Below are 55,294 nucleotides of genomic sequence, written 5' to 3'. Positions count from 1 at the left end.
CGCTCCGCGTCCCTTGAGGCGTTCCCACGCGGAGCGTGGGAACGATCATCGGGGCAAAAATCGGTTACAGCAACTCGAAGCTCTGCTGCGTCACGTCCTGCGAGTCCAGGCCGATCTGCACGTTGAACTTGCCAGGCTCGGCTGCGTACTTGAGCTGGGCGTTGTAGAACTTCAGGTCATCCTCGGTGATGGTGAAGTGCACGACTTTCTGTTCGCCGGCCTTGAGCATGATTTTCTGGAAGTTCTTCAGCTCTTTCACCGGACGGATCATCGAGCCGGTGACGTCCTGGATGTACAACTGCACCACGGTTTCGCCGTCACGCTTACCGGTGTTTTTCACCATGACGCTGGCGTCGAGCTTGCCGGTGGCGTTCAGGGTGGTCGACGACAGCGCCATGTCGCTCAGGGCGAAGTTGGTGTAGCTCAAACCATAACCGAACGGGAACAGCGGCCCGGTAGTGTCATCGAAATACTGCGAGGTGTAGTTGCCCGGTTTGCCCGGCGTGAACGGCCGGCCAATGCTCAGGTGGTTGTAGTAAGTCGGAATCTGGCCCACGGAGCGCGGGAAGGTCACCGGCAGTTTGCCCGATGGGTTGTAGTCGCCGAACAGCACGTCGGCGATGGCGTTGCCGCCCTCGGTGCCGCTGAACCAGGTTTCCAGAATCGCGTCAGCCGACTGGTTCTCTTCGAGAATGGTCAGCGGACGGCCGTTCATCAACACCAGCACCAGCGGTTTGCCGGTGGCTTTCAGCGCGCGGATCAGCTCACGCTGGTTTTCCGGGATGTTCAAATCGGTACGGCTGGAAGATTCGTGGGACATGCCACGGGATTCGCCGACGGCGGCAACGATCACGTCAGCATCCTTCGCCGCTTTTACCGCTTCGTCGATCAGTACGTTGGCCGGGCGCGGATCATCGACCACTTCCGGGGCATCGAAGTTGAGGAAGTTCAGGTAATCCAGCACCTTCTTGTCGCTGGTGATGTTGGCGCCACGGGCGTAGATCAGGTTTGACTTGTTGCCGATCACCGCGCTCATACCATCGAACAGGGTCACCGATTGCGCCGGCTTACCCGCCGCCGCCCAGCTACCCATCATGTCGATCGGTGCCTTGGCCAACGGGCCGACCAGCGCGACTTTTGCGTCCTTCTTCAACGGCAGGGTTTCGTTCTGGTTTTTCAGCAGCACCAGGCTGCGACGCGCGACTTCGCGGGCCTCAGCGCGGTGCAGACGGCTGTCGGCGTAGGTATCGGCCGGGTCATCCTCAGCCTTGCCGATGCGCAGGTACGGGTCCTTGAACAGGCCCATGTCGTACTTGGCCGCGAGGACTTCACGCACGGCGTTGTCGATATCTTTCTGTTCGATCTCGCCGGACTTGAGCAGCCCCGGCAGCTCTTTGCCGTAGAGGGTGTCGTTCATGCTCATGTCGATGCCGGCCTTGATCGCCAGCTTCGCCGCTTCACGACCGTCGCGAGCGACGCCGTGCTTGATCAGTTCGAAGATCGCGCCGTGGTCGCTGACCGCCAGGCCTTTGAAGCCCCAGTCGCGACGCAGCAGGTCGTTCATCAGCCAGGTATTGGCGGTGGCCGGAATACCGTTGATCGAATTCAGCGCAACCATCACGCCACCGGCGCCGGCATCGATCGCGGCGCGGTACGGTGGCAGGTAATCCTGGTACATCTTCACCGGGCTCATGTCGACGGTGTTGTAGTCGCGACCACCTTCAACGGCGCCATAGAGGGCGAAGTGCTTGACGCTGGCCATGATGCTGTCGGCCGCGCTCGGGGTGGCGCCCTGATAGGCGCGAACCATGACGCCGGCAATGCGCGAAGTCAGGTAGGTGTCTTCACCGAAACCTTCGGAGCTGCGGCCCCAGCGCGGGTCGCGGGAGATATCGACCATCGGCGCAAAAGTGATATCGAGGCTGTCGGCAGCGGCTTCTTTAGCGGCGACACGGCCGGACTGGCCGATGGCGTCCATGTCCCAGCTCGACGCGAGGGCCAGCGGAATCGGAAAAATCGTCCGGTGACCGTGGATCACGTCGTAGGCAAAAAACATCGGAATCTTCAGGCGACTGCGCATCGCCGCGTCCTGCATCGGACGGTTTTCCGGGCGGGTGATCGAGTTGAACGTGCCGCCGATGTTGCCAGCGGCGATTTCTTTGCGGATCAACTCGCGAGGCATTTCCGGGCCGATGCTGATCAGGCGCAACTGGCCGATCTTTTCATCGAGGGTCATTTGATTCATCAGGTTGCTGATGAACGCGTCCTTGTTTTCCAGGGGTGCCGGGGTCGTGGCGGCCAATACTTGATGACTGGCCAGGCTGACGAACAGACCCAGCAAACACAGCTTCTTCATGAATATTTTTCTCAAGGGCGCAAACGGCAATGCAATGCCGGCCAGCCAAAATTTAGGGAGCGACTATTGTTGTTCGGGTGCAGGCGCAAAAACACACCGCCAAAAACGCCCACCGAGCGTCGGCAGCGTGATCGCGCAGGGCACTTTTTAGCCCATTAGCCCGCAGCAATCCAGTGGCGCGGCCGATTATGCCCCAAGTGCCAGCCCCGAGTGTTTCACCGCCGGTTTTTTAATCAAATGTGCCAGGGAGCATCACTCCGATGAATGTCAGTCCAACCTATCGTTCGCGCTTGCAGGTCGCCACGCTGCTGGTGCTGGCCACGCTGCTGACCGCGTGCGGCATCAACAACATCCCGACCCTCGACGAGCAGGCCAAAGCGGCGTGGGGCCAAGTGCAGAACCAGTACCAGCGCCGCGCCGACCTGATTCCCAATCTGGTGGAAACGGTGAAGGGCTATGCCAAGCATGAGGAAGAGACCCTGACCGCAGTGATCGAAGCGCGGGCGAAAGCGACTTCGATCCAGGTCGACGCCAGCACCCTCGACAATCCCGAGAAGCTCAAACAGTTCCAGCAGGCGCAGGATCAACTGACCGGCGCGTTGAGCCGTTTGATGGTGGTTTCCGAGCGTTATCCGGATCTGAAGGCCAACCAGAACTTCCTCGCCCTGCAATCGCAGCTTGAGGGCACGGAAAACCGTATTGCCGTGGCGCGCCGCGATTTCATTCTATCGGTGCAGAAATACAACACCGAGATCCGCACCTTCCCCGGTCGCCTTTGGCACAGCGTGATGTACAGCGACCTGCCGATCCGCGAAACCTTCGAAGCCACCACACCCGGCGCAGAAAAAGCCCCGGAAGTGAAATTCTGAGAAAGCCTGTGTAGGAGCTGCCGCAGGCTGCGATCTTTTGCCGTTGGTTTGTAAAAAACAAGATCAAAAGATCGCAGCCTTCGGCAGCTCCTACAGGGGGGCGGTGGGGATATTTATGCGTGTGTTGAAGATGGGCCTGGTGTTGTTGCTGTGGTTGCTTGCCCTCAGCGCTCGGGCCGAGTTGACGTTTCCGGCGCTGAGCGGGCGGGTGATGGACGCCGCGCAGATGATCGAGCCGGCGGTGCGCGTGCAACTGGAGCAGCAATTGCAGGCCCACGAGCAGGCGACCGGCGAGCAATTGGTCGTCGTCACCGTGCCGGATCTGCAGGGCACCACCATCGAGGATTTCGGCGTGCAGCTTGGCCGGCACTGGGCCATCGGCCAGAAAGACAAGAACAACGGCGCGCTGCTGATCGTCGCGCGCGATGAGCGCAAACTGCGCATTGAAGTCGGTTATGGCCTTGAAGACCGGCTGACCGATGCGCAGACCTCGGTGATCATCCATCAAGTCATCACGCCGGCATTCAAGACCGGCAACTTCAGCAAAGGCATCAGCGATGGCGTCGCGGCGATGCTGGTGGTGCTGGGCGGTAATCCACTGGACGAGCCGTCGACAGTGTATGAATCCAGCGGCGACCCTTCCGACGATTTCATTTCGCGGCACCCGGCGTTGTTCGTTTTTCTGGTGATGTTGTTCATCCTGACGGTGTTTGTCTGCCAGATGCTCGGTATCCTTCCCACCGGCCGTGGCGGCACCGGGGGCGGTGGAGGTTTCGGCGGAGGCGGTTTTGGCGGCGGCGGTGGAGGTGGCGGCTTCAGCGGTGGCGGGGGCAGCTTCGGCGGCGGCGGTTCATCCGGCGGCTGGTGACATTAAAAGAATAATGAGCAGGCACTTTTCGACATGGCATTACTGACCGAACACGAACAACGCAAAGTCGCCGAGGCAATTGCCCGGGTCGAGCGCGACACCGACGCCGAACTGGTGACAGTGCTGGCAGCCCGCGCCGACGACTACGCGTACATCCCGCTGCTGTGGGCGAGTTTGCTGGCGCTGGTGGTGCCCGGCGTCGTGCATTATCTGACCGGCTGGCTGACCCTGCACAGTCTGCTGCTGGTGCAGTGGGGCGCGTTTATTGTGCTGTGCCTGCTGTTTCGTTTGCCGAACATCACCACGCATTTGATCCCGCGTCGCGTGCGCCATTGGCGGGCGTCGAACCTGGCGCGGCGACAGTTTCTCGAGCAGAACCTGCATCACACGGTGGGCAGCACCGGCATGCTGATTTTTGTCTGCGAGGCAGAGCGGTATGTGGAGATTCTGGTGGATGAGGGGATTTCCAGTCGACTGGACAACAAGAGTTGGGATTCGATCGTGGCGGCGTTTACCGAGCAGGTGCGGCAGGGGCGTACGCTTGAGGGGTTTGTGACGTGTATCGAGGCGTGCGGTGAGTTGCTCAAAGTGCATGTGCCGGTGACGCAAGTGCGCAACGAATTGCCCAATCGGTTGGTGGTGTTGGCCTAGATCAAAAGATCGCAGCCTTCGGCAGCTCCTACATTGGCCTGTGTAGGAGCTGCCGAAGGCTGCGATCTTTTGATTTGTGCCGTTGGGTAAATAAGAGCGTGTCCCCGACCGACATCCCCCCTAAAATACCCGCCATTCCCGATTTTGCCCGCCCGAGGCCGTTTTTCCATGTCCGTTACCGCCCCTGCCACCAAGCCTGCGCCCGATCACCACGCCCAGTTCATCGAGCTGCTGCAGACCAGCCTCGAGCAGAACGGCTTCATCAAACTGGTGCTGGCCAAGTACGTCGGCGACGAGGCGGAGCTGCAGCGAGTCATCATCAAAGCGGTGACGGTCAAGGCGCAGCCGAACCTGTCCTTCGTCTATCGCTACAAGACCCGTGACATCACCAAAAACCTGCCGCTGAGCGAAGGCGTGGCGACGATTGCCGCGTTGCTGCCGGCTTCGTTCAAAAATGCGCATTTGCTCGCCGTGACCGATGAAGCCCAGCTCGAATACAGCAAAAAGGGCAAGAGTTCGCTGTTCAAGAGCAAACCTCAGCAATTGCGTGAAACGCCTTCCGCCGAGCACAACCGCGAGAAAAACCGCTTTCTGGAGTTGAGCCGTCCGTTCCTCAAGGACCTTGGCGTGACCAACGCGCAGCAGGAACTGATCCCGGCGATGTCGCGCAAGTGGAAGCAGATCAACAAGTTCATCGAAGTGTTCAGCCATGCCCTGACCTCGTCGCCGCTGGCGCTGGACAAACCGGTGCGGGTCGCCGATTTCGGTTCGGGCAAGGGTTACCTGACCTTTGCGATTCACGATTACCTGCGCAACACCTTGAAGGCCGAGGGCGAAGTCACCGGCGTCGAGCTGCGCGAAGAGATGGTCAACCTGTGCAACGCGGCGGCGGCGAAGCTCGATCATCCGGGCCTGGTGTTCAAGTGCGGTGATGTGCGCAGCGTGGCGCCGAGCGAGCTGGACGTGATGATTGCCCTGCATGCCTGCGACATCGCTACCGATTACGCGATCCACACCGGCATTCGTTCGGGCGCCTCGATCATCATGTGCTCGCCGTGCTGCCATAAACAGATCCGCCTGCAAATCCAGAGCCCGGCGCTGCTCAAACCGATGCTGCAGTACGGTCTGCACCTCGGTCAGCAGGCGGAGATGGTCACTGACAGTTTGCGCGCGTTGTTCCTTGAGGCCTGCGGCTACGAGACCAAAGTGTTCGAGTTCATCTCGCTCGATCACACCAACAAGAACAAGATGATCCTCGCGGTAAAACGCGCCGAGCCGGTCGACCCGGCGCAACTGCTGCTGAAGATTGCCGAGTTGAAAGCCTTCTACCAGATCAGCGAACACTGCCTGGAAACCCTGCTGCGCGCCGACGGTTACCTTTGATCGTGTGGGAGCGGGCTTGCTCGTGAAGGCGTCGGATCAGTCACCATGTGTGGTGAATGTTGAACCGCATTCGCGAGCAAGCCCGCTCCCACATTTGGTTTGATGGTGGTTTTGCGACCGAGCATGACCGTCGCAATCACCCCGCAGGCAAATACCCAGGTGATCGGCTCGACATGTTCACCAAAGAACAGCGCCGAAAACGCGATGGTGAAGAAAATCTGCAATAACTGGATCTGACTGACCCGGGCAATGCCGCCCATGGCCAACCCGGCGTACCAGGCAAAGAACCCGAGAAACTGCGAAAACAACGCCACATAGCCAAACGCCCACCAGGTTTTCGCCGATACCGCGCCCTGATGTTGCAGCGCCAGATACAACACCGGGCCGATCAGCAGCGGCGTCGACAGCACCAGCGCCCAGCAGATCACCTGCCAGCCGCCCATCTCCTTGGCCAACCGACCGCCCTCGGCATAGCCCAGTCCGCCCACGGCAATCGCGCCGAGCATCAGCAGATCACCGGCCTGAATGCTGCCGGCCCCGGTGTACAGCGCATAGCCGAGCACCAACGCACTGCCCAGCGCCGCGCAGGCCCAGAAGGCTTTCGACGGCCGCTCATGAGACAGCCACGCCGCATACAGCGCCACGCACAAAGGCTGCAAGCCATTGACCAGCGCACCGTGAGACGCCGGCAACGTTTGCATGGCCCACGCCGACAACACCGGGAAACCCAGAATCACCCCGACGATCACCAGGCTCAAGCCTTTGACTTGCTGCCATGTCGGCCATTTTTCGCGACGCCACAACAACAACAGCGCCGCCGGAATCGCCGCGAACAACGCGCGACCGAGACCGTTGAGCAGCGGATGCAGTTCCTGCACGACGATGCGGGTGAAGGGCAGAGTGAGGCTGAAAATCACCACGCCAAGCAGGCCGAGGGCCATGCCGGTGTTTTCGCGAGAGGACATGATGGGGGACCAGAATCGAAGGTGGCAGGGACGTATCTTCATAAAGCCATAAATCGTGGCTTTCTGGCTGTTACAGCTAGGCACGGACTTATCCGTACAGTTTGCTGACCCCATCGCGAGCAGGCTCACTCCTACAATTGAAATGCGTTCCCTTGTAGGAGTGAGCCTGCTCGCGATGGCGTCAACTCGGTAGTAGCCCGTTGTTACCCGTCACTGTCGAATAGGTCTACCTTGAATACTCCCAAGCATTTCCCAGAGGAGTCCTCCCCCATGGCCGCGAAAAAAATCCTGATGCTGGTCGGCGATTACGTCGAAGACTACGAAGTGATGGTGCCGTTCCAGGCCCTGCAAATGGTCGGTCACAGCGTCCACGCCGTGTGCCCGGACAAGGCCGCCGGGCAGACCGTGCGCACCGCGATCCATGACTTCGAAGGCGACCAGACCTACAGCGAGAAACCCGGTCACCTGTTCGCGCTCAATTTCGACTTCGCCAAGGCCAGCGAAGCCGATTACGACGCGCTGCTGATCCCCGGCGGACGTGCGCCGGAATATCTGCGCCTCAACGAAAAAGTCCTCGATCTGGTACGCGCTTTCGACAAGGCCGGCAAACCCATCGCAGCGGTCTGCCACGGTGCGCAACTGCTGGCAGCGGCGGGCGTGCTCGAAGGTCGCGAATGCAGCGCCTATCCGGCCTGCGCCCCGGAAGTGCGACTGGCGGGCGGTACGTACATCGACATCGCGGTGACGGACGGCCACGTTCAAGGCAATCTGGCCACTGCTCCGGCATGGCCGGCGCATCCGAACTGGCTGGCCGGTTTCCTTGGCCTGCTTGGCACCAAAATTACTTTGTAACGAGGATTCGCCAATGTGCGAGCTCTACGTCAAGGCCGATCCGATTCTCTACGAATCGCGCTCCCGTTCGCTGCGTATCTGCGGAGTGGTGACAACGCTGCGCCTGGAAAATCAGTTCTGGGACATCCTCAGCGAAATCGCCGAAGTCGATGGCATGACCACCAATCAATTGATCGCCAAGCTGTATGAAGAGGTGATGGATTATCGTGGCGAGGTGGTGAATTTTGCCTCGTTTTTGCGGGTGAGTTGTACGCGGTATCTGTCGCAGCGACGGGTGAGTGCGCCGGAGTTGTCGGTGGTGCGGGCGGTGGTGAAATAGCCGATTGCGGGTTGAACCCTTCGCGAGCAAGCCCGCTCCCACATTGGGTACTGAGTGTTCACCAAGGTTGTGTTCACTGGAGATCCAATGTGGGAGTCCCTGCTGGCGAAGGGGTCGGTACAGGCGACAGATGTTCTGGACTGGTCTTTACTCTGAAGCGCGAAATCTCTTAATCTCCCAGGAGAAACGAGCATGTCCGGATGGTACGAAGTGAGTAAAAGCAGCAACGGTCAGTTCAGGTTTGTGCTGAAGGCCGCCAACGCCGAAACCATTCTCACCAGCGAGCTCTACACCACCCGCGCGGCAGCCGACAACGGCATTGCCTCGGTGCAGACCAACAGCCCGCTGGATGAACGCTACGAGAAAAAGACCACCAAGGACGGCCATCCGTACTTCAACCTCAAGGCTGCCAACCACCAGATCATCGGCAGCAGCGAGTCGTATTCCACTGACGCCGCGTGTGCCAAAGGCATCGCCAGCGTCAAGACCAACGGGCCGAGCAAAGTGATCAAGGACAAAACGTTGCCAGTCCTCTGAAGTCGCCACATCCCCCCGTAGGAGCTGCGGCACGCTGCGATCTTTTGATCTGGGTTGTACAGATCAGGATCAAAAGATCGCAGCCTCGTTGCACTCGACAGCTCCTACAGGGTTTTGTGTGTTGCCTGTGGATTAGCTCAGGGTTTTCACGATTGTCTGGAGTTGACCCCGACCGGCTTCACTGAGCGGGAACACCGGCAAGCGTGGATCGCCAACCTCCAGCCCTGTTTCGCGCAACCCGGCCTTGATCGTCGCCGGCAAGCCGCCCTTGAGGATGAAGTCCAGCAGCGGCAATTGGCGATAGAACAAATCCCGCGCCCGGTCGAGATCGCCCGCCATGGCCGCTTCGTACAGATCCAGATTCAACTGCGGGATAAGGTTCGGCGCTGCGGTGCACCAGCCTTTCGCCCCGGCCGCGAACGCTTCCAGCGCCAGCGGGTTGCAGCCGTTGTAGAACGGCACCTGACCGTCGCCGAGAAGTTGCAGCTTGTGCATGCGCTGGATGTCGCCGGTGCTCTCCTTGACCATGGTCACATTTTCCACGCCATTGACGATGCGCAGAATCAACTCGACCGACATGTCGGTGCCGCTAGTGGCCGGGTTGTTGTAGAGCATGATCGGCACGCCGATGCTGTCGCCGATGGCGCGATAGTGGGCGAGGATTTCCGCTTCGGTCAGTTTCCAGTAAGACGCTGGCAGTACCATCACCACATCGGCGCCGTGGGCTTCGGCGAAACGTGCTCGGCGCACGGCTTTAGCGGTGGTCAGGTCGGACACGCTGACGATGGTCGGTACGCGTCTGGCCACGTGCTTGATGCTGAATTCGGCAACCTGATCCCACTCCGCATCGCTCAGATAAGCGCCTTCGCCGGTGCTGCCCAGTGGCGCGATGGCGTGGACGCCGCTGGCGATCAGGCGGTCGATCGATTGGCCGAGTGCCGGCAGATCCAGCCCTTCGCCATTGGCGGTGAACGGGGTGATGGTGTAGCCGATGATGCCGTGAATATTGGACATGGGAATGTCTCCGTAATGGGTTTTCAGTTCAGGCAATCGGCGTGTTGGCGCAGGTTCTGCCGAGCGTAATAGTTGAAGGCGGCAGCGTGGCGTTTAGGCTTCGACACCCAGTCATGGGCTTCGCGGCCCAGCGCCGGAATGATCGGCTTGATCGTGCCGGCCGCCATCGCCAGCAGTTGCAGTTTCGCCGCACGTTCGATCAATTGGGCGATGACGCAGGCCTCCTCGATCGTCGTGCCGGTCGACAACTGGCCGTGGTGCGAGAGCAGGATCGCGCGTTTTTCGCCCAGCGCACCGGCAATCAGTTCGCCTTCCTCGTTACCCACCGGCACCCCCGGCCAGCCTTCGAGAAACGCGCAGTCGTCATACAGCGGGCACAAGTCCATGTGCGAAATTTGCAGCGGCACTTCCAGCATCGACAGCGCGGCAATGTGCGTCGGATGCGTGTGGATGATGCAGTTCACGTCCGGGCGAGCGCGGTACACCCAACTGTGGAAACGGTTGGCCGGGTTGGCCATGCCGTGACCTTCGAGGACTTCCAGGTCTTCGTTGACCAGCAGCAGATTGCTAGCGGTTATTTCGTCGAAACCCAGGCCCAGTTGCTGAGTGTAATAGGTGCCCGGTTGCGGGCCGCGAGCAGTGATTTGTCCGGCCAGACCTGAGTCATGACCGCTCTCGAAAAGAATCCGGCAGGTCAGGGCCAGCTTTTGCCGGTCCGTCCACGTATTATCCGCCAGAGTATTTTGCATCTGGGTCAGCGCTTGCTTGACCAGTTGTTCTTTGGGTAGTGCTAATGTCTTGGCCATGTCTGTGTCCTTTGGGTGATTGCAAATGACACTAAAGAGGCTATATGACACAAAGTGTCATTGGCAAGCACGAATCGTCGCTTCCTTGCTGGAATAACTGCTGCGCATGTCTATCCGTTTGAAATTATTGAGAAAAAAACTTGGCGTTACCCTTGAGGCATTGGCCGAAAAATCCGGCATGACCAAGAGTTATCTGTCGAAAGTCGAGCGCGGGCTGAACACACCGTCGATTGCCGCTGCGCTGAAACTGGCAAAGGCGCTGAACGTGAAAGTCGAGGAGTTGTTCTCCGAAGACAACGTCAGCCTCGACAGCTACAGCCTTGTGCGCAGCCACGAGCGTCAGTCACTGGCAGCCAATGACCAGAGCCCGGGTTATGCCGTGCTGGCGCATCAGGTCAGCGAGCGCAACCTGCTGCCATTCATCATCTACCCGCCTGGCGAGTTCACCGACAAGACCTTCAAGGAGCATTTGGGCGAAGAATTTCTGTTCGTCCACGAAGGGCAGGTGGAAGTGGATTTCATGAACGAGAAGGTGCTGCTGGAGCGCGGCGATGCGCTGCACTTCAATGCCCAGAAGCCGCACCGGATCAGATCGGTGGGGGATGTGCAGGCGCAGTTGCTGGTGGTGGTGCACAGCGCCGAGGATTGAGGCGCCCCAAAAGCTTCGCGAGCAAGCCCGCTCCCACAGGGAATTCGATCAAAATGTGGGAGCGGGCTTGCTCGCGAAGGCGTCGGTCGGACTTACATCAAACCTCGACCGGCACCGACAGCTTCGTACTGCCCAACGCATGGGTTTTCGCATCAAAAAACCGCAACTCAGCCCCGGTCCCTTCAAACACCTGCGCGTAATGGCGCTTCTGATGCTGAACAAACGCTGCACTGCGCGGATAAATCGAGATCGCCACCGTCGCCGGTTTCGCCAATTGCAGTGCGCGGACAATGTGTGCGTCCTGCTCACCCAGCGCATGGCCAAAGATGCACAGGCTGCCGCCATGCCCCAGCAATTGTTCATAGCAGAACGACAGATAATCGGAGCTGCGAATGCTCTTGAGCTTGTCCGCACTCGGCCCTTCGGTGACGAACAGCGGCACGTCATCCAGCGTCTTGAGGGTGTTGTTGATTGCAAAGCTGCCGAGTAGCGTGCCCTCGGTGGAGGTTAGTTTGCGTGCGGTGCCGTCCTGATTGCGCACAAGGTGCAGACCGCCGTGCAGGTAGAGTAAACGCGGTTTGTCGGTCGCACTTTCGGCCAGATCGAAGCTGGCATTCGGGCCGTTGAACAGATCGTCGATGGCCTCGTTTCGGTGCTGTAGAGCCCAATAGTTGAGCAAGTCGTAGTTGGTCGTAAACACTGTGCGATAGCGCGCCAGTTCTTCATTCAGCGCCGCCAGTGTTGCAGGCTTAACCAGCCGCCACGGAATGTGGACGGCGTGCACGGTATTGATCAGCGCTTCCTTGATCGCGTAATAGCGGTTGCGCGGCGCCGCCGAACTGACGGCCAGGGCCTTGTTGACCCGGCTGGTGGTTTTCAGCGCGCCGAGCACCTGCTCGAAGCTGCGCGTTTGCATTGCGTCGAACACCGCCAGTTCGGAGGCACTGAGCGGTTTCTCTTCCACGGTACGGGCATTTTCGAACAGCGAATCGTAGCCGAAGTCGTCCCACACGGCGCGGCTGGCGCCATTGCCCACCAGCAAACCCTCGAAGTCGGTCGCGGTGCGCAGGGCGCTCCAGTCTTCGAGGGTGGCGTCGACATCCAGAAAATCGGTCATTGCGCAGGTGTCTCAAAACAAAGGGGCTGATGGGCGGCGACTTTATCACGAGCGGGCATTGAGCCAGATCAACATCGTCCGTGACCGATCGGTCGATCCTGTGTGCATCCGTCGGATCGGAGCAGTCGATTCGGCCCCAGTCAGGAGACGCACGATGAGCAGCACCTTTTTCATTCCGGCGGTCAACATCATGGGCAATGGTTGCCTCGACGAAGCCATGGTCGCGATCCGCAACTACGGTTTTCGCAAGGCGCTGATCGTCACCGACAGCGGGCTGGCCAAGGCTGGTGTCGCCAGCATGCTGGCCGAGAAATTGGCGATGCAGGACATCGATTCGGTGATCTTCGATGGCGCCAAACCGAACCCGAGCATCGCCAACGTCGAATCCGGTCTGGGCTTGCTCAAGGAAAGCCGCTGCGATTTCGTCGTGTCCCTCGGCGGCGGCTCGCCCCATGACTGCGCCAAGGGCATTGCCCTGTGTGCGACCAACGGCGGGCAGATCGGCGATTACGAAGGTGTCGATCAATCGAGCAAGCCACAACTGCCGCTGATCGCCATCAACACCACCGCCGGCACCGCCAGCGAGATGACCCGGTTCTGCATCATCACCGACGAATCGCGGCATGTGAAAATGGCCATTGTCGACCGGAACGTCACGCCACTGCTGTCGGTCAACGACCCGGAGCTGATGGTCGCCATGCCAAAAAGCCTGACCGCCGCCACGGGCATGGACGCGCTGACCCACGCCATTGAAGCCTACGTCTCGACTGCCGCCAACCCGATCACCGACGCCTGTGCGCTGAAGGCAATCACCCTGATCAGCAACAACCTGCGCCTGGCGGTGCGCGACGGCAGTGACCTCGCGGCGCGGGAGAACATGGCCTACGCGCAGTTCCTCGCCGGCATGGCGTTCAACAACGCATCACTCGGTTACGTGCACGCGATGGCGCATCAACTGGGCGGTTATTACGACTTGCCCCATGGTGTGTGCAACGCCGTGCTGCTCCCGCATGTGCAGACCTTCAATGCACTGGTGTGCGCCGATCGCCTGACCGATGTCGCTCACGCGATGGGCGCGGATATTCGCGGCTTCAGCCCGGAAGAGGGCGCACAAGCCGCGATCAGCGCCATTCGCTGTCTGGCCAAGGACGTCGAGATCCCCGGCGGTCTGCGTGAACTTGGCACCAGGCTCACCGACATCCCGATTCTCGCTACCAATGCCCTGAAAGACGCTTGCGGGCTGACCAATCCTCGAGCGGCGGATCAACGTCAGATCGAGGAAATTTTCCGTAACGCGTTTTAAGTGGCTCCCCGCGTCGGTGCGCATCTCGTGCAAAGCATCGCACCGAGCGCCAGCAGCAGGCACAACAGCGACAATGGCCACGCTTGCGGACTGGCGATCAGGCTGGCAATGGCGGCGATAATCGCCGCCATCAGCTGGTGAATGAAACCGCTCAACGCCATCGCATAGGCACCGGCAATCGGTGCGCCATCGTTGGCCAGCGACAGGCTGATCGGGTAGTTCAGTGACTGCCCGAAAACCGCCACGCAGTATGGCAACCAGAACAGCAGCGCCAGCGAACTTGCCGTCAGGCTGCCCAGCAGCATCACCGTACAACCAGCCGTCACCAGGCCCACGCCCAGCGTCATCAACCAGCGCTGACCGGTGCGCAAAACCAGGTGACTGCCAGTGCGCCGAGAAAATACGCCAGGCTGATCGGCCAGCCCAACAGGCCATATTGCACCGTCGACCACCCGAACGGCCCTTGTAGAATCAGCGGCGCGGCGGTGTTGAAAGCGATGATCACGCCGTAGCCCAAACCACCGGCCAGTGCCGGCAGCAGAAAGGCCGGATGGCGCAGAATCTGCCGGTAAACCGCCCAGGATGAGCTAGTGACCGGTCCGTCGAGCAGGGTCGGAAACTCGATCCGCGACACCACCGCAGCCACCGACAGAGAGGACGCTCCGAGAAGATAGAAGATCGCCTGCCATCCCAGAATCAGCTGAATGACCGACCCCAGATACTGTCCGATACCCAGCGCTACGACGAACGATATCGAAATCCACGACAGCGCCTTGGCCAATTGCTCGCCGCGAAAACTGTCGCGGATCAACACTCGCGCCATCACCGAAATACCACTGGCACCGACACCCTGCAGCAGTCGCACCGCGAGAAACGATTCCAGCGTCGAACCCGCTGGCAACGCGAGGTTTGCCAGGCCGTAAATACCCAGCGCTGCCAGCAACACCGGTTTGCGTCCGATACGCTGCGCCAGGCTGCCCCAGAACAACATGGGCAAGGCCATGCCGATCAGGTACAGCGACAGCCCCCAGGCTACTTGCGCAGGTTGCGCCTGCAGATCGCGGGCAATTTCCGGCAGTGCCGGCAAATAGATACTCATGCCCAACTGCGCGAGGAAAACCGTGCAGCAAGTGATGAGGAGCGTGACGCTGGCGTTCATGGGGCGTCCCTGTTTTTATTCGCCGAGGTCGCAGCGGTGCGTGCGCAACAGTTCGCTGACCGCTGTGCAGAAACTGCGGATCAGCGGCGCCGGCATGTCGGCGCGCAAGGTGATTCTGATCGCCGCTTTGCCTTGCGCCACGACCGGGAAAAACACCGCGCTGGTGAAGTAGCCCAGTTCGGCCAGCTCAATGGCGATTTTGTTGGCGATGGCGGCTTCACCGCAATGGATCAGGCGGATGGCCATGTTGCTGCCGTGCTGGTGCGTGCGGATCAGGCTGTCGAACAGCTGGATGTTAGCCTGAAGCTGTTTCTGCAAGGTGCTGAAAGCCTCGGTGCGATGTAAGCCGATGGCCGCTCGGCCGGCGCCGATGGCCGCGCAGTTAAGGCTTTGCGACCAGTTGCTCGGGCCACCGTAACGCTGCACAAGAGTCTTCTGTCGCGAGTTGCCAAACATCACCAGGCCACCGCTGGCGCCAAAGGATTTCGCCAGTGAAGCGACGATCAGACAGTCGTCCTCCAGCGCCTGAAGCGTGGGGCGCACCAGCCCGGCACCGTTCTCACCGACAGCGGACAATGCGTGCGAATCATCCAGGTAGAGAAACAAACCGTAGCGATCCTTGAGGTACAGCAGGGCGTCCATGTTTGTCACCCCACCCATGCTGTAGGCGCCGTCGGCAATGTAGGCGACGGTGGCATGCCGCTGACAGATCGACTCGAGAAAATCCATGTCGTTGTGCGGGCAGGTCAGCACTTTGGTTTCATCGGCGCAACTGGCCTTCAGATGATGCATCGAGTAATGCGCCAGGCGATCAAAGACCATCACCGGTGGACGATTTTGCGTGAACACGCCACTGGCCAGCAACGGCAGCACCCCGGCACTCGCAGCGCTGCACGACAGGCTGCTCAGGCACACCGCGCCGAACAACTGCGACAGCTCGCTTTCGTACTGCTCCAGAATCGCCAGTTTGCAGCGGTTACGCGAGTTGGCAACACGCAGTGAACCGGTTTCGCGCAAGGCTGCCATCGCTCCTTCGAGCAAGGCCGGATGATGATCCAGGCCCAGATAGGAAGTGGTGCAGAAGTGATGAAAGCTGCGCCCGTGTTGATCGAGCAGCAGGTTGGGGCTGTCGACTGCAACATTCAGCCCGGCGATCTTTCCGGCCTCGGCAATTTCCCAATCGTGATCGGCCAATGCGATGACCTTGCGGTAATTGGAAAAGGTGTGGGTGGTGAAGGACGTGTGATTCATCGATGACATTCCTTGAGTGTTGCGATCCATGGGGCGTTGCAAGCTGCGTGTGTTGCCAGACTTTACCGAGACTTGTGTCAGGCAAGAATCGGGCGTTTCCGCTATTGCTGAGGGCTGGCGGAGTTTTGTTTGTAGGGCGAAACCCTGAAAGTCCGACTAGCAATCCCCCGTCTGACTTGGGCGAAAATCGGACAATCTCTAAGTGGCTAAAAAGATCGCCGCCTTCCCACCGATTAATGTAGGAGCTGCCGAAGGCTGCGATCTTTTGATCTTCACTGTGGCACCAAAACCCTGCCAGCCGATTGGCCAAACTGAATCAACACCACCCCCGCAATCAACAAAAGCGCGCCCGACACTCGCGACACCGTTAGCTGTTTCTCCACCAGCCCAAACAAGCCAAAGTGATCCAGCACCATCGAGGCAATCACCTGCCCGGCCAACGCCAGCGCCACAAACCCCGATGCTCCAAGCTTCGGCAGCAGCACCACCGCCAACGCCACAAAACACACGCCAAATGCGCCGCCCGCCCACATCCACATGGGCGCTTTGCTGATAAACGCCATAGACGGCAACGGCAAACGCAACGCCAGGATCACCGGCAACAACACCAAAGCGCTCACCAGCAACGACGCCAACGTCGCCCACAACGGATGCCCCAACCCTCGCGCCAGATTGCTGTTGATCGCGCTCTGAAACGGCACCACCGCGCCGGCAAACGCGGCCAGCGTCAACAAACCGGCCCACTGCAACGTACTCATGATCAAACTCCAACAGGTTTTGCTGGACTCTAGAGTATTCGTCGCGCAGATTTAAATTCCGTTTCTTCATCAAGAACATGCATCAGATGAATGATCTGCGCCGTATTGATCTCAACTTGCTGGTGATCCTCGACGCCTTGCTCAATGAGCAACACGTCACCCGCGCCGCCGAACGCCTGCACCTGAGCCAGCCGGCGGTCAGTCATGCGCTGGCACGCTTGCGCGATCTGCTCGGTGATCCGCTGTTGGTGCGGGCTGGCGCATCTCTGGTGCCGACCGCGCGCGCACTGGAACTGGTCGCGCCGCTGGCAGAAGCACTGGCCCAAGTGCAATCGCTGCTGGCGCCAAATGCCTTCGATCCGGCCAGTGCACGTCGGACGTTTCGCGTGGCGATGTCGGATTACGGCGCGGCAATTATTCTGCCTACGCTGATTCGCACCTTGCGTCGTGAGGCGCCCGGCATCGATTTGCAAGTCAGCCACGCCAGCCGCGAAGGCATGCTTGAAGGCGTGCTCAACGGCGATATCGACGTCGCTGCCGGGGTCTTTCCGGAAATGCCCAACGAACTTCGCAATTCGGTGCTGTTTGAAGAACGCTACGTCTGCCTGCTGGATCGCCAGACCTTACCGGCCAACGGCGTTCTGGATCTGCCGACCTACTTGTCTCGCCCGCATGTGCTGCTGGAAATGCGCGGCAGCGGCACCCCGGAAATCGAGCGGGCGCTGACGACATTGCGCGAACGCCGCCGCGTCGCGATCAGCCTGCCGCACTGGAATGTCGCGCCGCAGTTGATCAGTGGTACGGATCTGATTTTGACGGTGTCGTCGAGAAGTGTGCGGGAAATTGAACAGGGGGAATTGATCGTGGTGCCGCCACCGTTCGAGATTGCGCCGTTCACGTTTGTTCTGGCGTGGCACAAGCGGCGGGGTGGGGATCAGGCGTTGAACTGGTTGAATCGCAGGATTGAGGAGGGGATGGTGGCAGCGAACTGAGCGTTTTTTTCACGTTTTGGCGGAAGTCGCCGGGTCTGGAAAATGCGCAAAACTCGCTGCCTGCCCTGGCGAACTTGGTACGGAATCAGATGGGATGATCTGGAAAAGCCACGCATTCCATTTATCAGCGATGGCCTGGACTTCATCAATAGAAGCGAAATCCCCAGCATCGGCCTCCTTCAGTGCTTGCTGGATATCTTCGACTTGCCAAGCTTCCCGCACCGGGTATTCAGGCAGTGCTTCCACAGCCAAGCAAGACTGGCTGCGCCCCGTTGCTTTGGCGAGGTTGGCGAGCGTGTCAGCGATCTCATCTGGGATACGCAGCGACATGAAGGACATGGTGGGCTCGGTGTAATGGTGTGTGATACATGACACTACAGCGTGTTATGAGGAGAGGGCAGCCCCGTTTGTCTTTCGGGTAAGACGAAATGCGTTTTGCGTTGCTGATGATTCGGTTGAAAGTGCCGATACAGCAGGGGATAGTGCGCGGCTGAAAAGGTTTTCAAGGAGCAGCAAGTGACAGTGAAGTCTCGCTGGATCGGTTGTGCGGCACTGTGCGGGTGGTTGCTGGTGGGGCAGGCATTTGCCGAATGCACACCGGCACCCACGGCGCATGAGATGGATTTCTCCCTCTGCAAGGATTGGCCGGCGTTCCCCGGATTGACGCTCACTGCCGCCGCTAATTTCTCTCCCGATCCGGTGTATGGCGCATCAGGGACTGTGGGTCACTACGACCTGCGTTTGGCCTTGGTGGCGAGTGCAGACTCCAAGCCGTTAGCGAGTTTCTATCAGCCCTCGGCATTCTCTGTGGATGCCATCGCGCTCGATGAACTGAAATTCGATACTGCCCGCTATAAGCTCGCGCCTGAATTACAGGCCTTTGGTGTTCGAGTGCGGTTCAAAGGCTCTTCCCGTGTGAATCCTCTGGATGAAACCTGGTTGTCGCTGTATGTGAAAGACGGCAACGCGTTGCGTCCGGTAATGGATCGGCTGGTGGTTTATGAATACGGTGGGGAGTGGGATGGCAATTGTGCGGGAGAACGTTACGAGACTTCGCGAACCGTGGCTTTGGCCAAGACCAGCACCCATGGCTATGCCGACCTTATTATCAAAACGAGCAGCAGCTCGACCGTTGGCAAGGGTGAGGGTGAGGCGTGCGTATCCAATTCCGTTACGCAAAAACCTGTCTTGACGACACTTCGCTATGACGGCAAAAGCTACGTAATGCCTGAAGATTTCAAAGGCCAGTAAGACAGATACCTTTTATTCAAGGAAGACTGATGATCCCAACAACAGTGATCTTAAAAACAGCGAACTCGCGTAATACATTGCTTGGCACTTTCATCGCAATTGGCCTTTTGACGATGACTGCTCAGGCTCAAGCTCAAGCCACCTGCGAAGTGAAGAAGTTCGACGGCCACTCCCTCTCGCGCTGCAAGCCGTGGCCAGCGTTCAACGATCAGTCGATCGCGGCGAAATCTTCTTTTCTCTCGGATTCGGGTGACGATGAGATGGGCGTGTTCGATCTGGAACTGGCGCTCGTCAGTTCGACAAGCGGCAAGAGTCTCGCCACCTACGCCAAGCCGGGTGCCTACAATTCCGACGCCATTAGCTTCGACGACCTGACAATCGATACGGCCCGTTATCGCTTGGCTGCTGATGTCCGTGCATTCGGCTTGCGTTCAAAGTTCGCCAGCCACGGCTCTAGAGCCAATCCTTACGCGAAGACCGATCTCGCGTTGTATGTGCGCGAAGGCAACAAGCTGCGTCCGGTACTGGAAGGCTTGGTGATTCGCAAAGAGTTCGGCGAAGGCACGGATGAGTGTGGTACCGAGGACACGCAAATCCGCCGGACTGTCGATATCGGCCCGGTCAGTCATCATGGTTTTGCCGATCTGATCGTCAGCTCGAGTGGCTCGGTGTACAAATCTTCCCTGGCGGGCAAAGAGTGCATCTCGAAAAACATCGAGATGAAGAAAACCCGCGTCACCCTGACTTACGATGGTCAGCAATACATCGTCCCCGAGGACCTCAGAGGTTATTGATCCAATGCTTACCGGCCTCAACCATTTGACCCTTGCAGTCAGCGACCTGGATCGCAGCCTGAGGTTTTATCGCGAGGTGCTGCAGTTGCGCGTCGAGGCGACGTGGGACGCCGGCGCCTATTTGTCGTTGCCGGGGCTGTGGTTGTGTCTGTCGCTGGATCCGCAACGCAATACTGCGCAAAGCGCTGATTACACCCATTACGCCTTCAGCCTGGGTTCCGTGGACTTTGCGGTCTTCGTTCAATCGCTAAAAGCCGCCAACGTCGAAGAATGGCGGGACAACCGCAGCGAAGGTGCGTCGTTCTACTTTCTTGATCCCGATGGCCACAAGCTTGAGGTCCACGTTGGTGATCTCGCTTCGCGGCTGGCAGCGTGTCGGCAAAAACCGTACGCCGGCATGCGTTTTTACGACGAGCAGTGATCAGCCGCAATCGGCTGATATAGACTGACGGCCACGTGTTCTGGCGCTTGCAGGGTTTCCATGACTCCATCGTTATTAATGGCCGTGCTGGCCTCGGGTTTCATTTACGGCATTACGCCGGGGCCGGGTGTGCTGGCCGTATTTGGCATTGGCGCGGCGCATGGGCGGCGGGCGGGGGCGGGGTTTCTTTGCGGGCATCTGCTGGGCGATGTGGTCTGGTGCAGTACCGCGTTGATCGCGATTGTCGGCGCGCGGGAAATCGGCAGCACTGCGTTCGACGTGCTTGGCGTCCTCAGCGGTCTGTACCTGTTCTGGCTCGGCTGGCGAGCAGTGCGTGCCCAGCCTCGCAGCGGTGACGAACCGCAAGGAGCGGCGCGTAAACCTTTCTGGCACGGCATTCTGTTCGGATTGACCAATCCCAAGGCTTATCCGGTGGCAGTTGCAACGTTTACCGCGCTGCTGTCGAGCCGCGCGGAGCTGCTCAATTGGTCGATGCTGCCAGCGCTGATCGCCCTGAGTTTCCTCGGCGGATTGCTTGCCTACGCTATTTTGATTGGCGTGGTCGGCGCGCAACGCGTGCGCACGCTGTATCAGCGTCATGAACTGTTGATCACGCGTTTGTGTGGTGTGATGTTCATCGGTTTTGCCATCAATGCGCTGATGCATGCGCTGCCGGGGCTGATGCCGAACAAGGCTTGATGTTGTTTGCAGGGACGCGCGAACCCAAGGTCAGGGATGGTTGATGAGTGCTGTATTGCCCGGATACCCACGCTGAACCATGGAAAGCCGAAACTCCGCGCCGTTGGCGAGTTACATCGACCTGTTGCTGGACGCCGTTTGCGCGGTCGACAAGCAGGGCCGATTCGTTTTTGTCAGTGCTGCCTGCGAGCGGGTTTTCGGCTACACGCCTGAAGAGCTGATCGGCCGGCCAATGATCGAATTGGTGCACCCGGCTGATCGCCAGCGCACCCTCGCGGCCGCCAGCGAAATCATGGGCGGCGAGCCGAAACATAATTTCGAGAACCGCTATGTGCGCAAGGACGGCAGCGTCGCGCATATCCTGTGGTCGGCGCGCTGGTCGGAAGTTGATCAACTTCGCATCGCTGTCGCCCGCGATATCACCGAGCGCAAACAGGCTGAGTCGCGGCAAGCAGCGTTGTATGCAATCTCCGAGGCCGCCCATGTCGCCGAGGATTTGCTGGCGCTGTTCAAGCGTATCCATCTGATCATCGGTGAATGGTTGCCGGCGCTGAATTTCTCCGTGGCGCTGTATGACGAACATTGCGCGCAACTGAATTTTCCCTATCACGTCGACGATCACGAATTGCAGCCCGAGCAGCCCGGAACCGTCACCGGGCGCTTGTGTGCGGAAGTTATCCGTAGCGGTCAGCCGATTCTTCTGACGCCGGACAGTGCGGATTCCCCAGCCGATTTCGCCGATTTGGTAGCCGGGCAGGATTCACCCTGCTGGCTGGGCGTCCCGCTGAATTCGAAGAACGGCACCATCGGCGCACTGATCGTCAAAAGCCTGCCCGGCGGCGAACGCTACACCGAGCAGGACAAAGAACTGCTGCAATACGTCTGCGCCCAGGTCGCCACCGCCATCGAACGGCAACAACTGCATGCGCGGCTGCGGCGGATGGCGCAGTACGACCAACTGACGCAGTTGCCCAATCGCGAGTTGCTGCGCGACCGATTGAAAGCCGCGCTGGCCTGCGCGCATGAGCAGTCGGGACACATGGCATTGCTGTATGTCGACCTTGATCGCTTCAAGCAGGTCAACGACACCTTCGGTCACGCAGTGGGCGATATGTTGCTGCAAACCGTGGCCAACCGCCTCAAAGGCTGCGTGCGCGAGACCGACACGGTCGCGCGGATCGGTGGTGATGAATTCGTGGTGCTGCTGCACAGCGTGCACGCTGCGGAAGATGCCGACAGCGTTGCGGAAAAAATCCGACAGGTGCTGGTGCAGCCCATGCGTCTGGATGGCCATAACCTGCATATCGAACCGAGCATCGGTGTCGCTCGTTTTCCAGAGCATGGCAGCGAGGAAGAGCAGCTGTTCCGTCATGCCGATCAGGCGATGTACGCCGCCAAACGACTGAACCATCACGCGCTCAACAATTGATCGGGCTCACCGTTCGTCGCAGCGTCGGCAACTTTTCTAAACCTTTGCCCGTCAGAAAATTCCTAATCTAGGCGGGCACCTGCTCGCCACGATCATTACCAAGAGGTAGAGAATCATGCCTAATTCAAGAAACTCGAACTCGGGAAACTTCGCCAACGATCGAACGAAGGCGTCTGAAGCCGGTCGCAAAGGTGGCAAAACCACCACCACGACTGTCGATAAAGAGCCAAAACCAGACATGGGCCGCAAGCCCGCGCAGAAATCGAAGTAGTCGGTGAAGGTTGTTTTGATTGAGAGGCGGGGGCGTAAGCTCCCGCTTGAATTTCGCAAGAAGGAGGGCGCGACCATGAACCGGATGGCCACCCGTATACGCAATGCCAGTCTCGCAACCGTGCTGGGCCTGTGTGCCACCAGTGTGTTTGCCCAGTCGCCCGCCGAATTCATCAACGATGCGTCCGCCAAAGGCATGGCCGACATTGAAGCCAGCCGTCTGGCGCATCAGAAGTCCGAGTCCAAAGAGGTCAAGGACTACACCATCGTCGTGATCAACGACCGCACCACGGCCAATCAGCACTTGGCGAAGATCGCCAAGAAGCTCGACCTGCCTGTCGCGCCGCGTGAAGAAATCGCCGACAAGGCCAAAGAATTGATGCCGCAAGTGACGGATGGAGCCACTTTCGACCAGGCCTACGCCGCCAGTCAGGTGAAGGCCACTGAAGAAGCCATAGAGCAGATTCAGCAGGAAGCGCAGAGCACCGACGTGCCGGAGATCAAGGCCTTCGCCGACGAGACGTTGCCGAAATTGCAAAACCATCTGCAAATGGCTCGCGCTTTACAGGCTAGCCGCTAAGCGAGATCAAAAGATCGCAGCCTTCGGCAGCTCCTGCATTCATCCGTGTAGGAGCTGCCGCAGGCTGCGATCTTTTGCTTTTCAGCATTCATTCAAATCCTGCTTCGGCTTACTTTTCTCACCCAGCCCCTCCAGATTGAACACTTCCCCTTCGCCCAGCGCGCGGTAATGCTTGCGCAGCGCCTCCAACTGCTTCAAATCCAGCGCCTCCAGCCCAAGCATCGCGTTCTGCGCTTCTTTCGTCACGAACAGCAACTCATCGATTTTCAAATGCAGAATGTCGGTATCGCGGTTCTGTGTGTTTTGAATCAGGAAAACCATCAGGAACGTGATGATCGTCGTCGAGGTATTGATGATCAGTTGCCAGGTATCGTTGTAATGAAAAATCGGCCCACTCAATCCCCAGAGTCCGATCAGGACCAACGCGCCCATGAAGGTCTTGGGGCTACCGGCCCATAGAGCGAGCTTTTGGGAAATTTTTGCGAATTTCATAGCCGTGTTCCTTATTGGGGGAGTGCCTGAGATTGAGACACTGACGGCTTTGAGAAAATTCTACCGGCATCTCCTGCCTTTCGATAAAAGCCAAGAGGCATTGCAGCAACTTGAGGGCGAAACTTTCATTGTGCGGGTTTGTGGCTAGTATCAAGTGGCAATCAAATTGCCAGTAGCTTTAACACGGATAGAAATCAAGCCAGAGGCCCCTCATGGAATTCTTCGAAAAGTTAGCCAGCCTAGCCGCCAAAGTTCGGCTGCAGAGCGCTGCAATCCAGACGGAAGAAGCAACAAAAAATGCGTTCGTCATGCCATTCATCAGCACGGTTCTGGGCTACGACGTTTTTGACCCCACCGAGGTGACGCCCGAATTTGTCTGCGATATAGGTACGAAGAAAGGCGAGAAAATTGATTACGCCATCATGAAGGATGGTGAAGTGCAGATTTTGATTGAGTGTAAAAAGATCGGTGAGCCGCTACACATCAATCATGCTTCGCAGCTGTTTCGGTACTTTCATGTGACCAGCGCGCGTATCTCGATTCTTACCAACGGTCAGGTCTACAAGTTTTTCACTGATCTGGACGCGCCGAACAAGATGGATGAAAAACCATTTCTGGAGCTGGACCTTTTAGACATTGATGAATATTCGGTTCCTGAGCTGATCAAGCTGACCAAGTCGGCTTTTGATGTTGACTCGATCATCAGCGCCGCGGGCGAATTGAAATATGTCAGCCAAATCAAAAAGGTTATCGCGGCGCAGGTCAGCAAGCCGGATGATGACTTTGTGAAGGTTTTTGCGTCTCGTGTTTACGACGGCGTGATCACCCAAAAAGTACGTGAGCAGTTTCATGAGTTGACGCGTAAAGCGGTCGTGCAATTTCTGAATGACCAGATCAATGACCGACTCAAATCTGCGATGAGTGGTGCGATCCAGCCAGCATTGGCTTCGCTGCCGTCCGCCACTGCGGGTACTGATCCAGTAGATCCGCGAGACGAATCAGATGACAAGGTGCTGACAACTCTGGAAGAGCTTGAGGGATATCACATCGTTCGTGCGCTCGTTCGCTCGGTGGTCGATGCGAAGCGAATTGTTCAACGTGATACGCAGAGTTACTTTGGCATTCTGCTGGATGACAACAATCGCAAACCGATCTGCCGGTTGCATTTCAATCGATCCCAGAAGTACATCGGCATCTTCGATGAAGAAAAAAACGAAACCCGTCATCCAATCAGTTCAATTGACGACATTTATGAGTATTCGGACCATTTGAAGAAAACGGTCGGGTATTACGATTGATAGAAAAACCGGCCATCAGGCCGGTTTTTTTGGGGTCGATTATTCTGTGATCTTCAGGTCTGCGACCCAGTGGAAATACCCCACCGCCTCACACTGCTGATTGACCAGCATGAAACTCAGCTCGCATTGCACGTCGCCAGACTTCTTCGGCGTGCAGGTCCAGAAGTGGTCGTCAGCTTTCCGGTTGCCTGGCGCTGTCGGGTCGTCCGGATTGGGCGCGGGCACCGTCAGGTTGATGTGAACCTGCAAGCTCGGCTCAGACAGTACGCTGTTGTCAGCTGCCGTCATGCGGTACACCACGACACTGTGCTCGGCGATCAGACTGACGGAACGTCCGCGAAAATGCAGATCCTGGCCAATCTGCACCGGAACCGTGATTTTGCTGTCATTTATGACTATTTCTTTCGAGCTATTGCCTATGGCGAAAAAGATCAATCCATCGGTAATACTCGTCGGCGTGGCGGCGTTCAGGCTGGGGTTCGGATAACGTGCCAATATTGATTCGGCGTCGACGATCAGCAGCACGTTGTGCGCGCTGGTGACGCCGGTTGATGGTGACGGGATCGGTTCGCTGGTCATCATGGATTCCTTTCATGATGTTGGCACAAAACGCCAGCCGCTTCGGTCACGGCAAGACATCCTGTTCCGGCCGGAGCGACAGCGGATCGGTTGAGCCCTCTGTCACCAAAGGGCTCGACACATCATCAGTTATGGATGGAGATGAACGGATCCCACGAGCAGCAGCCGATAATCTGGCAGTTGCGATCGACGATCAGGAAGTGGAAGTGGTAGGTCACGCGACCGCAGTCGAGGGTCTCCGACGACCAATAATGGTTATCGACTTTCTGGCAGCTGGGTACGGATGGATTTTCGCGATTCGGTACTGCGACGCAGGCTGTGGCCTTGCGTGGCGAGGGTGGCGAGATCAGGTCAGCCCCGGCGTTGCCGATGAATTTGTAGAAAATCACGGCTTGTTCGAAGCTCTGCGACAGGCTGGTTTCGCGCCAGCGGATCAGGTCGCCGACCTGTGCCTTAAGGTCCAGTTCACCACCGGCCTGGCCACTGACGACGTTGTCCTGATTGGTGACCATGTACACATGATGCCAGTCGATCAGCGTTGGGTTTTTCGGGTCCTTGCTGATGTTCGGGTATTTTTTCAGAATGGTTTCGGTGTCGATGGAAACCAGAATATCCGTCACTCGAGACATGGGAACGCTCCTTTTTTCATAGTGGACATCGGGCTGTGATCCAGCCTCGACGCTGCTTGCTTGCCGTATGGCTTTTGCGAGCACACTACTGGGGAACCCACCGGTTACAAGAAATGTATGGGCCGTGCTCCTTGCACGAAATCGACTGATTCGGGTTCCTTCCGATTGCCGCTTGTTGACTATAGGTACGATTGTTGAGCTGTCAAAATTGCTTTTGTCTGACTCGACGGACGGTCGCCCGCATCGTAAAAACAAACTGTTGGCAATAAGGCGTTCATCGGTCTGACACCCTTTGCAATTCAGTCGTTCTGGAACTGCTCGCTGCGCTACCTGTATCGTGACGAACCGCTGGAATGTCCCGACAGGAGAACGCAATGAGTTGGTCCGCCAAACAATACGTCGCTTTCGAAGATGAGCGCACCCGTCCGGCCCGCGATCTGCTGGCAGCGATCCCCACGGCAGATGCGCGATCGGTGGTCGATATCGGTTGTGGTCCCGGTAATTCGACGGAGTTGCTGGTGCAGCGTTTTCCAGAAGCCACGGTCAGCGGTCTGGACAGTTCGCCCGACATGATTACTGCGGCGCGCAAGCGCTTGCCGCAGTTGCAGTTCGATGTCGCCGAGATAGATAAGTGGGCCGATGCCGGGCCGTTTGATGTGATCTTCGCCAATGCCGTGCTGCAATGGGTGCCGGATCACGCGGCGTTGCTACCGACGCTGGCGAGCAAGCTTTCGGCGGGTGGCAGTCTGGCGATCCAGATGCCCGATAATCTCAACGAGTCATCCCACCGTCTGATGCGTGAAGTGGCCGCGAATGGCCCGTGGGCGAGCAAGCTTGCCGGCGCTGCGGGACAGCGTACCGACATGGCGAGTGCCAGCGATTATTTCTCGATGCTGCGGCCACACTGTTCGCGGGTCGATGTGTGGCGCACCACCTATTATCACCCGTTGGCCGGTGGGGCGGCAGGGGTGGTGGAGTGGTTCAAGGGCAGTGGCTTGATTCCGTTTTTGAGTCCGCTCGACGAAACGGAAAAGGCGCAGTATCTGGCGCAGTACCAGGCGGAAGTCGCGAAGGCTTATCCCGCATTGGCGGATGGTTCGGTGCTATTGCCGTTCCCACGATTGTTCATCGTCGCGACTCGCTGAAATAAATTGGACCATTGTTCGGCTTGAGATTTTGGGTGCGGTGCGGACTCCCCCTCACCCCAGCCCTCTCCCGAGGGAGAGGGAGCCGATGCGTGTCGCTTCCAAAACCTGAGTTCGCCTCGATTTCGCACGTCGGCGTAGATCGTACTGGCACTGCGGTCAGTCCCCTCTCCCTTTGGGCGGTCCGACGTTTCGGGAGGGTTAGGGTGAGGGGCTTCTCAAGGTGCAAACCCGCTCAGCGTTGCACTGCCACCAGCAGCATCATCGGCCGCTCGCGCTCTTCCGCCAATGCCGGTTGTGCCGCGACTTCGGCATCGCTCGGTCCCCATTCGTTGACGTGGCGAATGGCGAACCCGGCAGCAATCAGCGAATTAAGCAGCGTCCCCATCGTACGATGCTGCTTGATCACACCTTCGGCCAGCCAGTTGGTCACCCGTTCACCTTCCATCTGGTAGCTGTCCAGCGGCCAGCGCTTGTTGCCTGCGCTATCAATCAACCAACCCGGGTTACGCGGTGCCATGAAGATCGGATGCTCGATGGAAAAGACAAAGTGCGAACCCGGTTTCAGCGCCGTATAGAGGTGAGCAAACAGCCCCGGCAAATCCTTGATGTAATGCAGCGCCAGTGAGCTGTAAGCCAGATCAAAACTGCAGGCTGGCAGATCGAGCTGTTCCAGATCGCCGCGCTCATAACGAATGTTCGCCGCCGTCTTAGATGCCCGCGCCCGCTCCAGCATCTTCTCCGAGACATCCAGCCCCAGCACGCTGTCCGCACCATTCTCTATGGCCCAACGGCTGAACCAGCCATAACCGCAACCCAGATCCACCACGTTCAAACCGTGCATGGACGGCAACAACGCTTTGAGCGCCGGCCACTCCGGCGCCGCGTCGAGGCCGCCGATCGAGCGGTTCATCTGGCTATAGCCCTGGAAAAATTCGGGATCGTCATAGATGTTTTGCGTCATGGTGAAGGCTCTTCGATAAACAGCAGGTTTGTTTCAGCCTTGCTGCAAAACCTTCAAGGCTGCTGAGGCAAGAAACCCGGAACGGCTTTTCTCTTCAGGGTGATGCAACACATATTCATCAATACGATTGAGCAAGTGCCCTGGCAATGTGATATTGAGTTTTTGGGCTTTGCCCAAATATTTGATCACATCTATATCCACCACGGCCCACGCACAACCCGCGTACTTCGGATTGACTACATGCAGGCTCAGTTTGCTCGCGGGTGGGATCGGTGTGCCGTCCTCGGCGAGAATTTCGAAATGACCCTCAATGGCTTCACGAGCCATGGCGACGGCATCGTCCAGATCTTCTCCTGCGGAAAAACAACCTGGGATGTCCGGCACCTCGACGCCCCAAGCATGTTTGTCATCACCTATTGAAATCGCGATCGGGTAGAGCATATTGACTGTCCTCCATGGCGCAACGAACTGAGTGATTCACAACAACGCCTGCTGCAAAATGCTGACGGCCGTTTTCTTCAGCAAATCCTTTTTCGGATGTGGCAGGGTAACCAGTCCAGGTAGGCTTGAGGCGATTGAAATATTGTTGTGTTTCGGGGCTTTGCGCGCACGTCTCGCTCAAATCCCGGACACAAAAAAACCGGCCCTGTAGGCCGGTTTTTTCTATTCCTGCATCCCCCGTCAAAAAAACCCAACGTGAGACCCATATTCGAGTGGAGCGGTAGAGGGAATCGAATCAGTCAGTAAAAGCTGGGTTTTCGTGGCGTCTGATGGTTTGGGCATACATGAGGGCATACAAGGCGGTGTCTTCTGGGTGTGCTGGTCTCCAATAGCCACCCGCAATTCATTAGGTCCTTGGCGTGGTAACTGCTTGGCCAAAGACAAGCAATTCATAGGCATCAGGCCCGCCCTAGAGTCGGACCTGTTTCATTTTTAGCTAAAGCATCGTAGGCGTCCAGCCAACACATCTCTTGAAGGGCCGCAGTCGAATCGAACCACAAAGCTGCCGTTCGCGAGCTTACCATCGCCATGCGGGATGGGTATTAACCCTTCAGGTCGCGACCGAGTTTTCTAGCTCACTAATTCCTGAAGAAAATCCGTGAGCGCTTTCTTAGGATCATCCTCCTCCGAGACGATCATCTCGATTCCCCACTGACCCAATACCTCCTGTGCTACCGGATTCGGTCTATTCGTGAATACATAGGACTTTGGCCTGGCCGATGGTAGGACCGAGCGCCCCCACATTTCCGTTAATCGATAAAACAGGAGTCGAATGTTGATATCCGAGATGCTGTATCCGATGAACAGGACGGAATTACCTAAGACGTCGTTGCTGAGCTTGATGTCCAGCGGGGAGTCATAATTTAATCGCTGAAAGTAACTAGTTTCGTCGAGTACAATTGAGGCTTCGTCATCGAAATCCCCGTGGAATTTCACGATCTGACGTCGGCCCTCAGTGGCAGATACGAGGTCGGCAACGCTTGCGATCTTGTCGTACGGCACCTCGAACTTGTCGTGGGCCATTTCAAGCCATCGATCGTAGTTGGTGGTGTAGATCCGTGAGAATCGCCCAAGGGTAATCAGTCGATGGATTTCTGACGTGGTGATATCTGTACTGGGCTTGTGCCATTCGCGGTCCATCCAGCTTCGAAGCGGGCCCAGAGTACCTTTCTTTCTCTTGTAGTACTCCGCAAGCGCAAGCGGCGTTCCATAAGTGGAGAAGATCTTCGGGTCATAGCCCAGGTCTTGAGCAATGCGTGATATTAGCTCGCTCCAGGTAGGCAGACTAAGGTTGGCAGACACCCCGGCCCCTACAAAGAGCATCAGCTTGCCGGCCCGATGTGAACGTAGCAACTCGGCGTTCATCTTATGCTCCCACAGTTCTGAGGTAATCGGCGAACTGGTCGAGAGCTTTGCGACGCATTGAGATAGCGTCTTTGGCCGGCCCCATTTCAGCGAAGGTTTTGGTGTGTCCGTCCGGGACGAAAACGCAGTCCCATTGGAAGTCAGTTGGACCGGCGGGTACGAGAGGCACAGTCCCCTCGATGGAACCGTGGAAGAGGCGGATCTCGCGCCCATCACAATACCCAAGCACTGTTTTTGCGGTTACTGCGGCATCTCCAAGACCCGCTACAAGATTAACGAATCGATCCGCCTCCAGCTTATCCCAGAAGATCTGGGTCAACCCTGCAGGAAGACCATTGAGACCGCTTAGGTAGAGACCTGTGTGCTCGACGAAAAGAGGGCGACCTATAGCCTCGAAGGCCTTGATCAACTTGTCCCTCACCAGGCGCTCGACGTCCTCGGTCTGCAGCTCTTCAATTTTCCGCGACACCGGCACGACTTCTACCCCAACAGGGGAAAGAATTCGCTGCACCTCGTTGACCTTGTGCTGATTGCCGGACATGAATCGGATTTTCACTCTAGACCCTCTATGAATGAGTACTGCTTGGCAACTTCGAACTGTTGGTAAATATCATTGGCGGAGAGTCCCTCAGTCATCGCCGTCGCATCATCATCTGCAAGTCCTCGCTGATGAATTGCTGGGTTGTCCGAGCAAATGACAAAGGGGACCTGGTGACGCCGAAACTCCAGTAGAGGATGGGCCTCGTCGGCAGGAACGGCTCCAGTTAGCCTGTTGCTGATTGGACACACTTCGATGCAGATATCCTGCCTTGCCAAGAGATCTAACAAGTAAGGGTCCTTGCTAGCCGCTGTTCCATGGCCAATACGGTCTGCGCAGAACAGTTCTACGGCTGTCCGCACGTTTTCCACGCGGCCGGTTTCGCCCGCATGGATGGTGATCCCAAGTCCGAACCTATCCTTCGCCTTCCGATACAGTGAAGGTAATTCGACTGGATACGCGATTTCCTCGTCACCCGCTAGATCAAGCCCCACCACATCATCCGGCTCACCGAGATCCTGATAGGCCTGTAGAAGTGCGGACAGGGCAACCGAGCTGTAATCGCCGCGCGTCACCGTGAGGATCAAACCGAGACGCATACCGAAGCGGTCCGACGCGGTTCTGGAGGATTCTATAAGGCGTTCAAGAGCTTCAGTCGGAGAGCAACTTTGCAGAGTGGCAAGGTACAAAACGCTGCTTCGGAGTTCCACAAAGCGCACATTGTTCTCCGCGAGACTGGCAACGACTGCTAAGGAGAGGCGATCTAGGTTTTCGCGTTTTTTGGGAAAGAGCCGCAAAACCTGCCAAGGGGTCAGGTATGACGCGAGTGACTGACATGGGGTGTACCGCACCAGATCCCGCTCAATAAGAAAACCGGACGGCAGCTCCGTTAGCTCGTCCGCAAGGATGTCTTGAATGGTCGATACCGGGATCGCTCCGTTCATGTGTACATGAAGTTCTCCGCGATCCCGCTCACTGAGTTCTGCCGCGAAGCTCTGATGAATTACCTCGTGTTCAATCGCGTCACTCTGCATTGTTGCTAGGTCAACCTGCCACTGATTCAATCGCTATCCTTAGCCGCTAGCTGTAAGTGTCGCCCCGAAAACCACCCTGTGTACCAGCTGATCAGGCAGTTCGTCCACAATTGCTGCCGTCCATCAACGGAGGTTTTGGGGCCAGGCTGTGTGACAGCTTGTGCAGCACTCCGTCCGGTTAAAAAACAACCTAAAAAATTGCGCTTATACGTGAGTTCTGGGTCGGTTGGTTAGCCAATTTTTTTTCAGAATCTGCCTAGCAGCGTGCTCTTCTTATTGGCATCGGAGTTTTCACACTGCCTGGGTCGAGTGCGGCCGATCGCGACCGGCATTTATCGCCCCTTACAGGTTTAGGAAACCTCAATTCGGCGAAAGTACCGCTCCGATCAGTCTCCGCTTGCCGCCAAAACTCTTGCAACGGCGGCTAGCTTTTCATCGATTTCCGAGAACTCACACCTTACCGAATACCACTCATCCTCCGGTTCCAGTTCGGCAGTCCGCACCAGCGCATCTAGCAGGGTCGCTCTTCCTTCAACCTCGGATCTATCAATCTCGATCAGAAAGCGCTGGCTCTCATGCGATACGTAGACGTGAATACTTTGGCGGCCTTCTCCATGAACGAAATAGAGATAAGGTTGCTCCGCCTCGCCTGATACCGACACATACGGTTGAAGATGCAGAACGGCCAACGCTGCGGAGGGCTGTTTGACGAACCGGGCATGCAGCGCAAAAGTATGAAGTTCTGCATGGCTGCCGCTCATCCGCTCCCTGGCCAACAAATAGATTTCATTGACATCTCCATCCACGAAACGTATCTGTCGCTTACGGCAATAGGCGAAAGCCTCCGGCGTTTGCACCAGCACCCGCTGCCAATAGCTCTCTGGCTCAGCTTGCGCGACGATGGCGTGGAGCTGAGGCGCCAAGGCTCCTCCAGCATCGAGTTGATCCCAAAGCGAAAACAGCAGCTTGCGGTGATCGCTGTCCTCACCAAGCAGACGCTTCCAACTGCCTTGCTCTGCCATGGGGTTTACCAGGAACGAGTAATTACTGCCGTTCTCCAGGAAATAGTCGCCGAGCGACAGCAATGCGCGCTCCCACGCGAATGCCGTGTCGACGGTAATCAGCCCGTCGGCATTGAACATCGCCTCGGCTATGTGTAGCGCATCGCTGAACCGTTGTTTAAGCGCTGCGTGGTCGGGTGATTTCAGAGACGAAGAAAGTGCAGCGGCGTGCACCCCGCTGCGGTCGAGGAGAAAGCCAATCTGCCCCTGGAAATAACCATGCAGCTCAGCCTTCCCTAAAAGGTCGCGCCACGTGTCGTCGGCGAGTATCAGGTTCGCTTTGAGCACCTCTTCGTTGGTTTGAGCACCGTTAAAGCCCGAAATCGGACGCGCTGCGTCGATGAGGAACGGCAGTATGTCCAACGCATGGGGCAGCATGTCTCGCAGCCCTTTGAGGCTTCGCTGGGCATCCTCGGCTCGCACGTAGGTGGTGTTGTGAGAGAGGTTGCACACTAGGCGCATCCATTGTTCCAGTGCCTGCGCAGGCGCGTCCGGGTAGGTTTTCACGAACTGGACGTAACCGGTGAACTGTACGAGCTGGGTGTAGTTCAGCCGGAACGGATCAGCGCAGGCCACCTTGAACAATTTCTTGTCGCTGTAATAACGGGTGTCAGGTACAAGTGAGCAGAAGCCAGCGCCGTTGCTGGACCACGCTTCGAACAGCAGCACGACGGTGTCGGAGAAGGCTTTATCGAGCCAGCCGTTGTCATCGAAGGTGTGAAATGTATTGGTCCATTTCGCCGCTCTCAGCGTATTGAAGTTCGTAGCGTAGCCTGGGCTGTCGAGGTCGCGAGTTGCCAGCGCAATAACCCGTAGTACATTCATCATCGCATCGTCGAACAGTTGCATAGAGATCAACCCGCTACCAGCTCCGCCTTCATTGCAGGTCGTCCAAAACAAGTCTGCCCAACGCGTATCCAGCCGTGTGGCGATGAACGACGCAACGCTGAGTTTGACGCCATCCACGGTGCGGGCCTGCCCCTCGTAGTGGTGCTGCAAGATCTGTTCATAGCGCGCCTTGAAGGTTTCGAACGGGGTCAAGGGCATGCCCCGTGAGTTCATCTTGATGTATAGATCATCCGCCAGCCCGAACTCCTCCAAGTCCAGTAACTGAAAGGTAATCACTGGTAGCTCGCGGTCGCTCAAGCGCGCAAAAGTTGCCGCGGGTTCATTGTGGAAGACTGCATGCATGGCCTCCAGCATAACCAATGCAGACTGGATGGTGGGGTCAAGGCGCCAGCGGCGGAAATACCACGGCTGGTCGCAGATCAATCGGACCAACGATTCGGTTGCAGAAAGTACGCGCTTGGGGCTGAACTGACTAAGCGCGTCGAAGAACTCGGTACTGCTGGGACGCACTTTGTAACTGAAACGGGATTTACCGTCATGGCAGAACAGGTCTTTGAACTGTTCACTCTGGTCGTCGCGCTGAGCTAGATACCAGTGCAGCAGGAACAACGTAGTCAAGCGTTGCTGGCCATCCAATGGCTGAAACTGGCCGTCGTCATCGTACCCTCCATAGACGAAATCCAGGTTCAGGGGCAGTTCACCGCTGTCAGCCGGCAACTTGAATGCGCCGGCAAGCGCCGCCAGGAAGTCGTTGCGCACATCGGCGTTGACAGTACGTCCCTGCGCGTAGTCACGCTGGATAAGCGGAATACAGACGCCCGCACGAGGATTAAACAAATCCTCAAAAATCAACCGCTGTCCCTTGCTGCTCATACGACGCCCTCATGCGCTTGCGAAAAGAAATCAACCAGCGCCTCGAGTAGGGCGTTGAAGTAGCCATTGCTGTCTTTTGCACTCCAGAACAGGAGGTGGTCAACATTCTGGCTGTACCCCTTGAGGAACACATTGCGTGTGCAGAGCGGCACGAAAACACCTGCTTTATCGAGCTCAAGGATATGGTTGCGCTTGACCGCAAATACCGCGTTCTTGTAACTGCGGTTGGTGTGAAGGTCGAGCAAGGTGAGATTGGCGACCCCGTCGTCAACTTCCTGACTTTCTTGGAAATCCTTGAGGACGTTCGCATACAAGGTGTTAAACGTATCGGAGCTCGGCGTCTTCGGAGCGGACAGATAGGCCTCAATCTCTTCATAACGCTTACCAGGCAACATCATGGCTCGCAGTTGTGCTCCGGCATGTCTCAGCCAGTTCTCCTGCTCGGCCTTGTCGATGGGCGGGCTGGAGGTGACGGAGCGGATATGTTCAATGTCCCAGCTTTCCTTCTTGAAGCTGTCAAACGGAAAGCGGGCGTTAGATGCCTTGCTTCGCAACAGCGACGCCAGATTGAACAACAACAAACTGGCGCGAATTTTCGCCGCACCGCTTTTCCCGTATTCGAGTGCTTGTAAAAAGCCCCGCAGTTCGGTCTCAAGCTGCTCTTGTGAGATAGACGCTTCAAGCCGTTTACCGATCAACCGGACGAATGCCTCCCGGCGCAAAAGCGCTTCGAATTCGGCCTTCGGCCCTTGGGCAGCCCAGCGCAAAATGGAGTGGACAGCCACGCCCTGCAGCACCAGAAAGCCGATGATGTGGTAGAGGCTACGGTCTTCAAACCATTCTTCGATTTGCATGAAGACTTGTTTGACCCGTAGCCATTCCATGGCGGCGTTGGCACCGGGCAGCGCCAAGCGACGACTGTAGGCGTGGAACACGCCATAACGTTGCTCCAAGTTCGATTCGGCTTCCAGTCTGGCTACGAGCGAGAAAAGAAAACCGATGCGGTTATGAGTGACCCCTTTCTCGCCATTGAGGAAATACCAGAAGGCGTCATTTTGCAGAGCCTTTTCCAGTTGGTCCCATTCATGGGCAATCTGTAGTTGTTCCCCAATGATGTTATTGGCGGAATTGACCGACTGGCGCAAGAACAATGCCCGGATCAGCTCGTCATTGGTCAGTGGTATTTTTCCAACGTTGAGGCGGGTGAATGCATCGACTGCATCCTCTTTATCGTCTAGCTCGTACCAGATCACGCGGGTCTTGTTGAGCAACGTGCTTTTGAACCCTTCAAACTCCTGCTCACGCGGGGCAAACCAGGCTTCGATGGTTTCTATAGCTTGGTGCAGGTAGTAGAAATCAACATTTCGCGCTGCCTCCTCCGCGCTTGGTTCGTCGAGAAAGCACGGCAGTTCGGGCCGCGTTTCGTAGCTCAGGCTGAAATGCTTTGATCGGTACTTGGGTGCCATGCGCTCGTTGAAGTGGCGCAGGATCAGCAACAGCGTGGTCAGACGCTGCTGCCCATCGACAACTTCATAAGCACCACCTGCGGTCTTCAACACTAACGGCTGTAAACAGTAGAACTCGTCGGGCTGCGGATCAGCCCGTTTCCCAAACTCGCACACATCCTCAAGCAATTGAGTAACTTGAGCCGGTTTCCACCGATAACCACGCTGGTAGGCCGGAATTCGGAACACCCTCGGATGACCGTCCGTATCACTGATCAGATCGTAGACTGACCTGGTTTCGAATTTTGCATGCTGCATTGCTTAACATCCTGTCAGAGGTATCTTGCGTGAATGCCGGGGCCGATGGCGTCGACTGTGTTCGCTATCTAACCTATGGAGGCAATGTGATAGCATGCACGCGCCCCAGGAGGGGTATTTTTTTGACATCCCGCAAGGAATACGCCCCGTGAAAGACTTCGTCATCAGCGTAAACAACATCGTCCTCTACGTATCTCTGGCCGTGATCTGGCTTTTCGCCTTCATCGCCATGTTCACCAGCGGGTTATTGCCAGCCCTTGGGATTTTCGTGGTTGGCACACTGGGTTGGTGCATCGTTTCCGGTTTCTGGTTCGTCCAGTCGGCTACCTACGAGGAGTTGCACAAGCTCAACGCTAACAAAGGCTGACGCGCCAGGGAGGAGCCGGAAGTAGCGCCCTGCGATGCTAGTATGTTTTCTTCTTTTACCTTTGCGGGACGACCCCGCTAGTTTTGAGCATCTGCATTGGGGGCGGTAGCTGCCTTTCGCGGCAGGCAGCAATCGGCAAAGGGCGGTCGTACGTCACCCGCGGCTTCCTCTGATAGGGTTGTGACCACAGGCTCCGATGGGGATAATTGCAAATCGCGACAAGGAAGGCAGGCGGAAACTCTGTGAAGCTGGGGACAATCGTCCTGGCATCAGGAGAGGGCCGGCGGTACCGAGGCGGGCACAAGAAAAAAGTTCTACCTACTTCATTAACAGCGAACCGCACATGCCTCGATCTATCGCCTATGAGCGTGACAACGCGCTCAACGCCATCTGCCCGTACTTCACGATGTTCCCGCTAGAGTATCCGCTTGGGGTGCTAAAGCAGTATCGGAAGGCCAATCCAGTAGTGATGGACCCATTCTGTGGCCGCGGAACGACGTTGTTCGCCGCGCGCAAACTTGGGTTGGCTGCCCGAGGCATTGACAGCTCTCCGATTGCGGTTGCTATCGCTCGTGCGAAGTTGGCCGCGGTTGACACTCTGAAAGTGTTGGAACTGGCGAAGCGCTATATGGAAGAGCATGCGCCGGTCGCGGTGCCAGACAATAGCTTCTTCCGAGCGGCATTCCATCCAGATGTGCTACTAAACGTCTGCGCGATACGCGAAGGACTTCTTCGGGTTGGGCGTGAGACGGACACAACCGTGATTCTGCGTGCGGCGATGTTGGGCTGCCTGCACGGCCCGACGGGCAAGACGGCGGAGCGGCGTTCATACTTTTCAAATCAGATGCCACGCACCTTTTCCTCCAAGCCGGACTACTCCGTGCGCTATTGGATGGAGAGGCAACTGGTGGCGCCTGAAGTAGATGTTATTAAGGTTTTGGAGCGCAAGCTTAGGCGACTCGACAGCCCTCAGTTGCTGCAGACGGGTGTATTAACTGACGCCCGGAGGGGCGATTCCCGAGTCGCTGCCTCACTGCCACCAGCTTGTCGGGACTTCTCCGTTGTCGTCACTTCGCCACCTTACTACGGCATGCGCACGTACGTCGAAGATCAGTGGCTAAGGAATTGGTTTCTGGGCGGGGAGGACCACGTCATCTATGGCAAGAGCACGCAGCTTCAACACACAGGCTTTGAGACGTTCGCAGTGTCGCTAGGCAAGGTATGGAAAAACATGGCTAGAACGACCGCTGAAGATCTGGACATGCATATCCGCTTCGGAATCATCCCATCGGCAAAAGTCGATGCGAAAGCTTTGGTCCGCGCCTCTTTGGAGGCCTCCGGCGTGCAGTGGGCCGAGGTCTCAGTGCGAAGCGCCAAAACGGCCGCATCTGGGAAGCGCCAGGCTGACCACATGGCTGCGGGCTCTGCTGCAGCCAGAGAGTATGACTTCCACGTAAAAAGGATTTAAGGGAAAAAAGATGGCTACCGTAGGCAATCCAGTTCGGTTGAAGGTGTCAAAAAGTACCTTGTCGATGTTTTTGCGCACGAAGTGCGACAAGGAACTGTTCCTCTCATTGCACGACAAGGCAGCAATGGCCGCTGCAGGGTTGCCTGAGCCTATCAAACGTCCTGGAATCGGGGTACTAGCTGTAGAGGGGAAGGAGTTCGAGGTTGATCGAAACGACCAGCTTGTGCGGTTGTTCAGCGGTATCGTAAGTTACTCAAGGACTGTCACTCAGTACGGCAACGTTGACCTGCAAGCGTCACTGGCTGCTTTGACATTAGTTCCTCACTTCATCTTGCAGGGCCACTTCTCCATCGTCGCACAGCAGTCTACGGTTCTTTCCACCATCGGGGTGGATGCGGCCGATATCCCCTTAGTGCCACCCATAGCTGACTTCATTCCCGACATCTACTACATAAGAAATGCGGAGGCGGGAGACCAAGAGGTTTTACCAGACGGCACTCGGGGAGTGATCGACGAGCTTTTTGAGACACGTAAGGCTATTTGTATCCTCGATGTTAAGCACACGGCGGAGGCAAATCCGAGCTACTGCTCGGAAATTGCGATGTATGCGGTAATGCTTGCGAACTGGCTGCGGGCGAGACCAGAACTGGCCAACCGCTTCTTTGTTAGCCTCGACGCGCGGCTTTGGACGCGTCACAACCAAGTCGACAGCGAGCTCGACAAGCTCGAACGACGTGGTGGCGCTAGCCATCAGAGTCTCGTTGATGCACTCATGACCGACTCGGAGGATGCTCAGCTTCGGTTCTATCTACCCACTATTCGAAGCTTTTACTCGGAGGTTGCGAGAGTCGTGCAAGTGGGGCAAGTACCAGGACAGGGATGGCAGGCTCTGGACTGGCATATCTCGGGTAGTTGCAGTGCGTGCGACTGGTTAGGTGACAAGCGTCACATGGGGCCGGCCCATCGAGGCGTCGTAGACGGCAACCCCGCGCATTACTGCATGCCGCTAGCCGAGTCCACAGGCCACTTGTGCTTGGTTCCCGGCATCACGCGAGGGGCCAAGAAGGTACTACGCCAGAACACCGTTGCCGATACAACTGCACTTGCTGGCGCAACTGGCCATCCGGCCCTGCAGTTGCACACGTTACTAAAGAAGGAAGCGAAGGCATTTCCAGCACGTTCGGCTGCCATCAATTCAGGAATCCTATCGCATGATGCTGATGGTGTGATTGCCTCGCTGGTTAAATCCGCCAACATCTTGCTGTACGCAAGCGTCAATTTTGACTCCAGTTCTGGACTTCTCACGGGCCTTGCGATTTCAGGCGTCGCTACTACCTTTTCAGCCGGTGTCGCACCGCGTCGTTTTTCTCCCGTCCCCTACATCGTTGATTCAAAGTCGCTCAACGCTGAGTGGGTCGCTTTGGAGGGCTTCCTGACCCAAATCGCAAACTGGATTGATACAGCTGAGCAGATGGTCAGCGGGCAGGTGACCGGACAGATTCATTTCTGGGAGCAGCGGCAATTCCAAGAGCTGTGCAACGCTATGGGCAGGCATCTGCCGCGAGTGCTTGCCTTTTCTATGCGCAAGGCGAAGGCTCTGGCATGGGTCTTTGCGTCCGAAGATATGCTGGTGCGTCCTGAAGCGGTGGAGGCTGCGACCGTCGTTACTGTAGAGGAAATTGTGCGCCGCCTCGTCTTTGCTCCTACACGGCACGTCATCACCCTGTTCGACACAGTAGATCACTATCGGCGGGGTACGTACTCGCGCGCCATTTCCGACCCCTACTATCGAGAATATTTGAGTAACGGCATCCCGCGCGAACGCATCTATGAGCTTTGGGCAAACACCCCCCAGGTTAAGCGAGGAACGAACGTCATTCCCCGCAACACACTCATCTCTAAATACTCCGACGCTCTTGAGCGCCAGTCGCAGTCACTTGAAGCCGTATGCGAGAAGCTACGAGATGACTACAGAAATCAGTTCCGTGCAAGGGCAACGAAGATTCCGACCTCGGTGCCGGGCGGAGCAACGAAGGTTGCTTTTGACGGCAAGCTCTGGCTCTGGTGGGACGAGTTGGACTTCAATACATCGCAGTTGGATGCGCATATAAAGTTGTCTCTTGATGGAGAGCGCTTGGAGGCAACTTACGAAGCCATCGTCCTTCGCAACGGCTTTCACGTACGTGGAAACCTTTACCAGTTCACCGTTGCTCCGAGCTCTTCCGAAGCCAAGTTCAAGGAAGATTCAAAGCTAACTATTGGGAAGCTGGGTCTTCCAGGGATGCCGCTGCAGCGTGTCTACTCTGTGCTCGGGGCGGGCGCTCCGCCGTTTCCCGGCGACCCTACCGTACTTAACATGCCCCTCTGGTCGGCAGTTGAAGCGCGGCTGGTGAGCTTTGATCGGGTTGCTCATGTCGCACAGGTTGAAATCAGCTACTGGAAGGAGCCTCAGTTTGCGCAATACCTCATCCAGAACGCGTCGTTCTCTCTGCTGAACGACATATTCTTGGTTCAGGCGAAGAGTCCGGCGATTTTTAATTGGGCGGAACACAGCAAACCAATCTTGCAGGCGATTGGGACACCAACAATCGCCACACCTGATCCCAACGCGGCACGAGCGATGGGTATAAATCCGTCGTCCACACGCAGAACTGACCCTGAGACGGCTCCTGCACGTGTCTTGTGGAGCCCGGACGTACTACAGCAGCGAGTTGTCGTTCCAAAAGCAGCTGCTCTCGTCATGGCCGATGCAGCAAAGGCTACACATTCGCTCAATGACTCTCAGCGCGACGCCATTGCCCATGCCATTGAGAAAGAGTTGACAGTAATCTGGGGTCCGCCCGGAACGGGGAAAACAAATACGCTGGCAGCGATGTTGCACGCGATTGTGGGTGATGCAGTTGCAACGGGCATTCCGTTGCGTGTGCTGGTGACCGGGCCGACCTACAAGGCAGTTGAAGAGGTTATGCGCAGAACAGCGGAAATGTTGTCCGCTGACGCCAGCGCGCCCTGCTCGATGTACATGGGGTATTCCATGGGACGTACCGGCCCCCTCCCGGCAGTCCTTGCTGCGCACGTACCGTACACCAGGTTCAGCTTCGATTCGAATGACGCAGACCTTGCCTCCTGCCTAACGCAGTTGCGAAGCGGTTCGGCCGTGACAATCGTGGGGTGCCAAGTACGGCAGGGCAGACAGTTTGCAAAGCGAATTGCAGGAGCGAGTTTGCATCAAGTCTTCGACGTGGTTGTCATCGACGAAAGTTCCCAAGTTCCTGTCTCGCACGCGATAGCTTCATTTAGTGGAATGAAGGACCACGCCCGCGTCGTTGTGGCTGGTGACCACCTTCAGATGCCACCAATCACGTCCATTGAGGCTCCCGCAGAAGTTGAATATCTTGTCGGCAGCATTCAAACCTATCTGCTCGAGCGTCCCTTCACTGCCCCTCTGCAGCCATGTGTGTTAGCAACGAACTACCGCTCGGCAGATCACATCGTCGATTTCGCGCGCTCCATTGGATATCCGCAACACTTGGCGGCAGCCTACGCGAACTGCCGGTTGCATCTGCTCCAGCCGCTTCCCGGGCATGCGCAATATCATGCGGATTACCCGTGGGCAGCTTCCTACGACATCGTGCTGCAGGAAAGCACGCGCGTCGTCACCGTTTTGCATGACGACGATATCTCTTCACAGGGCAACAAGTATGAAGCGCAAATTGTCGCCAACCTCGTGTGTGGCTTACGGCACTCGGTTAGCGCAGACCTCGACAACTGGGGGCTTAACCCTTCCACTCATGGAGTGCCAGATGCACCGCATTTTTGGTCTACGTGCATTGGCATCGTGACACCGCATCGCGCTCAACGGGCCTTGGTCGTTCAAGCTCTAACCGATATTTGGCCTATGGAAGCAGACTTCATCACCGACGCGGTTGATACGGTCGAGCGGTTCCAAGGTGGGCAGCGCCATACAATCATCGTGACTTTTGGTGTGGCAGATGTCGACGTCATTAGCGGCGAGGAAACGTTCCTTATGCAACTCGAACGTACCAACGTCGCAATCTCTCGTGCGATGGCGAAGTGCATCGTCGTTATGCCGCGAGCACTTGCTGCTCATGTGCCGGAGGACAAGCGTGCACTGGAGACCGCCTTCGCCATCAAAGACTTCGTTGAGGAATTTTGTAGCTTGCGCGTGGACGACGTGCTTCAGTCTCCTGCGGGCAACCGCAGTGTTCAGGTCCGATACCGGCCCTGAGTTGTCTCCAGCTAGCAGACGTTTGAGGAGCAAAAGCATGGCGACCGAAAGTGTGAGTTCGCTGATCTCGACCTGCCGACAAGGTAAACGGCGGCAGCTTCAAACCGCACGTTGATCCTGAACATCACTCCTTCAACGCTCAGCAACTTAAGTGTTGAATGTTCGCTGAGTGGTCGCCATTTCTGGAGCCCTGCTTCGGCTTTGGGCCGATAACTGCCATTCGTGAAAGGCAGTTATCGGCCAAGAGCGATCAGTCTCGTAAGTTGAAAATCTTAGGAGGGGCGCGCGACCACGGTCCTCTGCCCGCATTCTTCACTTTCTGACGATCCTCCTACGCGCGTGCGCGCGTACTGGTCTGAAAATCATCAAAATACGCACGCATTAAGGGCTGACGAAAATCCTCCAACTGTTTCAGATACGTCTAGGGAACTGCTGAAAAATGGTTCTGGAACCGAACCACGTCACCCTCCAGCTTCTCTTCGATAGCCAGACGCACGAATTCCGAACGGTTCCCCTTGGCCGGATGCCCCCGACGAATTAGCTCGTCGATCAACTCCACCGTGCTGGCTTCCACGGACACAATCAGCCGAGTCTTGGGTGTTTCCTTGAATATCCTATTTTTGCTCATGGTTGTTGTCCTAGCGGGCGCCGCTGTTTCATGTGGGCTAAGCAGTATTTTTGGCGATCAGTTATTCACAGGAGGAGCACGCCAGGCCGGATTGCTGCGGATCAGAGATGCCACTGCTTCGGGCAATTGGTGTTGCTGTTCCACCAGGTCATGCCGGTCGAGAAAACCTTGCTTCATCAAGTAGTCCGGTGAAGCTTCCAGATGAGCGGCCACACGACGCAACCAGTCTTTGCCATCCAACACGGGCGTCTGCTGCTTTGCCAGCGTGCCGGCAAGGGCCTTGGCAATTTCCTCGTCGGTTAGCGCTCGTTGGATACCTGGCAATGGCACTACGGATAGCAGGAGAGCGCCATGGCGACGCCGGGCATCCTGCTCGACCTCTGCCGTATTCTGCTCGAGGAAGTGCTGTACGACAGCGCCGGACTTCAGAACAAGCAAGTGGAGCCAGGCCAATGGTGCGTATTTAGTCTCGGTCAACAAGTCCGTGCGGTGCTGCTGCACATAGCGCCGCACGTCGTCCGTGATGAGTTTGATAGGGCTGAGGCGAAGCTTGCCGTTGATAGCTTCAACGCTTAGGCCGCAGCCTTTGAGGTAGTCCAATGCGGCCATACTAGAACTCCTCATAGTCGGTAGCGACGACCTGAGCACCTGCTTGTTCCACCTCATCGCGGAACAAGGCCTGTTTCGAAGTCCTGAACGTCCTGATGTCCTCCTCGCGACCATTAATTTGCAGGACATCAGGACTTGCAGGACTTGAAGAAGTCCCTTGTTCCTTCGGAACAATTTCCCACTGTACCGATCCGCCAATCTTTCCGAGACACCGGCATTCGACCCCCAGCTGGCGCAGAGCCGGTGCCGCACGGCGCAGGGCATCGGCAAAACCCTTTGCCGACTTCGGCCACGCATCGCAGTACGTCGGGCGGAAATGTTCGATCTCGCCCATCAGAGCCTTTGCCGAGGCGCGACGACCATAGGGGTAACGTTCAAACCATTCCAGTACTGCCCCGGCAACCGGACTGGCGTCGATGGTGCGGGCGATGCTTTCCTGCCGGCTGGCGGTGAACTGCATCATAAATTCGGTTCCGGATTGGCCCACTGCTTTGGCGACGGCCATGCCGAGCAGTGCGAACTCCACAAGGCGAGGCTTATCGCCAGCGGGCAAACGCATAGACGGCAGCAGCGCGAGTGCCTTTGCCGCAATGTCGAGCAGCGCGCCTAGCAGCTGGCTGCGTTCGGCCTCATACGCCTGCCACAGACCGGTCACCTCGACTCGCTCACGCACAACGGGCATCTCGATACTGAGCGTGCGATCAATCAAGTCTTGTGCGGTAACGGCAGCCGAGATGCCGTTGATGCCAACAGGGCGTTTCACGTTGATGATGCTTTCGTCTGCGTCAGTGAACAGCTTGCGCTTGGCATAACCGCCGCCGGTCGCCACCGTACAGAGGGCGTCCTGAATCTGCGCAGACAGGTGACTAACATTTTCGTAGCAGACGATCCACGAGGCCCCGGCACCGACAAATACATCCTCGGCACTCTTCGGCGCAGTGCGCAAGTCGCAAGCATTGGGGTCGATCAGGCGACGCAGGGCGGTATGCGTGGTGCTCTTCGCGGTGCCCTGTTCACCCATCAGCTCGATCAACGGGAACGGAGTGTCCGGGCGCAAGCACTCGACCAACCAGGCCAGCACCAGCAAACGCTGGTTTTCGGGAATGTTGGCAATCTTCCAAAGCATGCTGATAGAGCCGTCTTTGATCGGCATCGGCAACGGTTGCATAGCCTCGGGGCGAGTGAACATCACTGCCGGCGAATCGCAGATGAACCAGCGATCAGGCTCGATGCAGATGACCCGGCTATCTCCTGGAATAGCCAGATCCAGGAAGTATTGACCGGACGACCCGGCGACCCGGATGTGAACTGGCAAGCACTGACCATCGAAGCGACCCAAGCCGGAAAGGGTGGACAGAGCCTCCCGCACGGATTGGTCGCGTGCCGACTTACCAGCGTCTTTGTAGAAGCTCGCCACAAGCCAGTCGCGGAACTGACGACCATCTACCCGACGCACTTCCCCTGTGCCGCGATCCTGCGCATAAACCTCCTTGTTCTCGTCGTGGAACAGCTCGGCGCGGGTTTGGACATAGGCGACCAGCTGCGACGCCTGGCTCTGCCGTTCGTTTTCAGTTTCATCTTCGCCGCGGCCGTCATTCAAAGAGGTCGGCTGCAGGTCGATTTCAACCCATTGCTTAGCGAAAAGGTCCACCCCAGTCATGGCTTCACCGCCAAGCGTTTGAGGCGGGCGAGGGCCAAGTTGAAGCGGGCCTGATCTTTCGAATTCAGATGCTCACCTTTCGCGAGCTGAGCATTACCAATAGCGACGACGGTGCGCTCGTGGTTGACGGCTTCACGACTTGGGCTAGGCATGCGTGGCTTACTGGCACGCGCCGGAAACAGATCGCGCAGCTCCAAGCCGGCAGCCTTAACGATCTGGGACGCATTGCAACCGGCCCAGCACTTGATGAGGACAGTGCCGTCCTGAGCTTCGCTGATACTCAGCGAGGGAGTCCGGTCGTGGTGCGCGGGGCAGCAGGCAATCCAGCGGCCGGCCTTCACAAGCTTCACTTTATCCAGAGTTGACAGCAGTTTTTCGATGGAAGTTACACCCACGGCAGCACCTCCAAAACCAGCAGCATCAGCAGCAGTTCGGCGTTGGGTGGCAACATGACCAACATGGCGAAGACTTTCTCCAGGCAAGCCGAACCCCGCGCGGCCAACTGGTCGCGTTGAAAGTAATTCATGGTTTAGTCCTTCAGGGGCGAGTGAGCGCTGGACAAGTAGTTGCTAGCGCTTTCCAGGTAAGCCACCGTTTCACGGGCGTTGAGCTTGGCCTGCAAATAATCCTCGACTTCTTTGCGCACAAAGTAGATGCGGCTGCGCCGGTCAGTACCGTCTTTCAGGGGGTTGGGGAAATTGGGGTCACGCTGACGCAGCTTGTCTACGCCGGAGCGGGTACGGTGCAGTAAGGCCGCCAGTTCTGACATGGTGATCAGTACCGACGGGCCGGCAGCCGGGATGTTGAAATGCGGATTGGGATTGTGGTGATTCATATCGTTTGCTCTCGGGTTGATCCGTGAAGCGAACGATGCGCCATGCAACTAGCCCGAAAGCTAGTAGGTAGGTACACCTAATTTTCCCACCTACCTATCAGCTGTTTTCTCGAGGAATTCACTCCAAGAGTCAGTAAATTTATTGGTTTTTTTGCTTTTAGTTTTGTATGAGCCGTAGAAAAGGATGCCTGGTTTGGTCAGACCTTGCTGCTCGAGCCAGGACCAACATGCGTCACGCGCCCCCAGTTTCCCGCTCCGGGCGGAACGCAGATTCGCTGTGGTGAATTCGCGTTGCTCCTCGAACCAGCGACGAATTTGTTGAAGGCGCTGCTCCGGCTTTGTCAGGTGTTTGCTACTTTGAGTGGAGGGTTTTATCTGATCGGCTTCACAGCTTTCAACGAGCTTCTGTTGTGCCTTTGAAGATACTACTTGTTCAAATGCCTTTCTGCTGAGCGGGAAGTCCCGTCCCGCTGCAATCGAAAACTCCACGCATTGCTCCAGTTCACCGACAGTACACGCGAAACTGAGGACTGGTGCCTCAAGGTCGCCGGATGGATGGGCGCACAGGATCGCCGCTTCCTCTGGAGTTAGGTCGGCGGTTTGCTCATGGTCGAGATTCACATATAGCCCGTTGCGGCCGATTCGAAGCCAGCCGCCAAAATTTTCTAGGTCTACTTTGCCTCCTTCGGTTGGCATCGCCATCCGGATGAAGTCCTCTCGTCCCAAGACAATGGACTTATCGACAGCATCGAAGTCCACGAATGTTTCACCGAGACCCTTGAGGTCCAGAAATTCTTCTTCGTCCACAAAGCCTCCGTAGGTGAACTGTTGCAAAGGTTGGCTAGCCGGTGTGCAGGTGATCTCTTTTCATCCGGCTTGGCAGGTAACTTGATCAAGCGAGCTTGAGCGTTACGACGTTGATTCCAGAGCTATTCACCAAGCGATCAAACTCGGCACGTTGTGCTGCAGTCATGCCCGTTTCGAGTGCTTCAAGATAGTCTGCGTACCACTGAAGCATCGAGCGACGTTGCTCCAGGTAAGCTGCCTGGTTGTAGACGCCTGCCATGCCTTGCTCTTTGTGCGCCAATTGGGCCTCAACAAAGTCTTTTTCCCAGCCATGTTCGCGCAGGAGTGTGCTAGCCGTATGTCGACTGCCATGACCTACGAGACGGCCTTTGTAGCCGACCTTGTTGAGCGTCAGGTTGATGGTGTTCTCGCTGATAACAGGCTTCTTGGCGCCGATACCAGGGAACAAATAACGTCCGCGACCTGTCATTCGGTGCAATTCGCGCAGCGCATCCAGTGCCTGTCGGCTTAGCGGGGTGACATGGTCCCGGCGTGCCTTCATTTTTTCAGCAGGAATGCTCCACAGGGCTCGCTCAAAGTCGACTTCGCTCCATTCGGCGTAACGCACAACACCTGGTCGACTTGCGGTCCACACGACAAGCCAGGTAGCCACTCGGGCGGGCGTTCGACTCGTGCTATGGCGCAGAGCTCGCAGGAAGGCGGGAAGTTCAGGCTCAAGCAGGTGAGGGTATTGTTTGGCTTTCGGTGTTGGAGCGGCGATAGCACCTAACTCGCTTGCAGGGTTGTGTTCGCACAGGCCGCGCGCGATCGCCTGGCTGAATATCTGGCGCAGAGCCACGCGGATCTTGTCGCGTGTATTCAGAGCGCCCCTGGCCTCGATGCTTTCTTGAAGATTGGCGCAGTCGCGCCGGGTGATATCGGTCAACAATTTGCTGCCGAGGGCAGGCAGAACATCGTTGTCTAAGTATCCGCGCATCAGACGCAAGGTACTGGCCGCTCGACCGTCCTGAGCTTTGCGCTGATACCAGTATTCGACGGCAGCACCAAAGGTGTCGGCACAGGCTGTTTCTTTTGCGACCCGTTGGGCGGCTTTATGCTGTACCGGATCAGTGCCGCTGGCGACCAGGCGTTTAGCTTCTCGTGCCTTTTCGCGCGCCATGGCGCCTGAAAAATCGGGATAACCGCCAAGACCGTGCCAGCTCCACTTACCGTCCGGTTTCTTGTAGCGAAGCTCCCACGACTTGGTGCCGTTTGGCTTCACGCGAAAGTACAGGCCGTCCCCGTCCTTTTCCCTGTAGGCAGTCGCTTCGGGCTCCAGGCCGGACAGGGCTGTGTCGGATAGAGGGCGGCGCTTGATATCTTTCCGCTTCATTTTTTGTATGCCTAAGTTCGTCTCTTGAATTAGCATACAAGCAGGCATACATAATGCCAAGGCATACATAGGGGTATAGGGGTATATGCAGGCATAAAAAAACCGGCTCAATAGGCCGGGTTCTTTGGGGTTTCGGTGTTTATAGGATTACTCGGGAGTACCTGAAAACAGAATGTTGGAGCGGGTAGAGGGAATCGAACCCTCGTCGGAAGCTTGGGAAGCTACTGTTCTACCATTAAACTATACCCGCTCAGAGCGGCTGACTTTGTACCAGACTCGGCCACGGATTTGAAGTTTTTCTTTTACTCATGAAGGCTTTAAATCACTGAAACCGGTCAATCGCGGGCGAGCCCTGCGGGTCGGTAAACCAAAATCCCTACCTTGCAGCCTCGCTCGCGACGACACTTTTTCAAATGGCCAGTGCATGTTGATCCTGAACAAACGAGTAACGCGTTCGGCTGGTCTGCTGTGCCGGTTTGAGAAATCCGAGCAAGGCATTCTGGCTATCGCGGCACGCGGCCTTGTGCTCCATGTCGAGAAAATGCCCGGTGGCTTGCAGCGTGGTAAACGTGCTCTGCGCCACATGGTTACCGAACAGGCGCGCATCTTCGGCCGCGGTGTATTCGTCCCATTCGCCGTTTAAAAACAGCACCGGTACGTTGATCTTTTTCGCCGCATTCAAGTAGCACTGGCGATCGCTGTGCAGCACATCGCTGATGTGGAAATGCATCTGCCCGTATTCGTGCTCGGCCAGGCTGCTGACGTGGCGATAATTGAAGCGCTTGAAAAGCGACGGCAAGTGTTTGCCGATGGTGTTGTTGACCAGATGGCCGACCCGGTCGCCGTCGCGCTGGCCGAGGTAATCGACGCCGCGTTCGAGGTAATCGAGCATGTGTGCGTTGATCACCGGCGAGAACGAGCTGATCACCGCTCTCTCTATGCGTCGTGGCTGATGGGCGAGGGCGACCAGGGTCGCGGCGCCGCCCCAGGAAAACGACAACACGTGTTCGGCGGCGAAGTGGTCGATCAGCTCCAGCAGAATCTGCCCTTCGACGTCCTTGGTCAGGTGCTTCTCGTGGCGATTGTGCGCTTTCGATCGACCCGCGTAGGGCTGGTCGTAGCAAACCACGTTGAATTGCGGGTGCAGGTTTTTCACAGTCTGTGCAAACGACGCAGTTGTGGCCATCGAGCCGTTGACCAGAATGATGGTCTTTTCTGCGGCGTCTGCGCGATAGAACTCCGTGTAAACCCGATACTGACCCTGTATATCCAGCACAGCGATTTCTGGCCTCATGTCATAAGACTCCTGGCAAGCAAGCGGGTATGCGCGCAAATAGAGATTGCACGAGCTTTGTGACAGGTAGGCATACGCCTGGAGTTTTGAAGCCCATGTCGATCCGGAACGGCAGGTCGACGGGTGTTGTTATTGGCGGGCAGTCTGCCGGGGGAGGTGGAGTCTGGTGGCTCTCCGACCGGCAAAAAGTTTCTTAGAAGTATGTTGTGACTTGTCGGTCACAATTTGGCCGACGTCCTGATTCAAGCAGGGGAGGCAGGATCGCGCAAGTGCCGTTGGTAAATTGTTCGACAACTTCTGCTGAGCGGTCGCGGGCTTAGAACAAATGAATCTCTTCGGTGCGCAAAGCGCGGTACTCGCCCGGTTTTAGCGCGCTGTCGAGCAATAGCGGGCCTATCGATTCGCGGTGCAGACGCACGACTTTGTTGTTGAAGTGGCCGAACATGCGCTTCACCTGATGGTAGCGACCTTCGACGATACTCAACCGCGCCGAGCACGGGCCGAGCAGCTCCAGCTGCGCCGGTTGCGTGGTCAGGTCCTCAAACGCAAAGTAGATCCCCTCGGCGAAGGTGATCGCATATTCCGCGCCAATCTCCTGCTCGGTCTCGACGTAGTAGACCTTCGGCAATTTGGTCTGCGGCTGGGTCAGGCGCCGGGACCAACTTCCGTCGTTGGTGATCAGCATCAAACCGGTGGTGTTGAAGTCCAGGCGTCCGGCGATGTGCAGGTCGTCCTTGTCCGGTTCATCAATCAGGTCGAGCACGGTCGGGTGTTGCGGATCGCGGGTGGCGCTGACGCAGCCCGGCGGTTTGTGCAGCATGAAATAGCGCGCCGGCTTACCGCTTTGCAGGACTTCGTCATCGACTTCGACGCGGCTGAATTCCAGCACTTCGCTGTGCGGATCGCTGACGACTTTTCCGTCAATCCGCACACGCTTTTCCACCAGCAACAGGCGAACCTGCTGACGGTTGTAGCGGGGCAGGTTGCTGAGGAAACGATCGACGCGCATGTTCAGAGTTCAGTGAAAGAAGGGCCACGCATCTTACGGGATCGAGCGCTTGGCCGCTTGCAACTGCGCCTCGACCTGCGCGCAACGCGGGCACAGGCAGGATTGGTTGCGCAGCTCTGGCGGCAACGCTTCGAGCACGGACGGATTGATAGTCACGCCGTAGCACCAGCATTCGCGATCAGCGGTGCGCGGGTCGGCCAGGCTGCAGTCGTTGCGGGCGCCGCAGGCTGGGCAATGGTCGGGTTTAACGTCGGATTCAGGCATAAGTCGAGTGAGGCATTTCCACGCAGGTGCGGTTACGGCCCGATTGTTTGGCCCGATACATCGCATGATCGGCCCGCGACAGCAGGCTGTGCAAGGTGTCATCGCGTTGCAGGGTAGTGACGCCGATGCTCACCGTCAGACTAAGTGCGTGGCCGTTGTAGGCATATTCCTGGCGTTCGACGTGTTCGCGGATCTTTTCGGCAATGTTCTGGCCGGTGTCACCGTCGGTGTCCTTCAGTAAAACGATAAATTCCTCACCGCCCCAGCGACAGACGATATCGGCGTGGCGCAGGCAGCTTTGCAGATCGCGGGCAAAACCGATCAGCACTTGATCGCCGGCCATGTGCCCGTAGGAATCGTTCAACACCTTGAAGTGATCGAGGTCGAGCAGCAACGCCGTCAGTGGTTTGGTCTCGCGTTGTGCTTCGTGCAAGGCCTGCGCGGCGAGAATGTCGAAGCCGCGGCGGTTGGGCAGTTCGGTGAGGCTATCGAGGGTGGCTTGAGCCTGGATTTTGGTTTGATAGCGCTTGATCACGCGGTTGAGCAGCGCCAGAACACTGAGCGTCACCAACAGGCAGATCAGCAGGTTGAGGTAGAGCGACTGACGGATTTCGCTCAAGGCGCCGTCTTCGCGTTTATCCACGAACAGGTACCAGTTCAACTCCGGAATAAACCGCACGTTGAGGAAATGCCCCTGACCGTGGGCGGAATATTCGTAGCTGCCGGTATGCGGTTTGGGCAACTGGCTGACCAGGCTTTTCATGCTTTCGAGTTCGCCGAGGCTCTGGCCGATGTGCGCACCTTGCGGGCCACCTTCTGCACCGGTCAGCACCAGCCGGCCAAAGGTATCGACGAAATACACGCTGCGTTGATAGCGCTGTTGATACTTGTCGATCAACTTGATCACTGCATCCACGGTCAGACCGACACCGGCCGCGCCGATAAAACGGTCGTGGTAGTCGTAGACCTTGTAGTTGATGAAGAAGGTCAGGTTGTCCTTGTTGGCCAGATCCGGGTCGACGTTGATCTCGTAGGGGTCTTTCATGTCGCGGACGCGGAAGTACCAGGCGTCGCGCGGTTCTTCCACTTTGATCTGCTTGAGCACGCCTTTGGCGTGGTAGTAGGTGAGGGTGCTGTTGGAGACGAAGAACGCGGTGTAGGCGCCGTAATGGGTCATGACCTCGTTGAGGTAGCGGGTCATCTGTTCGGGGTTTTGCTCACCGTTTACCACCCAGTCGCGCATGAAGGTGTCGCGGGACATCATCGAGGAAATCAGGATCGGCCGGACCAGGTCTTTCTGGATTTCCGAGTACACCGTGTCGGAGGTCAGCGGCAGTTCAGTGTTGACGATGTTGTCGCGGATCGATGCGCGGGAGGCGTAGTAACTCAGCAGGGACGTGGCGAGGAAACCGGCGCCGAGCAGGGCGATCAACGTCAATACCAGCGAACGTTGGGAGTACAGCGCAGATCGATGCGGCATGGCAGTTCCGTTGGCAGTGGCCCGATGGCATGCATTCTAGTGGCACGGCGCGCAAATAACTGCTCCATGTGCGGCGCGAATGGATGCTCCTGTATTCGGGGGTATTGCATCAGAACCTGTGGGAGCGAGCCTGCTCGCGAATGCGGTATGTCATTCAACAATGATTTGGCTGATTCACCGCCTTTGCGAGCAAGCTCGCTCCCACAGGGTTTTGCGAGGGGGCGAACACCGCTGATCTGAAGCCGAGCGGCACTGGGCACTTGATTGCTCCGCACCAGTCAAACGTGTGTCGGCTGCTCTGTTCCGTTGCGGCCGTGGGTCTTTCAGGAGGCCGCCATGCGTATCCCGAAAATCTTGCTCGGTGCCGTTCTCGTTTTTGGTTTGTCTGGTTGTTACTACTACGCCGGCCCTTACGACGCTTACCCCGCCACCTACTACTCTCCCGGCTATTACTCGCCTTATTACTACGGCGGTTATTACGGTCCGCGTTACTACGGCGGCGGCCGCTATTACTACGGTGGCTACGGCTACCGAGGCGGCTACGGACGGGGTTATCACGGCGGCGGATATCACGGTGGTCACCACTAATCAGCAGCTGAATGACCGCGTTTTACCGATGAACAAGGTTTCATCAATCACTTGTTTCAACTTGTTGCAGGAACGCACCAGATTCGGAAAACGCTGTCAGATATTTCGTCAGCCACCGATTAAATGGCTGTCGCCCGCCAGCGTCGCTGGTGTGGCCAACCCGCGGTCCAGGAGGCCGCCATGTATAGACGAATTCTTCTGCTTGCTGCGTTGATGTTTTCCGTTGCCGGTTGCGTCCCATACTCGTATGCGGACTCGTATTACAGCTCCGAGGTCTACACATCCCCCGCACCGGCTTACTACAACACAGGTGGCACCTATTACAGCGGAGGCAGCACGTATTACGCGCAACCCCGCTACTACCAGCCAGCACCGCGGTACTACCAGCAACCGCGTTATTACCAACCGGCACCACGCTACTATCAGCCGGCACCGCGTTATTACGAAAGCCGTCGCTGGCACGGCAATGACCGCGGCAACTGGGACGGCCATCGTCGCGGCGGTTGGGACAACGACCACCGTGGACGCGGCAACTATGACCGACACAGCGGACGTGGCGACTACAACGGACGTGGCAACCGCTGGTAATCACCCACAAACGAAAAGCGGCGCATTGAGCGCCGCTTTTTTGTGCCTGCTAAAAAATACCTGTGTTACGCCATCTCCTAGGGACTTCTAGGAAGTCTCCTACAGTTTTATTTCCAAGCATTTGTTAGCGTTTGTATATGTCAATTGATGTTGAAAAACCTCAGTTCAATGGAGATATATAAAACGGACTTTGCTCAGGTATGAAACTTCTTGTGGTTCATCAAAATTTTCCGGGGCAATTTCGTCATGTGGCTTTAGAGGCAGTTCGTCGATGTTGCGAGGTGATCGCTATTGGGCGAGATACGGCTCCCGGAATCGAAGGCGTAAAGCTGTTTCGATATCGATCATCAAAAACCAGGCAAAGCGATGTTCATGTTTTTTTTGCGCAAGTATGAGGAAGCGGTAATTGATGGGCAGCGAGTTTTCCATATTTTACAAAAAATAAAGCTGGAGGGTTATCGACCCGATGTCATTCTCGCTCATCCTGGATGGGGCGAAACACTATTCATCAAAGACGTATATCCCGATGTGCCGCTGATTCACTTTTGTGAGTTTTATTATCAGGCGCAAGGCGCGGACGCTGGGTTTGATCCAGAGTTTCCATGCGTGGAAGGAACCTCCGCAAGGCTACGGGTTTTGAACTCGATGCATCTTTTGAATCTTGAACAGTGTGATCTTGCAATTGCTCCAACACGGTGGCAGCGCAGCCTTTTTCCGGCAGCCTACCAATCGAAAATTCGAGTGATACATGAAGGTGTTGTTCAGAATTGCTCGTCACCCACGGTTGATTCGGTAACGCTGCCCAGTGGGCATGTTTTGAAAGCAGGTCAGCCAATCGTTACGTACGTGGCCAGAAATCTGGAGCCCTATCGCGGATTCCATATTTTCATGAGAGCCATTCCTCATATTCAGGCCGAGTGCCCGGACGCTCAAATAGTCATTGTCGGTGGAGATGGCGTCAGTTATGGACGAATGCCAATCGGGTATCCAGATTGGCGAACTAAGATGATGGCGGAGGTGACGTTTGATCTTTCCAGTGTGCATTTTACCGGGAAACTGCCTTACCAAAAGTACAGAGCTGTCCTGAAGGTTTCGAAAGCTCACGTTTATTTGACTTATCCCTTTGTTTTGTCGTGGTCGCTCTTAGAGTCTATGGCTTCTGGCTGTGTCGTGGTTGCATCTGATACGGCACCCGTGCAGGAGGTTATTGTTGATGGGGTGAATGGGTTGTTAGTGGATTTTTTTGACTGCAAGGCGATCGCCCGGAAAGTGGGCGGGGTTTTAAAGTCTGAAAGGGATATGCAAGAAATCGGCGACTCGGCAAAGTTGGCTGCGAGTAAGTTTAGTGTGATGGATGGGCTGAAAGGATATTTCGATATATTTGATGAGCTAATGATGATCCACAGTAATAAGTGAGCTGTTTCTGCTGTTTCAACAGGGGGCGTTGAAATGTTTAAGGTGTCTCGAAGGGATGCAGTCAGGGGGATTAAAAAAGCTGTGAAATACAGTATTTTTTTTGCCGTTTGTTATTGGATAGTAGATTTTCATCTCAAGTGGGAGGAAGCGGCGCAAGCCCGGGCGATCCGCCACAAGGAAGAAGGCGAGTGCAGTAAAAAGCTCGCCGGCATGGAGCAGGTGCCCATTCTGGGGGGCAGCTATCTGGACAGGACTCGAATCCCCGGCTTTCATTTT

At 57.0% G+C, this 55,294-nt stretch carries 55 protein-coding genes, 1 tRNA gene and 2 pseudogenes (1 of these 58 cut by a window edge); 26 read left to right on the top strand and 32 right to left on the bottom strand.

The genetic code is table 11. The features are described 5' to 3' along the window. Positions 1-64: 64 nt before the first annotated feature. The gene (gene bglX, locus ACIPZE_RS06840) at positions 65-2,356 is read right to left on the bottom strand and encodes a beta-glucosidase BglX (protein WP_400772084.1); all 2,292 of its coding nucleotides are present in this window, start codon (positions 2,354-2,356) and stop codon (positions 65-67) included. A gap of 260 nt (positions 2,357-2,616) precedes the next feature. Between bglX and ACIPZE_RS06835 the strand changes: the two genes are divergently transcribed. From ACIPZE_RS06835 to ACIPZE_RS06820, 4 genes are all read left to right on the top strand, one after another. Next, positions 2,617-3,225 carry a LemA family protein gene (locus ACIPZE_RS06835; RefSeq protein ID WP_400772082.1) on the top strand — a complete coding sequence of 203 codons (609 nt, stop codon included), beginning with the start codon at positions 2,617-2,619 and terminating at the stop codon, positions 3,223-3,225. Between the two features lie 115 nt (positions 3,226-3,340). Continuing rightward, entirely contained in the window at positions 3,341-4,093 is a 753-nt protein-coding gene (locus ACIPZE_RS06830) for a TPM domain-containing protein (protein ID WP_400772080.1), read from the top strand. Positions 4,094-4,126: 33 nt separating this feature from the next. Continuing rightward, entirely contained in the window at positions 4,127-4,744 is a 618-nt protein-coding gene (locus ACIPZE_RS06825; protein WP_400772079.1) for a TPM domain-containing protein, read from the top strand. Positions 4,745-4,912: 168 nt separating this feature from the next. Further along, complete coding sequence (locus ACIPZE_RS06820; protein ID WP_400772078.1) at positions 4,913-6,127, top strand: class I SAM-dependent methyltransferase; 1,215 nt, start codon at positions 4,913-4,915, stop codon at positions 6,125-6,127. Here the strand turns inward: ACIPZE_RS06820 and ACIPZE_RS06815 are convergent. Beyond that, the gene (locus ACIPZE_RS06815) at positions 6,118-7,092 is read right to left on the bottom strand and encodes a DMT family transporter (RefSeq protein ID WP_283437385.1); all 975 of its coding nucleotides are present in this window, start codon (positions 7,090-7,092) and stop codon (positions 6,118-6,120) included. The genes ACIPZE_RS06820 and ACIPZE_RS06815 overlap by 10 nt on opposite strands. Positions 7,093-7,362: 270 nt before the next feature. Here ACIPZE_RS06815 and ACIPZE_RS06810 point away from each other — a divergent pair, with 270 nt between their 5' ends. The 3 genes from ACIPZE_RS06810 (at position 7,363) to ACIPZE_RS06800 (ending at position 8,800) form a co-directional block, all read left to right on the top strand. After that, positions 7,363-7,944 (top strand): DJ-1/PfpI family protein, encoded by a 582-nt coding sequence (locus ACIPZE_RS06810; protein ID WP_400772076.1) that lies wholly within the window; start codon positions 7,363-7,365, stop codon positions 7,942-7,944. Positions 7,945-7,957: 13 nt separating this feature from the next. Further along, positions 7,958-8,263 carry a ribbon-helix-helix domain-containing protein gene (locus tag ACIPZE_RS06805; RefSeq protein ID WP_016982789.1) on the top strand — a complete coding sequence of 102 codons (306 nt, stop codon included), beginning with the start codon at positions 7,958-7,960 and terminating at the stop codon, positions 8,261-8,263. Positions 8,264-8,455: 192 nt separating this feature from the next. Continuing rightward, complete coding sequence (locus ACIPZE_RS06800; RefSeq protein ID WP_400772074.1) at positions 8,456-8,800, top strand: YegP family protein; 345 nt, start codon at positions 8,456-8,458, stop codon at positions 8,798-8,800. A gap of 132 nt (positions 8,801-8,932) precedes the next feature. Here the strand turns inward: ACIPZE_RS06800 and ACIPZE_RS06795 are convergent, their stop codons facing one another. Then, on the bottom strand, positions 8,933-9,814 hold the full coding sequence (locus ACIPZE_RS06795; protein ID WP_400772072.1) for a dihydrodipicolinate synthase family protein: 882 nt from the start codon (positions 9,812-9,814) through the stop codon (positions 8,933-8,935). 23 nt (positions 9,815-9,837) lie between these two features. Further along, entirely contained in the window at positions 9,838-10,620 is a 783-nt protein-coding gene (locus ACIPZE_RS06790; protein ID WP_400772071.1) for an aldolase, read from the bottom strand. Between the two features lie 106 nt (positions 10,621-10,726). On the opposite strand from ACIPZE_RS06790, the gene ACIPZE_RS06785 reads away from it, so the two are divergent. Beyond that, positions 10,727-11,269, top strand: coding sequence for a helix-turn-helix domain-containing protein (locus ACIPZE_RS06785; RefSeq protein WP_400772069.1), 543 nt, complete (start codon positions 10,727-10,729; stop codon positions 11,267-11,269). Positions 11,270-11,366: 97 nt separating this feature from the next. Here the strand turns inward: ACIPZE_RS06785 and ACIPZE_RS06780 are convergent, their stop codons facing one another. Then, on the bottom strand, positions 11,367-12,386 hold the full coding sequence (locus tag ACIPZE_RS06780; protein ID WP_400772067.1) for a DUF4917 family protein: 1,020 nt from the start codon (positions 12,384-12,386) through the stop codon (positions 11,367-11,369). Between the two features lie 154 nt (positions 12,387-12,540). Between ACIPZE_RS06780 and yiaY the strand changes: the two genes are divergently transcribed. Next, complete coding sequence (gene yiaY, locus ACIPZE_RS06775) at positions 12,541-13,689, top strand: L-threonine dehydrogenase (RefSeq protein ID WP_400772066.1); 1,149 nt, start codon at positions 12,541-12,543, stop codon at positions 13,687-13,689. Here the strand turns inward: yiaY and ACIPZE_RS06770 are convergent. From ACIPZE_RS06770 to ACIPZE_RS06760, 3 genes and pseudogenes are all read right to left on the bottom strand, one after another. Continuing rightward, positions 13,686-14,848: pseudogene (locus ACIPZE_RS06770) on the bottom strand (MFS transporter). The gene yiaY and the pseudogene ACIPZE_RS06770 sit on opposite strands and share 4 nt — an antisense overlap. A gap of 15 nt (positions 14,849-14,863) precedes the next feature. Next, positions 14,864-16,099 (bottom strand): aminotransferase class I/II-fold pyridoxal phosphate-dependent enzyme, encoded by a 1,236-nt coding sequence (locus ACIPZE_RS06765; RefSeq protein WP_400772064.1) that lies wholly within the window; start codon positions 16,097-16,099, stop codon positions 14,864-14,866. A 272-nt stretch (positions 16,100-16,371) separates the two neighbouring features. Next, entirely contained in the window at positions 16,372-16,857 is a 486-nt protein-coding gene (locus tag ACIPZE_RS06760) for a DMT family transporter (RefSeq protein WP_400772062.1), read from the bottom strand. 77 nt (positions 16,858-16,934) lie between these two features. On the opposite strand from ACIPZE_RS06760, the gene ACIPZE_RS06755 reads away from it, so the two are divergent. After that, the gene (locus ACIPZE_RS06755; protein WP_400772060.1) at positions 16,935-17,849 is read left to right on the top strand and encodes a LysR substrate-binding domain-containing protein; all 915 of its coding nucleotides are present in this window, start codon (positions 16,935-16,937) and stop codon (positions 17,847-17,849) included. A gap of 117 nt (positions 17,850-17,966) precedes the next feature. Here the strand turns inward: ACIPZE_RS06755 and ACIPZE_RS06750 are convergent. Continuing rightward, a pseudogene (locus ACIPZE_RS06750) lies at positions 17,967-18,188 on the bottom strand (CopG family ribbon-helix-helix protein); the annotation flags it as partial. A 177-nt stretch (positions 18,189-18,365) separates the two neighbouring features. Between ACIPZE_RS06750 and ACIPZE_RS06745 the strand changes: the two are divergent. From ACIPZE_RS06745 to ACIPZE_RS06715, 7 genes are all read left to right on the top strand, one after another. Then, a complete protein-coding gene (locus ACIPZE_RS06745; RefSeq protein ID WP_400772058.1) occupies positions 18,366-19,100 on the top strand; it encodes a hypothetical protein in 735 nt (244 codons plus the stop codon). A gap of 29 nt (positions 19,101-19,129) precedes the next feature. After that, positions 19,130-19,894 carry a hypothetical protein gene (locus ACIPZE_RS06740; protein WP_400772056.1) on the top strand — a complete coding sequence of 255 codons (765 nt, stop codon included), beginning with the start codon at positions 19,130-19,132 and terminating at the stop codon, positions 19,892-19,894. Between the two features lie 4 nt (positions 19,895-19,898). Beyond that, positions 19,899-20,315 carry a fosfomycin resistance glutathione transferase gene (fos, locus tag ACIPZE_RS06735; protein WP_400772054.1) on the top strand — a complete coding sequence of 139 codons (417 nt, stop codon included), beginning with the start codon at positions 19,899-19,901 and terminating at the stop codon, positions 20,313-20,315. Between the two features lie 60 nt (positions 20,316-20,375). Beyond that, entirely contained in the window at positions 20,376-21,014 is a 639-nt protein-coding gene (locus ACIPZE_RS06730) for a LysE family translocator (protein WP_129390343.1), read from the top strand. A gap of 79 nt (positions 21,015-21,093) precedes the next feature. After that, positions 21,094-22,443, top strand: a complete 1,350-nt coding sequence (locus ACIPZE_RS06725) for a diguanylate cyclase domain-containing protein (RefSeq protein ID WP_400772052.1) — start codon at positions 21,094-21,096, stop codon at positions 22,441-22,443. Positions 22,444-22,558: 115 nt separating this feature from the next. Further along, complete coding sequence (locus ACIPZE_RS06720; RefSeq protein ID WP_007911485.1) at positions 22,559-22,714, top strand: KGG domain-containing protein; 156 nt, start codon at positions 22,559-22,561, stop codon at positions 22,712-22,714. Between the two features lie 75 nt (positions 22,715-22,789). Further along, on the top strand, positions 22,790-23,293 hold the full coding sequence (locus ACIPZE_RS06715; protein WP_283437371.1) for a DUF4142 domain-containing protein: 504 nt from the start codon (positions 22,790-22,792) through the stop codon (positions 23,291-23,293). 81 nt (positions 23,294-23,374) lie between these two features. On the opposite strand, the gene ACIPZE_RS06710 is transcribed toward ACIPZE_RS06715, so the two are convergent. Continuing rightward, a complete protein-coding gene (locus tag ACIPZE_RS06710; RefSeq protein WP_129390352.1) occupies positions 23,375-23,785 on the bottom strand; it encodes a low affinity iron permease family protein in 411 nt (136 codons plus the stop codon). 212 nt (positions 23,786-23,997) lie between these two features. Here ACIPZE_RS06710 and ACIPZE_RS06705 point away from each other — a divergent pair, with 212 nt between their 5' ends. Beyond that, complete coding sequence (locus ACIPZE_RS06705; RefSeq protein ID WP_129390357.1) at positions 23,998-25,083, top strand: type I restriction endonuclease; 1,086 nt, start codon at positions 23,998-24,000, stop codon at positions 25,081-25,083. A gap of 39 nt (positions 25,084-25,122) precedes the next feature. Here the strand turns inward: ACIPZE_RS06705 and ACIPZE_RS06700 are convergent, their stop codons facing one another. Continuing rightward, on the bottom strand, positions 25,123-25,662 hold the full coding sequence (locus ACIPZE_RS06700; RefSeq protein WP_283437370.1) for an AidA/PixA family protein: 540 nt from the start codon (positions 25,660-25,662) through the stop codon (positions 25,123-25,125). A gap of 125 nt (positions 25,663-25,787) precedes the next feature. Continuing rightward, on the bottom strand, positions 25,788-26,291 hold the full coding sequence (locus ACIPZE_RS06695) for an inclusion body family protein (RefSeq protein WP_008076892.1): 504 nt from the start codon (positions 26,289-26,291) through the stop codon (positions 25,788-25,790). A gap of 374 nt (positions 26,292-26,665) precedes the next feature. Here ACIPZE_RS06695 and tam point away from each other — a divergent pair, with 374 nt between their 5' ends. After that, complete coding sequence (gene tam / locus ACIPZE_RS06690) at positions 26,666-27,436, top strand: trans-aconitate 2-methyltransferase (protein WP_283437369.1); 771 nt, start codon at positions 26,666-26,668, stop codon at positions 27,434-27,436. Positions 27,437-27,671: 235 nt separating this feature from the next. On the opposite strand, the gene ACIPZE_RS06685 is transcribed toward tam, so the two are convergent. The 7 genes from ACIPZE_RS06685 to ACIPZE_RS06655 all read right to left on the bottom strand — a co-directional run bounded on the left by ACIPZE_RS06685 (position 27,672) and on the right by ACIPZE_RS06655 (position 36,384). Continuing rightward, entirely contained in the window at positions 27,672-28,400 is a 729-nt protein-coding gene (locus ACIPZE_RS06685; protein ID WP_400772048.1) for a class I SAM-dependent methyltransferase, read from the bottom strand. 33 nt (positions 28,401-28,433) lie between these two features. Further along, positions 28,434-28,841, bottom strand: a complete 408-nt coding sequence (locus ACIPZE_RS06680) for a type II toxin-antitoxin system HicB family antitoxin (protein WP_283437367.1) — start codon at positions 28,839-28,841, stop codon at positions 28,434-28,436. A 630-nt stretch (positions 28,842-29,471) separates the two neighbouring features. Beyond that, the gene (locus ACIPZE_RS06675; protein WP_400772047.1) at positions 29,472-30,266 is read right to left on the bottom strand and encodes an SIR2 family protein; all 795 of its coding nucleotides are present in this window, start codon (positions 30,264-30,266) and stop codon (positions 29,472-29,474) included. 1 nt (position 30,267) lies between these two features. After that, the gene (locus ACIPZE_RS06670) at positions 30,268-30,807 is read right to left on the bottom strand and encodes a non-canonical purine NTP pyrophosphatase (protein ID WP_400772045.1); all 540 of its coding nucleotides are present in this window, start codon (positions 30,805-30,807) and stop codon (positions 30,268-30,270) included. A gap of 11 nt (positions 30,808-30,818) precedes the next feature. After that, positions 30,819-31,868, bottom strand: coding sequence for an adenosine deaminase (locus tag ACIPZE_RS06665; protein WP_400772044.1), 1,050 nt, complete (start codon positions 31,866-31,868; stop codon positions 30,819-30,821). Between the two features lie 356 nt (positions 31,869-32,224). Continuing rightward, positions 32,225-34,621, bottom strand: a complete 2,397-nt coding sequence (locus ACIPZE_RS06660; protein WP_400772042.1) for a DUF262 domain-containing protein — start codon at positions 34,619-34,621, stop codon at positions 32,225-32,227. Continuing rightward, the gene (locus tag ACIPZE_RS06655; protein ID WP_400772040.1) at positions 34,618-36,384 is read right to left on the bottom strand and encodes a DUF262 domain-containing protein; all 1,767 of its coding nucleotides are present in this window, start codon (positions 36,382-36,384) and stop codon (positions 34,618-34,620) included. The genes ACIPZE_RS06660 and ACIPZE_RS06655 overlap by 4 nt, the downstream gene beginning before the upstream one ends. 148 nt (positions 36,385-36,532) lie before the next feature. Here ACIPZE_RS06655 and ACIPZE_RS06650 point away from each other — a divergent pair, with 148 nt between their 5' ends. The 3 genes from ACIPZE_RS06650 to ACIPZE_RS06640 all read left to right on the top strand — a co-directional run bounded on the left by ACIPZE_RS06650 (position 36,533) and on the right by ACIPZE_RS06640 (position 42,468). Further along, entirely contained in the window at positions 36,533-36,751 is a 219-nt protein-coding gene (locus ACIPZE_RS06650; RefSeq protein ID WP_400772038.1) for a hypothetical protein, read from the top strand. Between the two features lie 343 nt (positions 36,752-37,094). Further along, positions 37,095-38,219 (top strand): DNA methyltransferase, encoded by a 1,125-nt coding sequence (locus tag ACIPZE_RS06645; RefSeq protein ID WP_400772037.1) that lies wholly within the window; start codon positions 37,095-37,097, stop codon positions 38,217-38,219. Positions 38,220-38,229: 10 nt separating this feature from the next. Beyond that, positions 38,230-42,468, top strand: a complete 4,239-nt coding sequence (locus ACIPZE_RS06640) for a DEAD/DEAH box helicase (RefSeq protein WP_400772035.1) — start codon at positions 38,230-38,232, stop codon at positions 42,466-42,468. A gap of 421 nt (positions 42,469-42,889) precedes the next feature. On the opposite strand, the gene ACIPZE_RS06635 is transcribed toward ACIPZE_RS06640, so the two are convergent. The 13 genes from ACIPZE_RS06635 to ACIPZE_RS06575 form a co-directional block, all read right to left on the bottom strand. Next, positions 42,890-43,096 (bottom strand): ribbon-helix-helix domain-containing protein, encoded by a 207-nt coding sequence (locus ACIPZE_RS06635; RefSeq protein ID WP_400772033.1) that lies wholly within the window; start codon positions 43,094-43,096, stop codon positions 42,890-42,892. Between the two features lie 57 nt (positions 43,097-43,153). Beyond that, positions 43,154-43,705 (bottom strand): hypothetical protein, encoded by a 552-nt coding sequence (locus ACIPZE_RS06630; RefSeq protein WP_400772032.1) that lies wholly within the window; start codon positions 43,703-43,705, stop codon positions 43,154-43,156. Position 43,706: 1 nt separating this feature from the next. After that, positions 43,707-45,365, bottom strand: a complete 1,659-nt coding sequence (locus ACIPZE_RS06625) for a hypothetical protein (protein ID WP_400772030.1) — start codon at positions 45,363-45,365, stop codon at positions 43,707-43,709. Then, positions 45,362-45,760 (bottom strand): CHC2 zinc finger domain-containing protein, encoded by a 399-nt coding sequence (locus ACIPZE_RS06620; RefSeq protein WP_400772028.1) that lies wholly within the window; start codon positions 45,758-45,760, stop codon positions 45,362-45,364. Before ACIPZE_RS06620 ends, ACIPZE_RS06625 begins: the two co-directional genes overlap by 4 nt. Beyond that, on the bottom strand, positions 45,751-45,891 hold the full coding sequence (locus ACIPZE_RS06615; RefSeq protein ID WP_169856181.1) for a hypothetical protein: 141 nt from the start codon (positions 45,889-45,891) through the stop codon (positions 45,751-45,753). The genes ACIPZE_RS06620 and ACIPZE_RS06615 overlap by 10 nt, the downstream gene beginning before the upstream one ends. 3 nt (positions 45,892-45,894) lie before the next feature. Further along, on the bottom strand, positions 45,895-46,200 hold the full coding sequence (locus ACIPZE_RS06610) for a hypothetical protein (protein WP_400772027.1): 306 nt from the start codon (positions 46,198-46,200) through the stop codon (positions 45,895-45,897). A gap of 90 nt (positions 46,201-46,290) precedes the next feature. After that, positions 46,291-47,007 carry a hypothetical protein gene (locus ACIPZE_RS06605; protein WP_400772025.1) on the bottom strand — a complete coding sequence of 239 codons (717 nt, stop codon included), beginning with the start codon at positions 47,005-47,007 and terminating at the stop codon, positions 46,291-46,293. 85 nt (positions 47,008-47,092) lie between these two features. Further along, positions 47,093-48,379, bottom strand: coding sequence for a tyrosine-type recombinase/integrase (locus ACIPZE_RS06600; RefSeq protein WP_400772023.1), 1,287 nt, complete (start codon positions 48,377-48,379; stop codon positions 47,093-47,095). A gap of 176 nt (positions 48,380-48,555) precedes the next feature. Then, positions 48,556-48,629, bottom strand: a tRNA-Gly gene (locus tag ACIPZE_RS06595). A gap of 159 nt (positions 48,630-48,788) precedes the next feature. Next, the gene (locus ACIPZE_RS06590) at positions 48,789-49,673 is read right to left on the bottom strand and encodes an alpha/beta fold hydrolase (protein ID WP_064119706.1); all 885 of its coding nucleotides are present in this window, start codon (positions 49,671-49,673) and stop codon (positions 48,789-48,791) included. Between the two features lie 316 nt (positions 49,674-49,989). Beyond that, the gene (locus ACIPZE_RS06585) at positions 49,990-50,682 is read right to left on the bottom strand and encodes a pseudouridine synthase (RefSeq protein WP_129390369.1); all 693 of its coding nucleotides are present in this window, start codon (positions 50,680-50,682) and stop codon (positions 49,990-49,992) included. Positions 50,683-50,715: 33 nt separating this feature from the next. Next, positions 50,716-50,946 (bottom strand): cysteine-rich CWC family protein, encoded by a 231-nt coding sequence (locus ACIPZE_RS06580; protein ID WP_129390372.1) that lies wholly within the window; start codon positions 50,944-50,946, stop codon positions 50,716-50,718. After that, complete coding sequence (locus ACIPZE_RS06575) at positions 50,939-52,426, bottom strand: diguanylate cyclase (protein ID WP_400772020.1); 1,488 nt, start codon at positions 52,424-52,426, stop codon at positions 50,939-50,941. Before ACIPZE_RS06575 ends, ACIPZE_RS06580 begins: the two co-directional genes overlap by 8 nt. 336 nt (positions 52,427-52,762) lie before the next feature. On the opposite strand from ACIPZE_RS06575, the gene ACIPZE_RS06570 reads away from it, so the two are divergent. The 4 genes from ACIPZE_RS06570 to ACIPZE_RS06555 all read left to right on the top strand — a co-directional run. Next, entirely contained in the window at positions 52,763-53,014 is a 252-nt protein-coding gene (locus ACIPZE_RS06570) for a hypothetical protein (RefSeq protein ID WP_283437363.1), read from the top strand. Between the two features lie 180 nt (positions 53,015-53,194). After that, positions 53,195-53,602, top strand: a complete 408-nt coding sequence (locus ACIPZE_RS06565; RefSeq protein WP_400772018.1) for a hypothetical protein — start codon at positions 53,195-53,197, stop codon at positions 53,600-53,602. 366 nt (positions 53,603-53,968) lie between these two features. Continuing rightward, the gene (locus tag ACIPZE_RS06560; RefSeq protein WP_400772017.1) at positions 53,969-55,018 is read left to right on the top strand and encodes a glycosyltransferase; all 1,050 of its coding nucleotides are present in this window, start codon (positions 53,969-53,971) and stop codon (positions 55,016-55,018) included. A 33-nt stretch (positions 55,019-55,051) separates the two neighbouring features. Continuing rightward, a protein-coding gene (locus ACIPZE_RS06555; RefSeq protein WP_400772016.1) for a hypothetical protein crosses the window boundary here: on the top strand, positions 55,052-55,294 show its beginning. Its footprint extends 618 nt past the window's final position; 243 of the gene's 861 nt are visible here — the first part of the coding sequence; the start codon lies at positions 55,052-55,054; the stop codon falls past the right edge of the window.

Origin of the sequence: Pseudomonas sp. NPDC089741, from assembly GCF_044748825.1 — a bacterium.
Classification (GTDB): domain Bacteria; phylum Pseudomonadota; class Gammaproteobacteria; order Pseudomonadales; family Pseudomonadaceae; genus Aquipseudomonas; species Aquipseudomonas helmanticensis.
Note: the sequence above shows the minus strand (reverse complement) of the source record. Positions and strands in the feature narration are given on the sequence as shown.

What these genes read in the sequence shown, in the direction of transcription:
- bglX (WP_400772084.1), bottom strand. Translation starts at nt 2,356, where the DNA reads ATGAAGAAGCTGTGTTTGCTGGGTCTGTTCGTCAGCCTGGCCAGTCAT.
- ACIPZE_RS06835 (WP_400772082.1), top strand. Translation starts at nt 2,617, where the DNA reads ATGAATGTCAGTCCAACCTATCGTTCGCGCTTGCAGGTCGCCACGCTG.
- ACIPZE_RS06830 (WP_400772080.1), top strand. Translation starts at nt 3,341, where the DNA reads ATGCGTGTGTTGAAGATGGGCCTGGTGTTGTTGCTGTGGTTGCTTGCC.
- ACIPZE_RS06825 (WP_400772079.1), top strand. Translation starts at nt 4,127, where the DNA reads ATGGCATTACTGACCGAACACGAACAACGCAAAGTCGCCGAGGCAATT.
- ACIPZE_RS06820 (WP_400772078.1), top strand. Translation starts at nt 4,913, where the DNA reads ATGTCCGTTACCGCCCCTGCCACCAAGCCTGCGCCCGATCACCACGCC.
- ACIPZE_RS06815 (WP_283437385.1), bottom strand. Translation starts at nt 7,092, where the DNA reads ATGTCCTCTCGCGAAAACACCGGCATGGCCCTCGGCCTGCTTGGCGTG.
- ACIPZE_RS06810 (WP_400772076.1), top strand. Translation starts at nt 7,363, where the DNA reads ATGGCCGCGAAAAAAATCCTGATGCTGGTCGGCGATTACGTCGAAGAC.
- ACIPZE_RS06805 (WP_016982789.1), top strand. Translation starts at nt 7,958, where the DNA reads ATGTGCGAGCTCTACGTCAAGGCCGATCCGATTCTCTACGAATCGCGC.
- ACIPZE_RS06800 (WP_400772074.1), top strand. Translation starts at nt 8,456, where the DNA reads ATGTCCGGATGGTACGAAGTGAGTAAAAGCAGCAACGGTCAGTTCAGG.
- ACIPZE_RS06795 (WP_400772072.1), bottom strand. Translation starts at nt 9,814, where the DNA reads ATGTCCAATATTCACGGCATCATCGGCTACACCATCACCCCGTTCACC.
- ACIPZE_RS06790 (WP_400772071.1), bottom strand. Translation starts at nt 10,620, where the DNA reads ATGGCCAAGACATTAGCACTACCCAAAGAACAACTGGTCAAGCAAGCG.
- ACIPZE_RS06785 (WP_400772069.1), top strand. Translation starts at nt 10,727, where the DNA reads ATGTCTATCCGTTTGAAATTATTGAGAAAAAAACTTGGCGTTACCCTT.
- ACIPZE_RS06780 (WP_400772067.1), bottom strand. Translation starts at nt 12,386, where the DNA reads ATGACCGATTTTCTGGATGTCGACGCCACCCTCGAAGACTGGAGCGCC.
- yiaY (WP_400772066.1), top strand. Translation starts at nt 12,541, where the DNA reads ATGAGCAGCACCTTTTTCATTCCGGCGGTCAACATCATGGGCAATGGT.
- ACIPZE_RS06765 (WP_400772064.1), bottom strand. Translation starts at nt 16,099, where the DNA reads ATGAATCACACGTCCTTCACCACCCACACCTTTTCCAATTACCGCAAG.
- ACIPZE_RS06760 (WP_400772062.1), bottom strand. Translation starts at nt 16,857, where the DNA reads ATGAGTACGTTGCAGTGGGCCGGTTTGTTGACGCTGGCCGCGTTTGCC.
- ACIPZE_RS06755 (WP_400772060.1), top strand. Translation starts at nt 16,935, where the DNA reads ATGCATCAGATGAATGATCTGCGCCGTATTGATCTCAACTTGCTGGTG.
- ACIPZE_RS06740 (WP_400772056.1), top strand. Translation starts at nt 19,130, where the DNA reads ATGATCCCAACAACAGTGATCTTAAAAACAGCGAACTCGCGTAATACA.
- fos (WP_400772054.1), top strand. Translation starts at nt 19,899, where the DNA reads ATGCTTACCGGCCTCAACCATTTGACCCTTGCAGTCAGCGACCTGGAT.
- ACIPZE_RS06730 (WP_129390343.1), top strand. Translation starts at nt 20,376, where the DNA reads ATGACTCCATCGTTATTAATGGCCGTGCTGGCCTCGGGTTTCATTTAC.
- ACIPZE_RS06725 (WP_400772052.1), top strand. Translation starts at nt 21,094, where the DNA reads ATGGAAAGCCGAAACTCCGCGCCGTTGGCGAGTTACATCGACCTGTTG.
- ACIPZE_RS06720 (WP_007911485.1), top strand. Translation starts at nt 22,559, where the DNA reads ATGCCTAATTCAAGAAACTCGAACTCGGGAAACTTCGCCAACGATCGA.
- ACIPZE_RS06715 (WP_283437371.1), top strand. Translation starts at nt 22,790, where the DNA reads ATGAACCGGATGGCCACCCGTATACGCAATGCCAGTCTCGCAACCGTG.
- ACIPZE_RS06710 (WP_129390352.1), bottom strand. Translation starts at nt 23,785, where the DNA reads ATGAAATTCGCAAAAATTTCCCAAAAGCTCGCTCTATGGGCCGGTAGC.
- ACIPZE_RS06705 (WP_129390357.1), top strand. Translation starts at nt 23,998, where the DNA reads ATGGAATTCTTCGAAAAGTTAGCCAGCCTAGCCGCCAAAGTTCGGCTG.
- ACIPZE_RS06700 (WP_283437370.1), bottom strand. Translation starts at nt 25,662, where the DNA reads ATGACCAGCGAACCGATCCCGTCACCATCAACCGGCGTCACCAGCGCG.
- ACIPZE_RS06695 (WP_008076892.1), bottom strand. Translation starts at nt 26,291, where the DNA reads ATGTCTCGAGTGACGGATATTCTGGTTTCCATCGACACCGAAACCATT.
- tam (WP_283437369.1), top strand. Translation starts at nt 26,666, where the DNA reads ATGAGTTGGTCCGCCAAACAATACGTCGCTTTCGAAGATGAGCGCACC.
- ACIPZE_RS06685 (WP_400772048.1), bottom strand. Translation starts at nt 28,400, where the DNA reads ATGACGCAAAACATCTATGACGATCCCGAATTTTTCCAGGGCTATAGC.
- ACIPZE_RS06680 (WP_283437367.1), bottom strand. Translation starts at nt 28,841, where the DNA reads ATGCTCTACCCGATCGCGATTTCAATAGGTGATGACAAACATGCTTGG.
- ACIPZE_RS06675 (WP_400772047.1), bottom strand. Translation starts at nt 30,266, where the DNA reads ATGAACGCCGAGTTGCTACGTTCACATCGGGCCGGCAAGCTGATGCTC.
- ACIPZE_RS06670 (WP_400772045.1), bottom strand. Translation starts at nt 30,807, where the DNA reads ATGTCCGGCAATCAGCACAAGGTCAACGAGGTGCAGCGAATTCTTTCC.
- ACIPZE_RS06660 (WP_400772042.1), bottom strand. Translation starts at nt 34,621, where the DNA reads ATGAGCAGCAAGGGACAGCGGTTGATTTTTGAGGATTTGTTTAATCCT.
- ACIPZE_RS06655 (WP_400772040.1), bottom strand. Translation starts at nt 36,384, where the DNA reads ATGCAGCATGCAAAATTCGAAACCAGGTCAGTCTACGATCTGATCAGT.
- ACIPZE_RS06645 (WP_400772037.1), top strand. Translation starts at nt 37,095, where the DNA reads ATGCCTCGATCTATCGCCTATGAGCGTGACAACGCGCTCAACGCCATC.
- ACIPZE_RS06640 (WP_400772035.1), top strand. Translation starts at nt 38,230, where the DNA reads ATGGCTACCGTAGGCAATCCAGTTCGGTTGAAGGTGTCAAAAAGTACC.
- ACIPZE_RS06635 (WP_400772033.1), bottom strand. Translation starts at nt 43,096, where the DNA reads ATGAGCAAAAATAGGATATTCAAGGAAACACCCAAGACTCGGCTGATT.
- ACIPZE_RS06630 (WP_400772032.1), bottom strand. Translation starts at nt 43,705, where the DNA reads ATGGCCGCATTGGACTACCTCAAAGGCTGCGGCCTAAGCGTTGAAGCT.
- ACIPZE_RS06625 (WP_400772030.1), bottom strand. Translation starts at nt 45,365, where the DNA reads ATGACTGGGGTGGACCTTTTCGCTAAGCAATGGGTTGAAATCGACCTG.
- ACIPZE_RS06615 (WP_169856181.1), bottom strand. Translation starts at nt 45,891, where the DNA reads ATGAATTACTTTCAACGCGACCAGTTGGCCGCGCGGGGTTCGGCTTGC.
- ACIPZE_RS06610 (WP_400772027.1), bottom strand. Translation starts at nt 46,200, where the DNA reads ATGAATCACCACAATCCCAATCCGCATTTCAACATCCCGGCTGCCGGC.
- ACIPZE_RS06600 (WP_400772023.1), bottom strand. Translation starts at nt 48,379, where the DNA reads ATGAAGCGGAAAGATATCAAGCGCCGCCCTCTATCCGACACAGCCCTG.
- ACIPZE_RS06590 (WP_064119706.1), bottom strand. Translation starts at nt 49,673, where the DNA reads ATGAGGCCAGAAATCGCTGTGCTGGATATACAGGGTCAGTATCGGGTT.
- ACIPZE_RS06585 (WP_129390369.1), bottom strand. Translation starts at nt 50,682, where the DNA reads ATGCGCGTCGATCGTTTCCTCAGCAACCTGCCCCGCTACAACCGTCAG.
- ACIPZE_RS06580 (WP_129390372.1), bottom strand. Translation starts at nt 50,946, where the DNA reads ATGCCTGAATCCGACGTTAAACCCGACCATTGCCCAGCCTGCGGCGCC.
- ACIPZE_RS06575 (WP_400772020.1), bottom strand. Translation starts at nt 52,426, where the DNA reads ATGCCGCATCGATCTGCGCTGTACTCCCAACGTTCGCTGGTATTGACG.
- ACIPZE_RS06570 (WP_283437363.1), top strand. Translation starts at nt 52,763, where the DNA reads ATGCGTATCCCGAAAATCTTGCTCGGTGCCGTTCTCGTTTTTGGTTTG.
- ACIPZE_RS06565 (WP_400772018.1), top strand. Translation starts at nt 53,195, where the DNA reads ATGTATAGACGAATTCTTCTGCTTGCTGCGTTGATGTTTTCCGTTGCC.
- ACIPZE_RS06560 (WP_400772017.1), top strand. Translation starts at nt 53,969, where the DNA reads ATGTTCATGTTTTTTTTGCGCAAGTATGAGGAAGCGGTAATTGATGGG.